The organism is Aminobacter sp. LjRoot7 (assembly GCF_964252895.1).
In the GTDB taxonomy this organism is placed as follows: domain Bacteria; phylum Pseudomonadota; class Alphaproteobacteria; order Rhizobiales; family Rhizobiaceae; genus Aminobacter; species Aminobacter aminovorans_B.
On sequence record NZ_CAXUPX020000014.1, the window covers coordinates 1 to 55,756 of the forward strand.

The window sequence follows — 55,756 nt, forward strand, 5'->3', positions numbered from 1 at the left end:
GGGCGTCCGGATTGACCTTGGCGAGCGCGATCTCGGGCAGCACGGTGAAGTTCGAAAACGTCGAGCAGCCCATATAGTGGAAGATCTTGTCCTTGCCGATCGAGAAGCGGCTCGAGCCATCCGGCATCAGGCCTTGCCCTTGCGTCGAGCGGATTGCGGTGCAGAGGTTGGTTTTCCGGCTGAGGCAGGACGGGCAGGAGCGGCATTCGGGCGTGTAGAGCGGGATGACGTGGTCGCCCTTCTTGAGCGAGGTGACCCCCTTGCCGACATCGACGACGACGCCGGCACCTTCATGGCCGAGGATCGCAGGAAAGATGCCTTCGGGATCGGCACCCGACAGCGTGAATTCGTCGGTGTGGCAGATGCCGGTCGCCTTGATCTCGACCAGCACCTCGCCCTCGCGCGGACCTTCGAGGTCGACCTCCATGATCTCGAGCGGCTTTCCAGCTCCTACGGCAACGGCGGCGCGGGTTTTCATGCTTTCACTCCCAATGTCTCGATTGCCGGACCGCTGCCCGGCTGAATTGCGTTGAACTGCTTCAGGCTGCCTTGGCCGGACCGGCGGGGAAGACGCCCGACATCACCGTGAAGCCATTGATGCGCTTGACACGATCGCACCAGCGGCGGATCGCCGGATAGTCCTGCCTGGGTATGCCGCCCTCTTCCGACAGCATGATGTAGGGGAAGCAGGCGATGTCGGCGATCGTCGGATGCGACGCCGAGCAAATCCAGTCGCGCCCTTCCTGCTCGCCGAACCACAGATGCTCGTCGAGGATGCGGAACAGCCGATGCGCGCCCGCGCGCGCCGCCTCGACGTCGAAGTCGTAGAACAACGCGTCATGCAGGCGGGCGGCGGACGCGGTGCCGGTTATGCCGTCGGCAAAGGCCAGCCACTGGCTGATCTCGCCGAGCAGGGCCGCATTGTCGCGCGGGTACCAGGTTCCCGACGTGTCGTATTTCGAGGCGAGATAGACAAGGATCGCCTGGGCGTCGCGCAGGATAAGCCCGTCGTCATCAATGACAGGCAGCTGGCCGAGCGGATTGATCTTGAGGAACCAGTCCGACTTGTGCTCGCGGCCGGGATAGAAGTCGACGGGGATCGTCTTCCACTCGACACCGAGCATGCCCATCAAAAGCCTGAGCTTGTAGCAGTTGCCCGACAGTTCGTAGTCGTAAAGCGTAATCATCGGTAACTCCTAGAGGTCGAGTACAAGCCGCGCCGACTTGGCACGCGACACGCAGGTCATGATCTTGGTGCCGGACTTGCGCTCGGCATCGTTGAGATAGACGTCCTGATGGTCGGGCTCGCCTTCGATGACGGTGGCAAGGCAGGTGCCGCAGGCGCCCTGCTCGCATGACGACGGCATGTCGATGCCGGCGTCGCGCATCACTTCGAGGATCGTCTTGCCAGCAGGCACCGTCAGCGTCATGCAGGAGCGTGCCAGCGCGACCTCGAAGCTGGTGCTGTCGTCGATGACATTGGTGTTCTTGAAGTATTCGAAATGCACCGCCGTCTCGGGCCAGCCCATCTCGGCGGCAATGCTGCGCGCCGCCTCCAGCATCGGCCCGGGGCCGCAGAGATAGACATGCTTGTCGGGGCCGTAGCCTGACAGGATTTCGCGCAACTTGGCGCCGGTCTGGTCGGGCGAAAGCCCAAGATGCGGCTTGAGCGAGGCGCCGAGCGTGCTTGTCTTCTCCGGGAAGGCGAGCTGGGCTTCGTTCTGGGCGAAGTAGTGCAGTTCGTGGCCGAGGCTCTGGTTGGTGAGCGCCTGGGCCATGGCGAGCAGCGGCGTGATGCCGATGCCGCCAGCGATGAAGATGGTCTTCACCGCGTCGCGACGCAGCGGGAAGTTGTTGCGCGGCTCGGAGATCGCCAGCACGTCGCCTTCGCGCACTGTCTCGTGCAGGCAGGTTGAACCGCCCTTGGAGTCGCGCTCCAGCTTGACACCGATGACGTAGCTGTCGCTTTCACCCGGACCATTGGTGATCGAATACTGCCGGATCAGGCCGTTGGGGAGGTGCACGTCGATATGCGCGCCGGGCTGGAAGGTCGGCAGCAGCCCCTTGATCGGCCGAAGCTCGAAGCCGGCGATGCCGTCGGCAGCCGGCCACTTCCTGGCAACCTCGACGCGGATCGTCGCCTTGCGGCCGTGCTTGGTCTCTTCGGGCATCTCGGCCAGTTCAGGCGAGACACGTTCAATGACCGGCTCCAGCGGCGCCGGTGCCGGCTCCCGCGCGGCCTCCGCTTCGACTGCCACACGCAATTGCGACAGAAGCTCGTTGTGATGACGCAGCACGGCAAGGCGCGTCGCACCTTCGACCTGGCTGTCGAGCACGCCACGGATCACCGAACGATTGGAATCGACCGGCTGGACAAAGAACACGGCAAGCGTGCCGGCTTCGCCCTCGCTCGAACGCAGCGCGACCGAAAAGGTGCTTGCAGCTTCGACCGCGACCTTGGCGTCCTTGCCGTCGATCTTGCCGCTCGGCTGGAAGCGGTAGCCTTTCAGCCTGGCAGCGACGACGTCGGCCGGCGCGTTGACCGGAATGCCGCGCAGCGCCAGAAGCTTGCCCTCGGCGAGCCCAGCCACCTCAGGCACTTCGCCTTGCGGCTCTTCCGCCGACCAGACAAGACCGTAACGCTCGACGGCGGCAAAGGTGCGGTTGGTGATGGTGCGGGCCGGTGCGTCGGCCGGATGGGCCGGGATGTAGGTGCAGCCGGCGGTTCGGTTCGAATAGCGCCAGCCATGATACTGGCACTTGAGTTCACGGCCATCATTGATGCCGATCGACAGGCGCACGCCGCGATGCAGGCAGCGGTTTTCCCAGATGTTGACGTAACCGTCATCGGCGCGCCAGACGGCGAATTCGCGGCCGAGCAGCTGGCCGTGGAAAACATGACGCAACGGAAGGTCGTGCGCCGCGGCGATGGGATGCCATCTGGATTTGGCTAGGTCGAGCATATGTTCCTCGCTAAGATCTTTTCGTTGGCGCCTTCACGCACTCAGGTGGCGGCCGGGATGACCCCGTAGGTCACGCCCTTCTGGCTCAGCCACCGGCGGTAGGCGATCGCCGACTTGTCGGCACGGATTGGTGTTTCGGCACGCGGATCGAGCGGCAGCCGCTTCGGGAACTGGTTCTCCAGGATCGGCTTGTCCTGCCCGAAGATGGTCTGCTGGAAGCGCTTGATGACCTTGTCTTCATTGTCCTCGTCCAGCACGCACAACAGCATGTGCGCGCGGACATGCTCCTGGTCGATCGGCTGAAGGAAGACGGCGATGACATCGAGGCGGTTCTCGTCCATCGGGCTCGATTTGTAGAGAACCGAGCAATAGGGATGCGGCACGCGATAGATGTAGTCGACATCGGCACCGCCGTCCGAGGTCGTCGATGCCATCGGCTGGAAGAAGCGGCAGCGCGTCGCCAGGATCTCGTCGCGATCGACGGAGATCTCGACGTCGTATTCCTTCACTTCCGTGTGCGGTTCGGCACCGAGGATATCGGTGTGGACATAAGGGAAGTGACCCATGTCGAGAAAGTTCTCGATCGCCCGCGGCGCCGAGACATTGACGCCGAAAGTGGCCGCGTTGAGCTTGCGGCGATCGGCCTCGTCGAACTCCGGGATCGGGAACAGGTCGGCTGGCGGATTGCCGAGCGAGGTCCAGATGTAGCCATAGGCGAGCTTCAGCGGCAGCTTGCCGGCAACGGTGGCAATATCGACAGGGCTGCCCTCGGGAAGATCGGTGCGGTCGCGCCAGACGGCCACATTTCCCTCACCGTCGATGGCAAAGCTGAGACGCTCCTCGAGCAGCACCGTGTCGACCACGACACCAGCTGCCACTTCCGACAGGGCGGCCAGCGGGTGCCAGAGGTCGAGGATCACCTGATCCGTGCATCGCGTCTTGGTCATACTGATATCCTTCACAAAGGGTGCGGATCACATCCGCGCCGGTATTGCGCCGTAAGTGACCGACTTGTCTCGCAGCCAGCGCCGGTACAGCACGGCGACGGCATCTGCCCGGATGGGCGTTTCAGCGCGAGGGTCGAGCGGCAGGCGCCTGGGCACCTGGTTCTCCAGGATGGGTTTGTCCTGGGCGAAGATGAGTTGCATGAAGCTGCGGATACCAGCCTCGTCGATCCCGTCCTTGAGGTAGGTCAGGAAGGGATGGGCAACACAATTGTCCTCATCGACCGGCTGGACGAAGAGCGTGATGACGTCGAGCCGGTCCTTCTGCACCGGATTGCTCTTGTAGAGCGCCACCGTGTAGGGCCGGATCACCTTGTAGATGTAGTCGACGACGAAGCCTCCCTTGGCCGTCGGCGAAGCCACCGGCTGGTAGAACTTGCATTCGGTGGCGACCAGTTCGTCGGCGGCCGTCAGCTCGACCTTGTAGGGCGCGACCTCGGTATGCGGCTCGTCGCCGAGCCAACCGGTGTGGACGAAGGGGAAATGGCCCATGTCGAGGAAATTCTCGACCGCCCGCAGGCCCGACACCTTGACCGCGATCGAGCCGCCGGTAACGAGATAACGGTCGCCCTCCTCGGCTTCGGGCACGAAGACGATGTCGCGCTCCGGCTTGCCGAGGCAGGCCCACAGGAAACCGTAACGCTTGGTCGAATTGACCAGCGCCCCGGTGTCGTCGCGGACCACTTCCTTGTTGTAGCGGCCACGGCAATGAATGGTGAGGTCGACGCCAAGCAAACGGGTGTGAAACGGCGCGGCCACCGACAGGTTGGTGAGGTCGGCGACCACATGCCAATCGTTAAGCAGGACTCTGTCGCTACAAAGGGCTGCTGTGCTCATCGCACCCTCCCTGTTGGCTAGCACTTCCCCGTGAACCTAGCTCTGTTATGCCGATATTGGAACCACAGGATTGGATATCAATCAATGACAATTTGCATGCCAAAGAAAGAATTTTGATTGACAGCTTGATTTGATTGACTACCGATATGAGAAACGCAACTCGGGATATGCGGCGCCGTCGGCGCAGCGATAACCGGGCTGGCCGCCAAGCAAGCCAAAGGCGCTGGCGGGGAGGAGAATGCCATGAGCAACCGCTCGCAGGCCATTGCCGATATCCTGACGCGGGCGATCCTCGATCACCGCCTCGTGCCCGGCTGCAAGCTCGGCGAGCGCGAGCTGTCGGAGGTTTTCGACGTCAGCCGCATCGTCATCCGCCAGGCGCTGATCCGCCTCGCCGATGACGGTCTCGCCCAGATCGAGCGCAACCGCGGTGCCTTTGTCGCGCGTCCCAGCATGCAGGACGCAATGGAAATCTATGACGCGCTGACGCTTGTCGAACAGGGCGTCGCCGCTCAGCTGAGCGACCGCCTCGGCCCAGCCGGCTGGGCCGAACTGCGCCAGCATGTCGAGCGCCAGCGCCAGGCCGTGGCTTCAGGCAACGACGCGCTCGCCGACGTGCTAGGCCAAGAATTCCACACCGTCTTCGTGCGGCTCAGCCGCAATAAGGTGATGCAGGAGATCCATGCCCAGCTGGTCCGCCGCACCACATTGCTGCGCTCGCTGATCACCGCCGATTTCGACTATTGCAACCTGCTCGACGACCATGCCCGCGTGGTCGAATTGCTCGAAAAAGGCCGGCTCAAGCCGGCAATGGAGCTGATCGACGCGCACCACCGCTCCGTCGTGCGCGGCTACATCATGGACCGCCAGGTCTTTCCCGAGCTGACGCCACGCGAAGCGCTCGAACCCTATCTCGACGGCAAGGCCGGCGAACCGCCAAAACCGGCACCACGAAAGAAGGCAGGAGAGAATGGCGGGGCACGGGCGCACACCCATGTCCACGTCGTAAAATAGACCCGGCACAAAGCCGGGCGCATCCAACCAACAGAGGGTTACCACCATGTTCAATCTGACCAGACGGCAATTTCTGCAATATTCCGGGGCCGCAGGTGCGGCACTCGGCACCAGCGGCCTTGCCGGCATCGCCAGCGCCCAGGAGCCGCTCAAGATCGGCGTCGTCTATGTCTCGCCGATCGCCGACATCGGCTGGACCAAGCAGCACAGCCTGGGCGTCGACGCCATCAAGGCCGAGTTCGGCGACAAGGTCGCGCTGACAGTCATCGACAACATCTTCATGCCGCAGGACGCCGAGCGCGTGTTCCGCGAGCTCGCCGCTTCCGGCAACCAGCTGATCTTCGGCACCTCCTTCTCGCATGGCACGCCGATGCAGAAGGTGGCGCCGCGCTTCCCGAAGGTCGCCTTCGAGCATTGCTCCGGCATCGTCCACCTCGCCAATCTCGGCACCTTCGAGGCCAAGTATTACGAAGGCACCTTCGTTGCCGGGGCTGCCGGCGCGCATATGAGCAAGAACGGCAAGATCGGCTTCATCGGCGGCTTCCCGATCCCCGATATCGTCGGCCCGGCCAATGCGCTGCTGCTCGGTGCGCAAAGCGTCAATCCCGACGCCACCTGCAACGCCATCTTCCTCAATTCCTGGTTCGATCCGGGCAAGGAAAAGGAAGCCGCCAACACGCTGCTGTCGCAGGGCTGTGACGTCATCTGCTCGATGACCGATACCGCCACCGGCGTGCAGGTTGCCGGCGAAGGCGGCGCATGGTCGATTGGCTACGCCAGCGACATGGCCAAGTTCGGTTCCGGCAAGCAGCTCACCGCCTTCACGCTCGACTGGTCGAGCGACTATGTCGGCGCCGCCAAGGGCGTTGCTGCCGGCACCTGGAAGCCGGAAGCGCGCTGGGACGGTCTCGCCGGCGGCGTGGTCAAGATGGCGCCCTACAACGAAGCGATCCCGGCCGACGTGATTGCCAAGCTTAAGCAGCTCGAAGCCGACATCGGCTCAGGCAAGGTCCATCCTTATGCCGGCGAACTCAAGGACCAGGACGGCAACGTCAAGGTCGCGGCCGGCAGCGTGCTGGCCGATGCCGACATCCGCGGCATGAACTGGTTCGTCAAGGGGATGATCGGCAAGCTCGCCTGATCCTCCCTCGCAATCGCTAGCAATTCCACCGGGGCGCAAGTCCCGGTGGTCTATGGCTGCGCACCGTCCAACCCTCACGGCAGGACCCGGCTATGCCCCCACGCCTCGAATTGCGCAACATCACCAAAAGTTATCCCGGCATCATTGCCAATGACGACATCTCGATGTCGATCATGCCAGGCGAAATCCATGCAGTGCTCGGCGAAAACGGCGCCGGCAAATCAACCCTGATGAAGATCATCTACGGTGCGGCCCAGGCCGATTCCGGTGAGATCTTCTGCGACGGCAAACCCATTGCCGCTCACACGCCGGCGACCTCGCGTGCGCTCGGCATCGAGATGGTCTACCAGCATTTCGCGCTGTTTGAATCGGTCACCGTCGTTGAGAACATCGCACTTGCCGTATCGAGCACCTTCGACCTCGACACGCTGGCGCGCCAGATCACCGAACTGTCGAACCGCTACGGCATGCCGATCGACCCCTATCGCCGCGTCCACGACCTGTCTGTCGGCGAGCGCCAGCGCGTCGAGATCGTGCGCTGCCTGCTGCAGGCGCCGAAGCTGCTGATCCTCGACGAGCCGACCTCGGTGCTGACGCCGCAGGCCGTGGTCAGGCTGTTCGAGACGCTGCGCCAGCTCGCCGCCGAAGGCTGTTCGATCGTCTACATCAGCCACAAGCTCGATGAAGTGCAGGAGCTTTGCGACACCGCGACAGTGCTGCGCAACGGCAAAGTCACCGGCACCGCTAGGCCCAAGGAAAGCACGTCTGCGCAACTCGCCCGGCTGATGGTCGGCGCGGAGCTGCCCGAAATGCACGTCTCGCCCTCGGTGCCAAGCGACAAGCCGGTGCTCGAGGTGCGCGGGCTCACCGCTCCTGCTCGCGACAAATATGGCGTCGAACTCAAGAACGTCTCCTTCGAGGTATGCGGTGGCGAGATCGTTGGGCTTGCCGGCGTTTCCGGCAACGGCCAGGCCGAGTTGATCTCGCTGCTCAGCGGCGAACGCACACATGCCAATGCGCTGTCGATCCAGATCGGCGGCAAGGCTGCGGCCCATCTCAACGCCAGCGAAAGGCGCAAGCTCGGCATGGCCTTCGTGCCGGAAGAGCGGCTTGGCCGCGGAGCGGTACCACCACACGCGCTGTGGCAGAACGCCGTGCTGACGGCCCACCGCTCCGGCCTGGTGCGCAACGGTCTCGTCGACCGCAAGCAGGCAAACAGCTTCGCCGCCAAGATCATCGAGCGCTTCAAGGTCAAGGCCAACGGCCCGCAGTCGAGCGCCCAGAGCCTGTCGGGCGGCAACCTGCAGAAATTCATCGTCGGCCGTGAGATCGCGCTCGAACCGAAGCTGTTCCTGGTGGCGCAGCCGACCTGGGGCGTCGACGTCGGTGCTGCCGCCTTCATCCGGCAGACGCTCGTCGATTTGAGCCGGTCGGGCGCGGCCGTGCTGGTGATCTCGGAGGAGCTCGACGAGCTGTTCGAGATCTGCGACCGGCTGCTCGTCATCTGCCAGGGCCAGGTCTCGCCGCCACTGATCAGGACAAAAACCAACCGCGAGGAAATCGGCCTGCTGATGACAAGGGTCGACCGCGGCAACGGCACCAATGGGAGAGGCGAAGTTGCGATTCAGGATTGAACAAAGACCGGAACCATCCGCCAGGATGCGGGTGGCGGCACCGGTCATCGCGACCGGACTGACCCTTCTCGTCGGCTCGCTGTTGTTTGCCGTCCTCGGCTACGACCCGCTGGCGACACTGCAGGCCTTCTTCATCAGCCCGCTCAATTCGATGAACGGGCTGTCCGAGTGGCTGCTCAAGGCCTCGCCGCTGATCCTGATCGCCTGCGGCCTGGCCGTCGGCTTCCGCGCCAATGTCTGGAACATCGGCGCCGAGGGCCAGTTGATCATCGGTGCCATCGCCGCCTGCGGCGTGGGGCTGTTCTACCCCAACCCCGACAGCTGGCTGCTTCTGCCGCTGATGTTTTTCGCCGGTGCCATCGCCGGCATGGCCTGGGCCGCCATCCCCGCCTTCCTCAGGGCGCGGATGAACACCAACGAGATCCTGGTCACGCTGATGCTGACCTATATCGCCACGCTGCTTTTGTCGTGGCTGGTGCACGGCCCGTGGCGCGATCCGGCCGGGTTCAACTATCCGCAGACGGCCCTTTTGTCGGCGGCGGCGATGTTCGAGCCCTTCGACTATGCCTATCGGCTCAACGCCTCGGTGTTCATAACCGTGGTTGCCGTGTTCCTGATGTGGCTGTTCACCGACCGCAGCTTCCTCGGCTACAAGATGTCGGTCAGCGGTGCCGCACCGCTCGCCGCTCGCTACGCCGGCTTCCGTGAGTCGTCGGCTGTCTGGACCGGCCTGCTCGCCGGTGGCGCTGCCGCCGGCATCGCCGGCATGGCAGAGGTCTCTGGCCCGCTCGGGCAGCTGTCGCCGCAGATCTCGCCCGGCTACGGCTTCGCTGCGATCATCGTCGCCTTCATCGGCCGTCTTAACGCTTTTGGCATCGTGCTGGGCGGATTGCTGATGTCGCTCTTGTTCCTCGGCGGCGAAGCAGTGCAAATGAACCTCGGCCTGTCGGCTGCGCTCACCCGCATCTTCCAGGGCATATTGTTGTTCTTTTTGCTCGCCGCTGACTTCTTCATCTTCTACCGGCTTCGCCGCATTCCGGAGCATGCCTGATGGACCTGTTCATTGCCATCTTCACCGGCACCATCATTGCCGCCACACCCTTGATCTTTGCAGCACTCGGCGAGCTCGTCGTCGAGAAATCTGGCGTCCTCAACCTCGGCATCGAAGGCATGATGCTGATGGGTGCCGCCTTCGCCTTCTGGGCCATCGTCGCCGGCCTGCCGATGCCGATCGCCATCCTTGCGGGGGCCCTTGCAGGTGCCGCAGCATCGCTGCTTTTCGGCGTGCTGGCGCTGACCTTTCTGACCAACCAGTATGCCGCGGGTCTTGCGCTCGCCATCTTCGGCTCGGGCGTGTCGGCCTTCCTCGGCCGTAATTTCGGCTCGGCGCCGATCGACGCGCTGAAGAAGATCTACATCCCTTATCTCTCGGACATTCCGGTGATCGGGCCGATGCTGTTCCGCTTCGATCCGATGGTCTATTTCGCCATCGTCATGTTCGCCGTCATCAGCTGGTTCCTGTACCGCACCAAGGGCGGGCTGGTGCTGCGCACCATCGGCGAGTCGCCCGAGACGGCGCATGCCATCGGCTATCCGGTGATCCGCATCCGCTATCTCGCCGTCTTGTTCGGCGGGCTGATGGCCGGTCTCGCCGGCGCCTATCTGTCGGTCGCCTACACCCCGCTGTGGGTCGAGAACATGACCGCCGGCAAGGGCTGGATCTCGCTGGCGCTGGTGGTGTTCGCGACATGGCGGCCGCTGCGCGTGCTGCTTGGCGCCTGGCTGTTCGGCGGCATGACCATCCTGCAGCTGCAGGGCCAGGCGCTTGGTATCGCAGTCCCGTCGGAACTGCTCTCCGCCCTGCCCTATCTGGCAACGATCGTGGTGCTGGTCATCATCTCGCAGAACCGCCAGATGCTGGCGCTGCATTTCCCGGCATCGCTGGCCAAGCCGTTCCGGCCAGCGACCTGACGAAACGAATGGCGGGGCCTGGCGGCCTCGCCACTCACGCCCAGGGATCGCTCACCCTGGGCCAGACCGGACGGACAAGCTTGGTGTAGTTGGTGACGCGCGGATTGCTCGGATAGGAGCTCGGCGCGTCGACATAAACGATTTCGGCCGCAACCGGCGCAAAACCGGCGTAGAAATGGTTGGTCGACTTGACCAGCAGGATGTCCTTGCTGGCCAGGTCGACGCCGAGATTGGTGAAGATGTCGGGTTCAAAGGTCTGGGTGCGGTTGGTGTTGAGGATGACATCAACCTCTGTGCCGACAATGCGCACGAGAGCCGCCAGCCCGAGCGTGACACGGCTCGGCCCGAAGCTCTGCCAGCCTTCCTCGACCGCCTTCAGAACCTGAACTTTGGCGTCGATCGGCTCACCGGCCTGCGGGCCGGCCTTGCCGCCGAAGCGCAGGTCAATGATGGCACCTTCGCCGGCGGCATGGCAGAAGGTCACCGCGATCGGGTCCCAGATGGTCGCGACACCGACCTTGTCGAGGCCACGCTCCAGCATCCGGCGCAGCACGAAGGTGCCGTCGCCGGCAACGCCGCCGCCGGGATTGTCCCAGACGTCGGCAATGACCGCAGGCTTGGCTGGATTGGCCTTGCGCGCGGCGAGCGCCTGGTCGATGCCGGCATCGGTGTCGACCATGTCCATCGCCGTCTTTTCGCGCATGGCATAGAGCTCGCGGCCGAGCTTTTCGGCCAGCGCATCACCCTTGGCCTTGTCGTTGTCGGTGACGACGACGATGCGCGAACCCATCTCCGGCACGTCGGAGCCCATGAAGCCATGGATCACCGACACCGACAGGATGCCGTCCTTGCCATGCAGCGCCTTGATGCGGTCGACGAAGGAGCGCATCGGCTCACGGCTGGTCGGCAGCACCGTGATCATCCTGCAGTCGAAGGTCGAGATGACTGGCTTGATCTCGCCGCGTGCGGCGGCAAGGCCAAGCTCGACGACGTGCTCGCCACGCTCGTAGAAATCGGTGTGCGGGAACTCGAGGAAGGCTGCGAGCACGTTGCAGGCGGCAACGCGCTTCGGCGTCAGATGGCTGTGCGGATCGAACTCCGAAGCGACAACGACATCGGGGCCGACGATGTCGCGGACGCGGGCGAGCAGGTCGCCTTCGCAGTCGTCATAGCCCTGGGCGACCATCGCTCCGTGCAAGCCAAGAATGACCGCATCGACAGGCATGGCTGCCCGGAGCTGGTCAAGGATCTCGTCGCGCAGCGCCTCGAAGGTCTGGCGCTGCACCAGCCCGCCCGGCTCGGCCCAGGTCGCAGTGCCTTCTACGACAGTCAGCCCGTCAGCCTCGGCGCGGCGGCGCAGCGCCACGATCGGCGACGAGCACAAGGTCGGCGTCTCCGGATGCTGGCCCGGCCCGGCATAGAACGCCATCTCGAACGAGGCGCGGTCGGTCGGCACCGGTGAGAAGGTGTTGGTTTCGGTCGCCAGCGAGGCGGTGAAGATGCGCATTATTGGTTCGTTTCTTTGTTGTTGGGAGGCGGAGGTAACGGTCACTTGACGGCGCCGAGCGCCAGCCCGCGGACGAGGTAGCGCTGGAGCCAGACGAACAGGATGGCGACCGGGACGGTAGCGACGAGCGTCGCCGCCATGACGTAGTGCCATTCGACCGTATAGCGGCCGGCGACGAGCGAAAACACCTGGATCGGCAGCGTGTAGCTTTCCTGGCTGCGCAGCATGGTGAGTGCCACGACGAATTCGTTCCACGCATTGATGAAGGTGAAGATGGCGGTGACGGCGATGGCCGGCACGCAGAGCGGCAGGAACACCTTGCGCAAGGTCAACCAGCGGCTGCCACCTTCCATCCAGGAGGCTTCCTCAAGATCGCGCGGGATTGTGTCGAAATAGCTCTGCAACATCCACACGGTGAAGGCGATGTTGAAGGCCATATAGACGCCGCCGACGGCATTCAGGCTTTCGACCAGACCGAAGGAGGCGAGCAGCCGGAACAGGCCGAGCACCAGCACGATCGGCGAGATCATCTGCGACACCAGCAGGAAGTGCCGGAAGGCGCCGTGCCCGGCAAAGCGGAAGCGCGACATCGCATAGGCGGCGGGGATCGAGACGAGAATCGCGCCGATGGTGGCGATCAGCGACACACGCAGCGAGTTGACCAGCGCCTGGCCGAAGCCTGCCGCAACCCACATGTCGTAGAAATTGCGCCAGCGGAATTCGCTCGGCCACCAGTTCGGTGTCAGCACTTCCTGAGCCGGCTTGACGGCGGTCAGGAACATCACCGCGAACGGGAACAAGGTGATGACGACCAGCGGCGCGAGCAGCCCCCAGGCGATGAAGGTGCGCTTGAGCTTTGGCGAGATCATGCCCGTTCTCCCCGCATCGCGAGCCTGATGTAGATGGCGGTGAAGACAAGCAGGATCGCCAGCATCACCAGCGAGACGGCGGAGGCCTCGCCGAGTTTGCCGATGCGGAACGCCAGCTTGTAGAGATGTGTGACGAGGATGTCGGTCGAGTTGGCCGGCCCGCCTTGCGTCATCACCCAGATGATCGGGAACGAGTTGAAGACGTAGATCGTGTTGAGCACGATGGCGATGTTGACGAAGGGCTTGAGCAGCGGAAAGGTGATCCGCCTGAATTGCTGCACCGGCCCAGCACCTTCGAGTGCGGCGGCTTCGTAGAGGTCGTCAGGGATCGACGACAGCCCACCCAGGAAGATGGTGGTGGTGAACGGCACCGTCACCAGGATGCCGATCATGATCTGCATCGGAAAGGCGGTCGCCGCACTCGCCAGCCACTGGATGTTCTGGTCGGCAAGGCCAAGCCCGCGAAGGGCGGAATTCAGCATGCCGCTTTCGCCGTTCAGCGCCCAGCGCCAGACGATGGCCGTCATGGTCAGTGACACCGCCCAGGGCAGCATGACGATGACCCGCGCCACCGAACGGCCGTAGAAATCCGTGTTGAGGATAACCGCCACCGGGATCGACACCAAAAGCGCGCCGCCGACGACGGCCGCGGTCCACACCCCTGTGCGCAGCAGTGCCTTGATGAAATCGGGATCAGCAATCAGTGCCGAGAAATTGGCGACGCCGCTGAAGTCGCGCAACTGACCGAAGCGGCTGACCTCATGGGTGGCGATCTGGATCAGGTCGAGGACCGGCCAGAAGATCACCACCGCGGCCAGGATCAGGCTCGGCAGCGTCAACAGATATGGCAGTGCGCGATTGTGCATGAGAGCCTTGGCCGGAGCACGGGACAGGGAACCGGCGGCGCACCCAGAAGTGCGCCACCGGCGGGAGGAAGGAGAATTACTTCTTCAGGATGCCGTCAGCCTTTGCCGCTGCTTCCTTGAGCAGGGCTTCCGGATCGCCCTCGCCGAGATAGACCTTCTGCATCGCATCCGAGGTGACCTGGGCGATTTCTTCCCAGCCCGGAATGACCGGCGCAAAGCGCGCATCAGGCAGCAGGGCCGTGAAGGCGGCGAGGTCGGCATTGTTGACGTAATAGTCCATCTTGGCCTCTTCCTTGTTCACGGGCAGGAAGCCTTCGCCCTGGGTGAACTTGGCGCGCCAGTCGGTCTGGAACAGGAAGTCGAGCAGCTTCCAGGCCTCGTCCTTGTTCTTCGAGTTCTTGAACATGACGATGGAGTCCGTGACGCCATAGGTACCGCGTGCACCGGTCGGACCGGCCGGGATGGCGGCAACGCCATACTTCAGGTTCGGCGCTTCTTCCTTGATCTGGTTGGACAGGAAGGGTGCAGTGATCATCATGCCGACCTTGCCCTGCTTGAACAGGTTCTGCACATCCTCACGGGCATAGGAGGTGACGCCGGGCTGGGTCAGCCCCTCGTCGATCAGCGACTTGTAGAGCTTGGCCGCCTCGATGGCACCGGCGCTGTCGAGGCCTGATGTGCCATCCTTGTCGAGGATCTCGGAGCCCTGCGACCACATCGCGTAATAATAGTAAACGTCGGTCTCGATTTCCTTGCCCTGCAGGCCGTAGCCGTAGTTCTCGCCGCCCAGCGCCTTGATCTTGGCGGCGGCGTCCTTGAGCTCGGCCCAGGTCGCCGGCGGATTGGCGACGCCGGCTTTTTCGAGCAGTTCCTTGTTGTAATACATGGCGCGCGCCGAAGCGGCGATCGGCAGGCCGTAGGTCTTGCCGTCCATGATCGACGGCGACAGGAAGGTGTCGATGAAGCGGCCCTTGAAGTCGGGCGTGATGTAGCTGTCGAGCGGCTCGGCGACGTCCTGCTGGACGAAGTCGATCAGCCAGCGGGTGCCGATGATCGACAGGTCCGCATTGGTGCCGGCGGTGATGTCGGTGGTCAGCTTTTGCAGCAGCACATCCCACGGCACGACCTCGAACTTGACGTCGATGCCGGGGTTGGCCGCCTCGAACGCCTTTTCCACTTCCTGGAAATAGGGGCCGGTCTTCGAGCTGTATTCGGCGACCGTCACCCGGACCTCACCGGCATTCGCCTGGGCCGCCAAGGCCAGCACGCTCAACCCGGCCAGCAGGCCGGTCTTCCACTTTGAAATCGCCATGTCGGTGTTCCCTTGCTCCCGCGGGCGCAGGCCCGCTCCTCCAGCGCTTCAACGCGCCTGTTTGATTAAGTGACTTTCTTACATTATCGGCGATTTTCGGCATATCAAGCGATTTTCTTTGTTGCTTAATTACATTTTCGGCCATAGTCCTGAAGGCAGAAAGCGGCCAAGATCGCTGTGGGAGCACAGAATTGAACCTAAACGACGAGTTTCGCGGAAAGTCCGTCCTGATCACCGGAGCCGGCGGCGGCCTCGGCCGTGCGCTGGTTGCGATTTTCGCCGCGCGCGGCGCCCGCGTCATTGGCTGCGACCAGTCCATCGAGGCAATGGACGGGCTTGAACTCGCCGGCCGCCACAGCTTCGACCTGACCGACCGCGCCCGTATCGAGACTGCTTCGCGCAAGCTGGTCGAAGCCGACGGCGTGCCGGACATCGTCATCAACAATGCCGGCTGGACGCGCGCCGAAACCATGCCGGCGCTGACCCAGGAGCGGATCGAGACCGAAATCGACCTCAACCTGACCGGCATCGCCAGCTTCACCAATGCGCTCCTAAAGCCGATGGTGGCGCGCGCCTCGGGTACCTTCGTCTTCATCTCCTCGGTCAACGCGCTATCGCATTTCGGCAATCCGGCCTATGCGGCGGCGAAGGCCGGCATCAACGCCCTGTCGCGCGCGATTGCGGTCGAGCATGGACGCCAGGGCATCCGCGCCAATGTCGTCTGCCCGGGTTCGATCCGCACGCCCGCCTGGGACCATCGCCTAGCCAAGGATGCCGCCATCCTCGGCAAGCTGCAGCGGCTCTATCCGCTTGGCCGCATCGTCAACGCACAGGAGGTGGCCGAGGCGGTCGCCTTCCTCGCCTCGCCGCGCGCCTCCGGCATCACCGGCACGGTGCTGCCTGTTGACGCCGGGCTGACCGCCGGCTGCCTGCCTTTCATCGACGATATCCTGGGAGCGTGAAGACCATGACCGGCGTGACCTTCCGCAACCTGTCCAAGTCGTTCGGCCAGCACAGCGTGCTCGATGACATCAATCTCGACATTCCGAGCGGCGAATTCGTCGTGCTCGTCGGCCCCTCCGGCTGCGGCAAGTCAACCTTGCTGCGCATGCTGGCCGGGCTCGAGCCGATCAGCCATGGCGACCTTCTGATCGGCGGCGTGCGCGCCAACGACCTGCCGCCGCAAAAGCGCAATATCGCCATGGTGTTCCAGTCCTATGCACTGTTTCCCCACCTTACCGCTGCCGAGAACATCGGCTTCGGCCCGAAGATAAGGGGTGAGGCGCAGGCCGCGATCGACGCGAAGATCAAGAACGCCGCCGCGATCCTCAACCTGCACGCTTATCTCGACCGCTATCCGCGCCAGCTTTCCGGCGGCCAGCGCCAGCGCGTCGCCATGGGCCGCGCCATCGTGCGCGAACCTTCGGTGTTCCTGTTCGATGAGCCGCTCAGCAATCTCGACGCGCAATTGCGCGTCCAGATGCGCACCGAGATCAAGGCGCTGCATCAGCGCTTGAAATCGACGGTGGTTTACGTGACACACGACCAGATCGAGGCCATGACCATGGCCGACCGTATCGTCGTCATGAACCAGGGAAAGATCCAGCAGGTGGGTGCGCCGCTCGAACTCTACGACAAGCCGGCCAACAAGTTCGTCGCAAGCTTCATCGGCTCGCCGTCGATGAGCTTCGTCTCGGGCAAGCTCGGCGCGTCGGGCACCCACTTCGAGACGACGGACGGCGAGAAATTGTCGCTGAACGGCGGCCGCGCATCGGCATTCGGCGGCGCGGTCGAGGCCGGCATCCGGCCCGAGCATTTCGTCATCAGCAGCACCGATGCGGCGATGAAACTCAAGATCGACGTCGTCGAGCCGACCGGCTCCGAGACGCATATCTATGGCTCGGTCGGCGGTGAACAGGTGCGGGCTGTGTTCCGCGACCGCGTGTCGGTCAAGCCGGGCGAGACGCTGCCGGTTACCGCGGACCCCAAAAATATCCACCTCTTCGACAAGGCGACCGGCCTGCCCGTATGAGCAACATCGCCGACATCATCACCCGACTTCAGGTCATGGCGCAGGACGGCTCGAAGTCCGACAAGCGCCTGGCCAGTCTGGTGCTGTCGGATCTCGACTTCGCCTCCAAGGCCGCCATTTCGGAGATCGCCGCGCGCGTCGGCGTCAGCGAACCAACGGTCACGCGATTCTGCCGCAACCTCGGCTGCGACGGTGTGCGCGACTTCAAGTTCTTCCTGGCGCAGGCCATCGCCATCGGCGGGCAATATCTCAAGCCTGAGCCGCTCAGCCGCGACGCGCGCGAACAGCGCATCGCCTCGGCGGTCACGGAAGCCGCGGTCGTAGCGATCCAGCGCGCCTCCGACAACCTCGACATGGGCACACTGATCGCGGTGGCCGAGCGGCTTTCAACCTCGCAGCACATATTGTGCTTCGGCTCCGGCGGCATCTCCTCGATGATGGCAACGGAACTGCAGAACCGCCTGTTTCGCCTTGGCCTGTCTGTTGTCGCCCAGGTCGACGGCCAGTTGCAACGCATGTATGCGGCGGTCGCCAAGCCCGAGACAACTGTCGTGGCCTTCTCGGTATCGGGCCACGCCAAGTCGGTGATCGATGCCGTGCAGGTCGCTCGCCAATATGGCGCGCAGACCGTGGCAGTGACCGCGCCCGGCTCGGCGCTGGCCAAGGTCGCCGACATCGTCATCCCGTTCCAGCCGATCGAAGACGGCAATATCTACAAGCCGACCTCGTCGCGCTTCGCCTTGCTCGCCATCCTCGACATGATCGCAACCGCGACCGCCGAATCCCGCGGCACCAACGTGCTCGAAGGCCTGCGCCGCATCAAGCAGAGCCTCAGCATGCTGAAGGTCGACGATCCCAGACTGCCCCTAGGTGATTGAATGAACCCCAAACAGAACCCCTTCCCCAACGACATCGACCGCGCCCAGATCTGGGAGATGCTTGTCGAGCGCGACATCGCGGCCTTCGTCGGCCAGGACTGGTCGATGGTCGCAGGCGACTTTGACGCACAGCGCTTCCTCGGCATCCACGCCCACAACGCCGCCAATCCCGACGAATGGAATGCCGCCTTCCCCACGCTCTCGGTCTATCGCGACGAGTGGCTGCGCCAGGCGGCCGAGACGGCGGCCACCGCATATGCCGAGCCGCTAGCCGACGGCATCTTCCGCGCCACGAACCTCACCGAGATCGACATCACAGGCGACGTCGCCCTGGCGCGCAAGAAATTCGACGGCACCATCCGCCGCGCCGACGGCAGCGACGACGTACTCAACTGGCAGACGCTCTACTTCTGCCGCAAGCAGGACGGCCGCTGGAGGATCACCGGTTTCGTCGGTTACATGAAATACAAGTAGGCTTTCGGCCTGCTCGAACTCTTCAAGGCGCCCTGTGGGCGCCTTTTTCGTTTTCCGCCTCCTGGTCCCTGCAAGGCAGAAACTTTGATCTTGCAGCCTTTGCGCTTGACTGCAAGATATCTTGCATCCTAAGAGTCGAGTGCAATATGGATGCAAGATGATGACGTTGCTGGATCGCATCAAAAGCCATTCGACCCGCCTCACCGAGGCCGACCAGCGACTCGTCTCAGCCCTACTCGAAAACGCTGCCGAGGCAGCCTTTCTGTCGAGCGCCCGGCTTGCCGAACGCGCCAGCGTGCATGAGGCTGCTACGACCCGCCTCGCCCAGAAGCTGGGCTTCAAGGGCTATCCCGAACTGCGCTCGCAGTTGCAGCGCGAGCTGGTCGAAAGCCAGGACGCCGCCGAGCGCATGCGCCGCTCCGTCGCCAAGGTCGAGCATGGCGACTTCCTGCTCGACCTGATCGGCAGCGAGATCGCAGCGCTTGAACATCTGCGCCTCGCCGTTTCACAGGAAAGCATCAACCGCGCCGCCGACATGATCGTCGATGCGAAGCGTATCTTCCTGTTCGGCCAGGGCCACGCCCAGTCGATCACCCAGTTCCTGCGCCGCCGGCTCGATCGCTTCGGCATGACCACCATCGTGCTCGAAGGCCGCGGCCGCGACATCGCCGAGCGCGTCGTCGGCATGCAGGAGGGCGACCTCGTGCTGGCGCTCGCCTTCCGCAAGCAGCCGGCGAGCTACGCGCCGCTGGTCGAGCATTGCCACGCGCAGGGCGCCAAGGCGGTGCTCGTCACCGACCTCGCCGGCACCATGATGCAGCCCGCCGCCGACCTTGTGCTGGCTGCACCGCGCGGCCGCTCAGGCAGCGAGTTCCAGACGCCGACGGTGCCGTTCGCCATCGTCAACGCCATTCTTCTGACCATCGCCGGCCGGCACCAGACCCGCGTCATGGGCGCGCTGGAGCGCCTGTCCGGCCTGTTCGACGAATTCGATTGAGAAAACCTGGGAGGGAAAGATGCTCAAGTCGATGAAATGGGCGCTGTTTGCAGCAGTCGCCATACTGCCTTTGACGGCAAGTGCCGCCGAACTCGACGCCATGAGCGTCAAGGAACTCCTGCCGCTGGCACAGAAAGAAGGCAAGGTCACCGTCTTCTCGCTGTCGAGCCGCATCGCGAAGGTGGAGAAGGCGTTCGAGGACGCCTATCCGGGCATCGACCTCGTCGGCGTCGACATGAGCTCGGTCAAGCAGATCGCTCGCGTCGTCGCCGAGCAGACCGCGGGCGTCAACGCCGTCGACGTGCTCTACATCGCCGACACGCCGGTGGTCTATGAGGACCTGGTCAAGACCAACCGCGTCGTGCCCTACATCCCGCCGCGCGTCGCTGGCGAACTCGCCGACGAGCACAAGGCGCCGCTGCTGACCCAACGCCTGTCGACCAAGGTGCTGATGTACAACGAAGTCGCCAACCCCAACGGCGCGCCGATCAAGAACCTGTGGCAGCTGACGACGCCGGAATGGAAGGGCCGCGTGCTGATGGTCGACCCGCTGCAGCGCGGCGAGCTGCTCGACCTGCTGGTCGAATTCTCGCTCCGCCCGGACGAGATGGCCAAGGCCTACGAGGCGCAGTTCGGCAAGCCTATCACTGTCGACAGCGACCTGCAGGGTGCCGGCGAGCAGTTCGTCCGCGACCTGTTCGGCAACGACCTCGTGCTGGTGCCCAATTCCGATGTCATCAACAAGGCCATCGGCGACAAGACCGCCAAGAACCCGCCTGTCGGCTTCGCCACCTACTCCGACCGCCGCGACAACGAGAAGGAAGGTTGGGCGCTGCAGGTCGCCAACGACGTCGAGCCGTCCAACGGCATCCTGTTCCCGGCGGTGCTTGCGCTGGTCGACAAGGCGCCGAGCCCGGCCGCCGCGCGCCTTTTGATCGACTTCATGATGGGCGACGACTCAGCCACCGGCGGACCGGCCTTCGAGCCGTTCAACGTCGCCGGCGACTATGCCGTGCGGCCGTCGATCAAGGACAACGCCGACTCCGTGCCGCTCAAGGAGCTCAAGGCCTGGCGCATCGATCCGGTGAAGACAGCCGCTGCCCGCAAGCGTATCGCCGACCTGGTGCTGACGCTGCAATGACTGCGGCCGGGCCGGTGCCTTGGGGGAGGCACCGGTCCGTTCTCTCCGTGCCCAGCTGTCTGCCGCGCCCCGCGTCGCCGCGGCCCGAGCACTGCAATTTCTGGAAAGAATGTCATGTCAGCCGTAACAACATCCGTGTTGTCCCGGAGAGGCTTTTTGCGCTCCGAAACACTCGTTCCCATCATCCTGATCCTTGTCGTCGGCATCCTGGTCATCGCGCCGCTGGTCAAGATCGTGCTATCGACGCTGACCACCGAAGGCCTTGACGCCTGGCAGGCGGTGCTGGCCTCGAAAATGTCCGAAAACCTGTGGTGGCGTCCGCTCTTGAACACCGTGCTGCTCGGCATCGGCGTTGCCATGGGCTGCCTTTTGATGGGCGGTTTCCTCGCCTGGCTGGTCGTGCTGACCGACGTGCCAGCGCCAAGAACACTCGGCCTGCTCGCCACCTTGCCCTTCATGATCCCGAGCTTTGCCGCAGCCCTCGCCTGGGGCGCTTTGTTCCGCAACAGCCGCCTCGGCGGTTCTGTCGGCTTCTTCGAAGCGAACGGCTATATCGTGCCTGACTGGCTCGCCTGGGGCCTGCTGCCGACATTGATCGTGCTCATCGCCCACTATTATTCGCTGGCCTTCACCGTCATCTCGGCCGCCTTGAGCTCCATCGGCGCCGATCTCGTCGAGGCAGCCCAGGTCGCCGGCGCCAAGCGCTCGCGCATCTTCTTCGGCATCATCCTGCCGGTCGTCACCCCAGCACTGATCGCCGCCGCATCGCTGACCTTCGCCGGTGCCGTCTCCAACTTCGCCGCCCCTGCCCTGCTTGGCCTGCCGGTCAGGATGCAGACGCTGTCGACGCGCCTGTTCGGCATGATCGAGACCGGCCAAACCGAGCGCGGCTTCGTCATCGCGCTGCTCTTGATCGTCGTCTCCGCCTCCTTCCTCTGGCTCGGCGAGCGCCTTGTTGCTGGCCGCAAGAACTTCGTCACCGTCACCGGCAAGGGCGGCCGCACCAAGCGTTTTCCGCTCGGCAAGTGGCGCTGGCCGCTGTTTGCGGTTGCGGTCATGCTCTGCCTGCTCACCACCTTCCTGCCGGCGCTGATCCTCACCGCCTCCAGCTTCGCCCTGCAGAACGGCTCGCTGTTCTCCAACTGGACGACGCATTTCTGGATCGGCGAAGGCGGCACCGACATGGCCCAGGGCCAGGCCGGCATCTTCCGCAACCCGGTGCTGATCGAAGCGCTATGGATGACGCTGAAGCTGGCTGTCACGGTAGCGATCACCACAATGGCGCTCGGCCTGGCGCTTGCCCACACCATCGCCCGCAACAAGGGCAGCGTGCTCGCCACCGTCCTTGGTCAGGTCTCGTTCACGCCCATCCTGATCCCCTCGATCGCCTTCGCCGCCGCCTACATCGCACTGTTCGGCGCACCCATCGGACCGCTGCCGTCGCTCTACGGCACCTTCCTTTTGCTGGTGCTGGCGGCCTCCGCGCATCTGCTGCCTTATGCCGTGCAATCGGGCCGCTCGGTGCTTGGCCAAATCTCGGCCGACATTGAGGAAAGCGCGCGGCTTACCGGCGCCGGCTTCTTCCGCCGCATGGGCGCGGTCATCATGCCGCTCGCCATCCGCGGCCTGCTCGCCGGGGCGCTGCTGGTCTTCGTCAAGATCGTCCGCGACCTGTCGCTGGTGGTGCTTCTCTTCACCTCGACCTCGCCCGTGCTCAGCATGCTCGCCTACCGCTATGCCGCCGAAGGCTTCATGCAATTCGCCAACGCCATCACCATGGTGATCCTCGTCCTCTGCGTCGTCGCCACGCTCCTGGCGCACCGCCTGCAGAACCGCGTCCAGAAGTGGAAATCCGCATGACCCCCGCAAACGGCAATCCGGCCGCGATCGCGATCCGCAACGTCAGCAAGCGTTTCGGCAGCTTCACCGCCGTCGATCACGTCGACATCTCGGTGCCGCAGGGCGCGTTCCTGGTGCTTGTCGGGCCGTCCGGCTGCGGCAAGTCCACGCTACTCCGGATGCTCGCCGGCTTGGAAACACCGAGCGAAGGCGAAATGGCCTTCATGGGCCGCACCGTCTCCGACGGCACGCGCGGCCTCGTCGCCGATGCCGGCGCCCGCGACGCCGGCCTCGTCTTCCAGAGCTACGCGCTGTGGCCGCACATGACGGTCGCCGGCAACATCGAATGGCCGCTCAAGGTGGCAAAATGGAGCAAGGCCGACCGCGCCGCACGTGTCGACGAGGTGCTCGGCCTGCTCGGCATCTCGGCGCTGAAGGAACGCTACCCGGCGGAGATCTCTGGCGGCCAGCAGCAGCGCGTGGCGATTGCCCGCACCATCGGCCCCAAGCCCAGCATCCTTTTGTTCGACGAGCCTTTGTCCAATCTCGACGCCAAGCTGCGCATCGAGATGCGCAGCGAGCTGATGCGCATCCACCGCGCCACGGGTGCTACCTCGGTCTATGTCACCCACGACCAGGTCGAGGCGATGACAATGGCAAGCCATGTCGCGGTGCTCAACAACGGCAAGGTCGACCAGTTCGGCGCGCCGCTCGAGCTTTTGGAAAACCCCCGCACCACCTTCGTCGCCACCTTCCTCGGCACGCCGCCGGCCAATCTGGTCTCGGTGACGAAACAGGACGGCGGGCTCGTCTATGACGGCCTGCGGCTGGCCGATGCGCGGCGCGCCAAGGCACATGACGGCGTCCAGCTGCTCTATCGCGCCCATGACCTCAAGGTCGGCGAAATCCCCGGCCAGCCCGCGATCACCGCGCGCTTCGAGGAAGCTGCTCCCATCGCCGGGCGCACCATGGTGACGGCATTTGCCAACGGCCAGCGGCTGACCGCCATGGCCGACGGCTATTTCAGCGCTGCGATCGGCGACCAGATCCGCCTCAGTTTCCTGGGCGAGCCGAGCGCGGTTTTTGCAATGACTGGTGAAAGGATCGACTGATGAGATTGGTAATGGTGCGGCATGGCGAGACCACCTGGAATGCCGAGCACAGGCTCCAGGGCCACGACAACGCGCCGCTATCGCTGCGGGGCATCAAGCAGGTCCAGAGCTTTGCGTCCTTCGCCAAGGCGATGGCGCCCGACCGCGTCGTAGTCTCCGACCTTGGCCGCACGCGCCAGACGGCAAGCCTGCTCGGCTACGGCGACGCGCCACTCGACCCGCGCCTACGCGAGATCGACATGGGCAACTGGACCGGCCGCATCAAGCACGAGCTCGAGGCCGAGCGGCCGCACGAATATCTCGCCTGGCGCGCCGGCACGTTCACGCCGGACAGGGGCGAGCCGTGGGCGGAATTCTGCGCCCGCATCGTCGAGGGCCTGCGCGACTGCCTGAGAACGTGCAGCGGCGACACGCTCGCCATCGTCCATGGCGGCGTCATCCGCGCCGCCTGCCATGCCTTCCTGGGACTGCCGCCGTCGCGGGTCGTACCGGTGACTCCGGGAACGGCGACGATCCTGAGCTTCGATGCCGCCGACGCGCCGACGGCGCGGCTCGAGGCCTACAACATCGCCGCCGTCACTCCCGACTTCGACGCACCCGACTAGGCGCTGACATGTGTCATGAAAGAGGCCGTGCCAAAGGAAATGGCGCGGCTTCCGAGCCCCCCGGAATGCCGCAGTTTCCCCTCTAAGAGGCACCAATAGCTAGATATTTAAAACACAAATCTGCAATACAGACCGGGTCTACAATCGCAGCGCCACCACTTACAATTTCGCCCGGACAATGCAAACGCGTTTGCCGGGCACCCCGGGGCGCCAGCCCAGTCATAAACACCATCTAGCTGCCGGCGGCATCCCCCGTTTGGAGCACGCCGCACAATAAATGTGCATATCTTGCGGAAACTGCTCGCAGCACGACCTGCCTGCGAGCATCCGGCCTGCCGATTGGCGGCTACTTCGACATCTCTTCGATATATGCAATCACATTGGCAATGTCGGTGTCTTCCTTGAGACCTGGGAACGCCATCTTGTTGCCCGGCACCTTCTCTTTCGGCGCCTTCATATAGGCGGCGATGTTGGTCTCGTCCCAGACGAGCCCGCCGGCGCCGGCCTGCTTCATCGCGTCGGAATACTTGGCTTCAAAGCTCGGCAGCGTGCCCGCCGTACGGCCGATGACACCGTGCAACGACGGGCCGATCTTGTTCTTGTCGACCGCCAGATCGTGGCAGGCCATGCATTTGGTGAAGACTTTCTTGCCGGCGGCCGCATCGCCCGCCGCATGAACCGGATTGGTGGCTAGAACCGAAGCTGCAAGAAGGGCTTGGACGCCCCATGCCGTCAGTCTCATGGCTGTCTCCCTGGTCAGGCCGGCGCTAAGCGCCGACGCTGGCGATACTAGCGTTGCCTTCGCTAACGCGCCATGCGCCATTCCGTTGCAGCTTCTGGAGCCAGTACGCAGCAGGGGCGACAAGCCCCGCGCGGCTGGACACCGATCGTCGTCGGCAACCTCGTCGGCCTGCTGTTCGCCCTTGTTGCATTGAGCACCAAGGTTGTCGCCTGCTGCTGCTCGATCGCGACGTCGGCGCGGGCGATCGGCAAACCCGGAGCCGATGCTGCTCTCTGGGGCCTGATCGTCGCCGCCGGCCTCGTCCTGGGATCGATACCGTTGCTCGTCGGCCTGGCGATCGTGCTGCCGGTGCTCGGCCATTCGACCTCGCATCTCTATCGCAAGCTGATCGAACCGGCGCCCGCACCAGTACCGGTCAAGAAGTCGCGCAAACGCACAGCCTGAACCACTTCCGGCCGTCGGCTCACCCCTCGATGAAAGAACATCGCCCGCCCAGTCGAAGGGAGGCGTTAGTGGCTTCAGCTCGATTCACGCAGGGTGGCTGAAGCGTGCGACCCGCGCGCCTTGCAGCAGGTTGCGGAAGTCATCGCCCGTGACATGCACCAGCGTCCTGTGGTCGCCGCCTTCGAAATAGACGTCGCCTTCCGCGCCGAAGCTTTCGTCGAGGATGACCGGAACGTCATAGGCGGCGCCTACCGGCGGCACGGCACCGATGTCGCAGTCGTTGAACAATTGGCTGACCTCGTCTTCTGAGGCGAGCCCGAGCCGCTTGTCGATGACGTCCTGCAGCGTGCTGAGCTCAACCCGGTGGCTACTTGGAACAACCGCCAGAGCATAGCCCATTTCATGGTGGAGCAGCACCGATTTGGCGAGCCTGCGGCCAGGTATGTGCGCTGCCTGCGCTGTCTGACTGCTGGTCGACGTCCGGTGATGGGCAACGGTATCGAACTGGATACCCCTGCCGGTCAGGTAGTCTTGAAGTTTCCTTGCGATCGTCATCGTGGGCGCCCTTCTGTTGGAGGTGGTGACGCGTCGGAGAACGAGAAACCTCATTCTCCTCCCATCATTTTTCCTGTCAACGAAGAACGCATGCCGCCGGCCGGAGCCGGCAAACCGGCAGCCTCTATCCTGCGCCGAACGACAGCACCCGGGTGATTTCGGTGTAGCGGGATTCAATCACCATGATCGCGACGAAGACCAGGATCACCAGAGGCGGCACGATGATCGCATAGGCAAGCGCCAGCCGCTCCCAGGCCATGTGCATGAACACGGCAACGATCAGCCCCGCCTTCAGCATCATGAAGATCAGGATCAGGCTCCACCGGAGCAGGCCCTGGAGGGCGAAATAGTCGACGGCATAAGAACAGGCGCTGAGGATGAACAGCCAGCCCCAGACCACGAGATAAAGCTTGATCGGGTGCTGCTGACCCTGCTCGTGCGCGCCCGCCTGGACGGGTGCCGCGTGTCCATGCAGGCCGTGATCCTGCGCCTCTGCCTGTGCCATCGCTTCACCTCACCAAAGATAGAAGAATGCGAAGATGAACACCCACACCAGATCGACGAAGTGCCAGTAGAGCCCCATGATCTCGACGCTCTCATACTGGCCACGCCTGCTGGTGAAGAACCCCCGCGCGCCCGTCTCGTAGTCGCCGCGCCACACCTTGCGCGCGACGATCAGAAGGAAGATCACGCCAATCGTCACGTGCGTACCGTGGAAGCCGGTGATCATGAAGAAGGTCGAGCCAAACTGCGCGGCACCCCACGGGTTCTCCCACGGCCGCACGCCCTCGCTGATCAGCTTGGTCCACTCGAATGCCTGCATGCCGACGAAGGTCGCGCCGAGGGCGGCGGTCAAAAGCATCAGGATCGCCGTCTTCTTGCGGTCCTGGCGGTAGCCGAAATTGACCGCCATCGCCATCGTGCCGGAAGACGAGATCAGCACGAAGGTCATGATCGCGATCAGGATCAGCGGGATGTCCTGTCCGAACAGGTGCAGGGCAAAGACCTCGCTCGGGTTCGGCCACGGCACGACCGTCGACATGCGCGCAGTCATGTAGGACAAAAGGAAACAGCCGAAGATGAAGGTGTCGCTGAGCAGGAAGATCCACATCATGGCCTTCCCCCAGGACACGCCCTTGAAAGCGCGCTGGTCCGACGACCAGTCGGCAACGAAGCCGCGCAGGCCCGGCGGCCGCGGCGCGGTGTGGTCGGCATGTCCCAGCGAGGTCTCGGCCATAGGCGTGTCCTCCTAGCTCAGCAATCTGCGGCAGATGTCGATGAAGTCGGCGGCCCAGCCCATCAGCACGGCAAACAGCACCAGCCAGACGACGAGCAGCACGTGCCAGTACATCGCGCACAGCTCGGTCGTCAGCACGAGCCGCGAAAGCCGCTCGCCGCGCCACGCCCTGACATTGGCCCGGCCGAGCACGAAAAGCCCGCCGATGATGTGCAGGCCATGCATCGCCGTGATCAGGTAAAAGAAGCTGACCGCCGGATTGTCGGCGGCGTAGTAGCCCCCGGCGGCGAGATCGCGCCAGGCCAACAGCTGGCCGCCAAGGAACGCCACTGACGCCAGCGCCCCGGCCAGTAAAGCGAGCCGCAGATTGTCGACCTGGCCCTTGTGCGCGGCAACGACAGCGCATTGCAGCGCGGCACTCGCCAACACCAGCATGCCGGTGTTGAGCCACAGCAGCCAGGGCATCGGTGCCGCCTGCCAGTCGGCATAGGCCATGCGCATGAAATAGGCGCTGATCAGCAGCGCGAAGAGCGTGCCCACCACCGCGAGGAACACCCCAAGCCCGATCTTCGCCGGATGCAGCAGCGATGCTTCAGTCTCGGGGAAGGCGTTGACCGACCCTGCTTCCAGCCATGGCTTCGACATCAGCCGCTGGCGCGCGAGCCACCAGCCGGCGATGGCGGTGAGCAGGCCAAGGAAGATCAGGATGGCGCTCATGCCGGCCCGCCTTGCGTCGTCGGGCGAGGATCGTTCTGGGCGATGAAATCTTCCGGCGCGCCGGGCACGCTGTAGTCATAGGCCCAGCGATAGACGACCGGCAGCTCCTTGCCGAAATTGCCATGCGGCGGCGGCGTGCCGGCGGTCTGCCATTCCAGCGTCGTCGCCCGCCACGGATTGTCGCCCGCATCCTTGCCGTGGCGGATGCTCCAGAACAGGTTGAACAGGAACACCAGCTGGGCGAAGCCGACCGTGAGCGCCGCAACCGTGATGAACTCGTTCAGCGTGTGCACCGACGGCGGGATGAAGGCGGTGTCGCCGAGCTCGGGATAACGCCGGGGAACGCCGACCAGTCCGACATAATGCATCGGGAAGAAGATCAGATAGGCGCCGATGAAGGTGACCCAGAAATGGAACCGGCCCATGAACTCGTTGAGCATCCGGCCGGTGATCTTGGGGTACCAGTGATAGATCGCGCCGAAGACGACGAGGATCGGCGCCACGCCCATCACCATGTGGAAGTGGGCGACAACGAACATCGTGTCCGACAATGGCACGTCGACGACGACGTTGCCGAGGAACAGCCCGGTCAGCCCGCCATTGACGAAGGTGACGATGAAGGCGAGCGCAAACAGCATCGGAATGGTCAGGTGGATGTCGCCGCGCCACAGGGTCAGCACCCAGTTGTAGACCTTGATCGCCGTCGGCACCGCGATGATCAGCGTCGTGGTGGCGAAGAAGAAGCCGAAATAGGGGTGCATGCCCGAGACGTACATGTGGTGTGCCCAGACCACGAAGCTGAGCGCGCCAATGCCGACGATGGCCCACACCATCATGCGGTAGCCAAAGATGTTCTTGCGGGCATGCGTGCTGATCAGGTCGGAGACGATACCAAAGGCCGGCAGCGCCACGATGTAGACCTCGGGGTGGCCGAAGAACCAGAACAGGTGCTGGAACATGATCGGGCTGCCGCCATTGTGCGGCGACTGCTCGCCCATCTCGACGATCGCCGGCATGAAGAAGCTCGAGCCTATGGCGCGGTCGAACAGCATCATCACGCAGGCGACGAACAGCGCCGGGAAGGCCAACAGTGCCATGACGGTCGCCGTGAAAATGCCCCACACCGTCAGCGGCAGCCGCATCAGCGTCATGCCGCGGGTGCGTGCCTGCAGCACCGTCACGACATAGTTGAGGCCGCCCATGGTGAAGCCGATGATGAACAGGATCAGCGACACCAGCATCAGGATGATGCCCGGTCCCGTGCCGCCCGGCGTGCCCGAAAGTATCGCCTGCGGCGGGTAGAGCGTCCAACCGGCGCCCGTCGGCCCGCCCGGCGCGAAGAAGCTTGCCACCAGCACCAGCACGGCGAGCAGATAGATCCAGTAGCTCAGCATGTTGACGTAGGGAAACACCATGTCCCTGGCGCCAACCATCAGCGGGATCAGATAGTTGCCGAAACCGCCGAGGAACAAGGCCGTGAGCAGGTAGATGACCATGATCATGCCGTGCATGGTCATGAACTGGTAGTAGGCCTCGGGCGTGATGAAATCGAAGGTGCCGGGAAAACCGAGCTGCAGCCGCATCAGCCAGGACAGCACCAGCGCGACGAGCCCGATTGCCAATGCGGTGCCCGAATACTGGATGGCGATGACCTTGGCGTCCTGCGAGAAGACGTACTTCGTCCACCAGCTGTGCGGATGGTAAAGATCCATCTCGCCCACTTCCGCCGGCGGGATGAGGTCTGCTCCGTGAGGCGTGACATCGACCATGCGTGCACCCTGTTGCTCTTTGCCTCTGCTTTCGCGGTGAGGCCGCTTTCGAGCGGTCGCGCCGTGTCTCCTATTCCATGCTGGCCGTGGCCTTGCCCTTGTCGACCAGCACGCCAACCTTGGCGGGCCCGCTCAGCTGGGCGAATGTCGATTGCTGCTGCAGCCATGTCGTGTAGTCCTGCGCGGTGTCGACCATGACGACGCCACGCATGAAGCCGTGTCCCGTGCCGCACAGTTCGGCGCACAGCACTTCGAAGGTTCCCGTCCGTGTCGGGGTGAACCAAAAATAGGTGACCATGCCCGGCACCATGTCCATCTTGGCGCGGAACTCGGGCACGTAGAAATCATGCAGCACGTCGATCGAGCGCAGCAGCATCTTGACCGGCTTGTCGATCGGCAAATGCAGGTCGGCGGCCTCGACCACGACATCGTCCTGGCCGTTCGGATCGTCGGGATTGATGCCGAGCGGATTGTCGGAGCTGACCAGCCGTGCGTTGGAGGTGCCGAGCTTGCCGTCGGCGCCAGGCAGGCGGAAGCTCCACTGCCATTGCTGTGCGACGACCTCGACCTCGGTGGCATCCTTGGGCACGGTGACGAACTGGCCCCAGACATAGAGACCGGGCGCGAGCATCGCCGCCACGCCGATGGCGGTGATGGCGGTCAGCCAGGATTCGAGCTTCTTGCTTTCGGGCTCATAGTGGGCCTTCTGCCCTTCCTTGTGGCGGAAGCGGTAGACGCAATAGGCCATGAACAGAACGACCGCCGAGAAGACGGCGCCAGTGATCCAGAAAGTCGCAACGAGAGTGCTGTCGATGTAGCCCCAGTTGGAGGCTATCGGCGTCCACCACCAAGGGCTCAGCACATGGAACAGCACCGAGCCTATGACAACAAGAACGAGTACGAGCGCTATGGCCATCCTCTGTCCTCCCCGGCATTCCGGGGGACGCTGTCCCAGCAGGAAGGCCTGCCGCATCATAGCTTGATTTGGCGCGGAAATACTAGGGGATGAGGGCGGCTGCAGGTTGCGTCATGTTCGCGCGGCCACTTGTGGCTGCGGAAACTCTTGCGCAGCCGGCTTTATGCTGTTGAGCGTAAAGTCAAACGTAGTGGGGCGGCGGACCGCCCCCGGTCGCGCCGCCCTTTCCGGAAGGCAGGCTTCAGACAGCCTGGGCCGGATAACCGGCGGCGTCGAGCGCCTGGGCAACCTTGGCGGCGTCCGCCGCGGTCTCGATCGAGACGGTCTGCGCCTTCAGGTCGATGTCGATGCGTGCACCGGCGTCGACGCTCTGCACCGCCTTGGTGACCATGCCGGCGCAATGGCCGCAGGTCATGTCGGGAACATTCATCTTCAGCATTTCAAGATCCTTGGTTGGGTCGGCATCGCGCCGTTTCCGCAATCTGGTGTTTCCAGCTACAGGAAGGTCAACCGGTTTTTCGATCACGGATTTGTTACCACGCTCTTTTCGAGCCGGGCAAAGCCAATCGGGCTATAATGAAGAGACAAATACCAATATTTTCATATGGTTACGTCATTTCTGAAAAACTTGCTCTGAGGCTGTTGACCTTCCCAACACTGGAAGCCTTAGACCTCTGTTCGAAATTGATGACATAGAGGTCCATGACCATGAATGCTCCATTCAACCCGCCAGCTGGCACCATCAGGCAAAGCTTCCCGATCGAGGGCATGACCTGTGCCTCCTGCGTACGCCGCGTCGAGGTCGCCATAGCGAAGGTGCCTGGCGTAAGCTCTGCCGCCGTCAACCTCGCCACCGAGAGCGCCGACGTGACCTTCGGCGGCGAGATCGATTCCGACGGCGTCATCGCCGCCATTCGCAACGCTGGCTACGACGTTCCCGTCGAAAAGATCGAAGTCGAGATCGAGGGCATGACCTGCGCCTCCTGCGTGCGCCGTGTCGAAAAGGCCATCGCGGCAGTGCCCGGCGTGAAGACGGCTTCGGTCAATCTTGCCACCGAACGCGCCACGATCGAGACGCTGGGCGGAACCGCCCGCTCGGCCATCGACGCCGCCATCCGCAAGGCCGGCTACGAGCCACGCCGGACCGACGCGACGGCGACGGTCACTGGTGGCGACAGCCGCGAGGACGCGCGCAACCGCGAGTTCTCCCACCTGAAGCGCGACTTCGCCATCGCCGCCACACTCACCCTGCCGATCTTCGTGCTGGAAATGGGCTCGCACGCCATCCCGGCGCTGCACCACTGGCTGATGATGAACATCGCCCAGCCGACGCTCTACATCGCCTTCTTCGTGCTGGCGACCATCGTTCAGTTCGGCCCCGGCCTGCGCTTCTACAAGAAGGGCGTGCCAGCGTTGCTGCGGCTCGCGCCCGACATGAACTCGCTGGTCGTGCTCGGCTCCACCGCTGCCTGGGCTTACTCGGTCGTGGCCACCTTCGCGCCCGGCGTGCTGCCGGCCGGCACCGCCAATGTCTATTACGAGGCGTCGGCCGTCATCGTCACGCTGATCCTGCTCGGCCGCGTACTCGAGGCCAAGGCCAAGGGCCGCACCTCGGAAGCGATCAAGCGGCTGATGGGCCTGCAGGCCAAGTCGGCGCGCGTCGAGCGCAACGGCAGCTTCGTCGACGTTCCGCTCGATGAGGTCGTCTCTGGCGACGTCGTGCAGGTGCGTCCCGGCGACAAGGTTCCGGTCGACGGCATCGTGCTATCAGGCTCATCCTTCGTCGACGAATCCATGATCTCGGGCGAACCCATCCCCGTCAGCAAGGGCGAAGGTGCGGAAGTCGTCGGCGGCACGATCAACAAGACCGGCAGCTTCACCTATCGCGCCACCAAGGTTGGTGCCGACACGCTGCTGGCCCAGATCATCCGCATGGTCGAAACCGCGCAAGGGTCGAAGCTGCCGATCCAGGCAATGGTCGACAAGGTCACGTCATGGTTCGTGCCTGCCGTGATGGTCGCCGCCCTGCTGACCTTCGTCGTCTGGCTGGTCTTCGGCCCTGAGCCGGCTGCCACCTTCGCGCTGGTCAACGCCGTTGCCGTGCTGATCATCGCCTGCCCCTGTGCCATGGGCCTGGCCACGCCGACCTCGATCATGGTCGGCACCGGCCGCGCCGCCGAACTCGGCGTCCTGTTCCGCAACGGCGAAGCGCTTCAGTCGCTGAAGTCGACGCAGGTCGTCGCGCTCGACAAGACCGGCACGCTGACCGCCGGCAAGCCTGTCATGACCGACCTGGAAGTCGCCAAGGGTTTTAACCGCGCCAAGGTGCTGGCGCTGGTGGCAGCCGTGGAGGCCCAGTCCGAGCATCCGGTTGCCGCAGCCATCGTTGCCGCTGCCAAGGATGAAGGTCTCGCTCTCGCCGAGGTTGGCTCGTTCGAGGCAGTGCCCGGCTTCGGCGTCAGCGCCAGCGTCGGCATGCACGACGTCGCCGTCGGCGCCGACCGCTACATGGCCAAGCTCGGCATTTCGGTGCAGGACTTCGCCGAGACTGCGATCCGCATGGGCCTGAAGGCCAAGACCCCGCTCTATGCGGCGATCGACGGCAAGCTGGCAGCAGTCATCGCAGTCTCCGACCCGATCAAGCCGACAACGCCGCAGGCGATCCGCGCCCTGCACGACATGGGCCTGAAGGTGGCGATGATCACCGGCGACAACCGCCGCACGGCCGAGGCCATCGCCGCCCAGCTCGGCATCGACGAGGTCGTCGCCGAAGTGCTGCCCGACGGCAAGGTCGACGCCATCAAGCGTCTGCGTGCCGGTGGCCGCGCTGTGGCCTTCGTCGGCGACGGCATCAATGATGCGCCGGCGCTTGCCGAGGCCGAGGTCGGCATCGCCATCGGCACCGGTACTGACGTCGCCATCGAAAGTGCTGACGTGGTGCTGATGTCCGGCGACCTGCTCGGTGTCACCAACGCGATCGCGCTGTCCAAGGCGACGATTGCCAATATCAGGCAGAACCTGTTCTGGGCCTTCGCCTACAACGCCGCCCTGATCCCGGTCGCGGCTGGCGTGCTCTACCCGGTCAGCGGCACGCTTCTGTCGCCGATGTTGGCGGCGGGCGCGATGGCAATGTCGAGCGTCTTCGTGCTCGGTAATGCGATGCGGCTGAAGCGCTTCAAGGCCCCGGCCCGCGCGATAGCCGCATCGGGCGCCCCTTCGCTGGTCCCGGCCGAATAGCCAAACCCTGCGGCCTGCTTCGCAGAGCGTGACACCGGAACCTTCCGGACAGCACGCTCGAGCAACGAGGCAGGCCGCTCCTCCCCTTCCCCATCCGTCTTACGCGAGGCCACCATGCCGAACGCTCCCTGGATCGAGATCTACACCACGCCCACCTGCCCCGATTGCCTGGCCCTGAAGCGCTGGCTCAACGCGCAGAACCTGCCCTTCGTCGAGCGCGACCTGCGCGATCCCGCAATCGCCGACGAAGCCAAGCGGCGCACCGGCGTGCGCGTCGCCCCCATCACCATCATCGACGGCAAGCACGTCTTCTTCGGCACCTTCCCGACCCAGCGCGCCGAGATCGAGGCGTTGCTCGACCTGACACGGGCGGCCTGACCATGACCTACCTGACCCTTCCCCAGCCGGGCCGCCGCATTGCGGTCGGCGAGAGCAAGACGATTCTGCAGGCAGCACTCGACGCCGGCATCGCCTACCCGCACAGCTGTCGCTCCGGCCGCTGTGGCGCCTGCAAGTCGCGCCTGATTTCCGGACACGTCGAGCTCGGCAAGCACTCGCCCTTTGCACTCTCCGAACAGGAACGCGCTGACGGCTTCATCCTCGCCTGCCGTGCAGTGCCTAGCGAAGACGTCGTCGTCGAATGGCTCGACGAGAGCTTCGATGCCGAACCGCCTGTTGCACAAGATGCGCAGGTCGTCTCGATCAACCGCATGACCCACGACATCCTTGCGATCCACCTCGCGCTTGCCGACCGCGCGGCTTTCCGCTTCGCCGCCGGCCAGTATCTGTCGCTGACCGTGCCGGGCGCGCCGGCGCGCAGCTATTCGATGGCCAGCCGGCCCAATGAAGAGCTCGTCGAGCTTCACATCAGGGCCGTGCCCGGTGGCCTGACCAGCGGCCGGATCCATGCGTCGCTTGCGACGGGCGACAAGGTCAGGATCGAAGGCCCATCAGGCTCGGCCTATCTGCGCGAGGCTCACGCCGGCCCGATTGTCGCCCTTGCCGGGGGCAGCGGCCTCGCGCCGATCAAGTCGATCGTCGAGACGGCTCTGCTTTCAGGCATGGGCCAGCCGATCCATGTCTATTTTGGTGCCCGCGCCGAGCACGACCTTTATCTCGTCGAGCATTTCCGCGCGCTGGAGCGGCGATTTCCCAATCTGACCTTAGTGCTGGTGCTGTCGCAGACCGTATCAGCTGGCTGGCGCAGTGGCTTCGTTTCCGACGCCTTGGCAGAGGATCACCGCGACCTCGCCGGTGCCAAGGCCTATGTCGCCGGGCCACCGGCGATGGTCGACGCCTGCATGGCCATTCTCGGCGAGCTTGGCGTGCCGACTGATGACATCCATGCCGACATCTTCTTCACGCCCGAGGGCAGCGACAACAACGCCGCTTGACCACAACAGGTCGAGTACCCATTGATAGGACATGCATTCGATGCGTCACATCGCAGACACGACCCAGGCTCTCCGCGCCACCAGGCGCAGGCAGGCCCGTGCGCGTGTTGCCGTGGTGGACGATGGCAGAGCGCGGATGCTGAGGGCCTTGCGGCTGATGCTGCCGCTCGTGCTGCTGTTTTTCCTCGCGCTCGGCCAGGCGGCTTCCGCCCATCAGGCCGGCGGCCAGCACCAGCCGCATGCCGTCCAGACCGTGTCGCATCACGCCAAGGCCGACATTGCCTGCTGCGGCGACCTCTCGCAGGACGAGAAGGCTTGCCTGGCGCAATGCCTCGCCTCGTGCAGCTATTGCGCACCGCTGCCTCTGCCGACAGCCTTCCCCGATCTGGCGGCCATCTCGCCGGCTCCCGCGAAGACCGAACCGCTCCACGGCGCCATCGCCTCGCCGCATCTCCGGCCGCCGTCCTTCTCCTGAACTGACGCGCTTCGACGCGTATGCCCCGGCCGTTCCGCGCCGGGAGACAATCAGTTTTGGAGACAATGAAATGAACACACTTTCGCGCCGCGGTTTCCTCGCGGCATCGGCGGCAACGCTTTCGGCTGCCGCGGTCCCATCCCTTCTCCTGCCGGCGCGCCCGGCCCGCGCCGAAGGCCACAAGGTCATCACCGCAGGCAAGCGCGTCATCGAGGTCAAGGGCAAGGCCGCCAACGTCTTCGGTCTTCATCAGGCTGACGGTAGCTCCGGCCTCGTCATGAATGCCGGCGAGAACTTCCGTGTCAGGCTGAAGAACCTTATCGGCGAACCGACTGTCATCCATTGGCACGGCCTCACCCCGCCATGGCAGCAGGATGGCGTCGCCGGCATCTCGCAGGACCCGATCCCCGACGGCGGCAGCCACGACTACGACTTCCCCGTCGCCCGTCCCGGCACTTTCTGGATGCATTCGCATTTCGGCCTGCAGGAGCAGCTGATGCTCGCTGCCCCGCTGATCGTGCGCGACCCCGCCGAAGCCGGCCAGGACGTGCAGGAGGTGGTGGTGCTGTTCCACGACTTCACTTTCCGCGACCCGAAGGAGATCCTCGCCGAGCTCAAGGCCGGCGGCCACGACATGAGCGCCATGGCGGCGCCTGCCCCGGCACCCGCGCCGGCAGCCGGCGGCCACGAGGGCCACAACATGCCCGGCATGGCGGCGATGCCCAGCGGACAGTCGAGCCACGACACCATGGACCATGGCGCGATGGGCGGCATGCAGATGGGCGGCGGCCAGATGGCTGGCCAAATGAGCGGCATGTCTCATCTGCAGGACGTGCAGTACGACGCGCTGCTTGCCAATGACCGCACCCTCGACGACCCTGAAATCTTCGCCGTCGAGCCGGGCGGCCGTGTCCGCCTGCGTCTCATCAACGGTGCTGCCTCGACCAACATGTGGCTCGACCTCGGCAAGCTCCAGGGCACGCTGATCGCTGTCGACGGCATGCCGGTCGAGCCGGTTCAGGGCACGCGCTTCGAGTTTGCCGTGGCCCAGCGCCTCGACATCCTGCTCGAACTTCCGAAGGAGGCTTCGGCCTGGCCGGTCTTTGCCGTTCAGGAAGGCGGCCGCATGCGTACGGGCGTGGTGCTCGCTGCCAAGGGCGCACCGGTCGGCAAGCTCGCTGATATGGCCGACGAGGACTTCCCCGCCGTCGGCGTCGACCTCGAACAGCGGCTGCGTGCAGCCAGGCCGTTGGCGGAGAAGGCAGCCAGCCGCGAGCACACCATGATGCTGGGCGAAGGGGCCAACTATGTCTGGACGCTCGATGGCGCCATGCATGGCCAGGACAAGCCGCTGGCGGTGACGGGCGGCGACCGTTTCGAACTCACTTTCATGAACCACACCACCATGTCACACCCGATGCACCTGCACGGCCACCACTTCCAGGTGGTCGCGGTCAACGGCAAGCGTTTTGCCGGGGCGGTGCGCGACACGGTGCTGGTCCCAGCCAACATGGGCATGGTGACCATCGCCTTCGACGCCGACAACGCCGGCAAATGGGCGCTGCACTGCCACCATCTCTACCACATGGCCGGCGGCATGATGACGTCGATGGCCTACGACGATTGATTTGAGAACAGCAGGCCGGCGCTTCCAGTGCCGACCTGCATCACGATTTCGCCAGCCCCTTGAACTTCCAGTTACTGGAAGCTTTATATGACAACAACTCGCTCTCGAGCGCCGTGCATGCTGATCGACGCACAAGGCCGCTCCGAGATGCGCAAGGAGTGACAGATGAACATTGGTACCGCTTCGGAAAAGTCGGGCCTACCAGCCAAGACCATCCGCTATTACGAGGACATCGGGCTTTTACGCCCCGACCGGGCCGACAATGGCTATCGCGACTATTCGATGTCGGATGTGCACCGCCTGCGCTTCCTGCAGCGCTCGCGCAGCCTCGGCTTCTCGGTCGAGGAATGTCGCCAGCTTCTGTCGCTCTACGGCGACAAGGAGCGCGAGAGTGCTGATGTGAAAGCCCTCGCCGAGACCAAGCTTACCGAGATCGACCGCAAGCTCGCCGAGCTGACCGAGTTGCGCAACACCCTGCGCCACCTCGTGCACAACTGCCACGGCGACAACCGCCCCGACTGCCCGATCATCGACGGCCTGTCCGGTCGCCTGCAAACCCAGTAGCCGGCGCACCGCGTTCCCATGACCAGCCTCGCCGCCTATGGCGGCCTCTTCGTCGCGGCCTTCGCGGCCGCGACGCTGCTGCCCGCACAGTCCGAGGCCCTGCTTGCCGGATTGATCCTCAATGGCGGCTATTCACTTGCCTTGCTGATTGCGGTGGCTACCCTCGGCAACGTACTCGGTTCGCTCGTCAACTGGCTGCTCGGCCGCCAGGTCGAACGCTTCAAGGACCGCTGCTGGTTCCCGGTTGGCCCCGCAGCGCTGGCCCGCGCCGAGACCTGGTACCGCCGCTACGGCCGCTGGTCGCTGCTGCTCTCCTGGGTGCCTGTTATCGGCGACCCGCTGACGCTCATCGCCGGCACACTGAAGGAGCCGCTGTGGAGCTTCCTCGGATTGGTGAGCATCGCCAAGCTTGTGCGCTATCTCGCGGTGGCGGCGGCAGCGCAGAGTTTTATCTGAAAGGACAATTCAAATTGCCCCTCACCCTTACCCTCTCCCCGTGAAGGACGGGGCGAGGGAGGCGTCAGCGTTGCGGCCAGCCTCCTTCTCCCCGTCGGGGAGAAGGTCCGGCAGGGGATGAGGGGCAGCTGGAGCGTCCCGATCACGCCCTGATCAACACCGGCCCGCGCGCGGCGAAGCCAATGCCAACGTCCTGCCCCGGCACGAACGGTGCATCGACATCAGGCGACACGGCAAAGACCTCGCCGAACTCGGTGCCGACCATGAACTCAAGGTCGGAGCCGACATAGGTCACCTTGTCCAGCCGCCCCGGGATCGTGCGCGGAGTGCCGGCCGGCTTGATCTCGATGCGGCTTGGCCGCACGGCGAGTTTTGCCGCCCCCGGCGTCATGCCGCGTGCGTCGAGCTTCGTCTCCAGGCCGCCCAGCCGCACGCTTGCCAGTCCGCCCTCGACCGAGGCGATCTCGCAATCGAAGATGTTGGCCTCGCCGATGAAGTCGGCGACGAAGGCATCCGCCGGCGCGTCGTAAAGTTCGCGCGGCGTGCCGTCCTGGGCGATGACCGCGTTGTTCATCACGATGATGCGGTCGGAGACGGCCAGCGCCTCCTCCTGATCGTGGGTGACATAGACCACCGTCAGCCCGAGCTTGGTCTGGATGTCGCGGATCTCCTCGCGCACTCGGCGCCGGAGCTTGGCGTCGAGATTGGATAGCGGCTCGTCGAACAGCAGCACCTGCGGCTCCAGCACCAGCGCGCGCGCCACCGCGACGCGCTGCTGCTGGCCGCCCGACAGTTCGCTCGGCAGGCGGCTGCCATAGCCGGAGAGACCGACCAGCTCGAGCCCTGCACGGGCGCGCTCGCCAATCTCCTTCTTGGCGAAGCCGGAGAACTTGAGCCCGTACTCGACGTTCTCGTTAACCGTCATGTGCGGGAACAGCGCATAGGACTGGAACACCATCGACACGTCGCGGTCGGTCGCCGGCAGGTGCGTGACGTCGGCGCCGCCGATCAGGATCTGTCCACGCGTCGCCATCTCCAGCCCGGCGATCATGCGCAGCGTCGTCGTCTTGCCGCAGCCCGACGGGCCGAGCAGCGTCACTAGCTTACCCGCCTCGACGAATAGCGACACGTTGTTGACCGCCGGCACCGGGCTCTTGCCATAGACCTTGGTGACCGCGCGGAACTCCACCGAAGCGGCGTTGCTCTTGATCATCAGCTCCCTCCCGAAAATGCCGGCTGGCTCACATTGGTGCGCGACTGCGACAGCTCATGCCCGCGCCGGCCGATGTTGCGCCGGCCGACAAGCAGCTGCATTAGCCCGACCACCGCCAGCATGACGCCGATCAACACCGCCGAATAGGCGATCGCGATGCCGTATTCGTTGTTCTCGACGCGGCCGACGATGTAGCTGGTCGACATGTCGTAGCGGGCGCTGACCAGGAAGACGATGGCGCTGATCGCCGTCATGGCGCGCACGAAGGAATAGACGAGTGCGGCGACGATTGCTGGCCTCAGCAACGGCAACACCACCTTGCGGAAGGTCTGCCAGGAGTTCGCGCCGAGCGTCAGCGACGACTCGTCGAGGCTCTTGTCGATCTGCGACATCGACGCCACCCCTGCCCGCACACCCACCGGCATGTTGCGGAAGATGAAGGACAAAACGAGGATGATGCCGGTACCGGTCAGCTCGATCGGCGGCACATTGAAGGCGATCACATAACTCACGCCGATCACAGTGCCCGGAATGGCAAAGGACAGCATGGTGCCGAACTCGAAGGCGTTTTTGCCGGCAAAGTTCTGCCTGACCAGCAGGTAAGCGGTGAGCAGGCCGATGGCCGCCGTCAGCGGCGAGGAGATCAGCGCGATCTGCAACGTCGTCCAGAACGAACTCCAGGCCGAGCCCTTCCAGTGGATGCCGAACTCGTTCCAGCCCACCGCGAAAGCCTTCACATAGTGGGCCAGGGTGAGGCTGTGGTCGACACCCCAGAGCTTGACGAAGCTGCCGTAAAAGATGGTCGCATAGATGAAGATGGTGAAGGCCACCCAGAAACCGGCGGTGGCGTAGACGGCGCGCTTGAGGCCCGTGGGCAGCTGCGGATGCATGCCGGCGTCGCCCTTGCCCGACATCGTCGTGTAGGACTTCTTGCCGAGCCAGAAACGCTGGGCATAGAAGGCAAGCAGCGTGAAGGCGAGCAGCACGATGGCCAGCACCGCTGCCTGCGCCTCGTCGTTCTGTGCACCGACGATGGCGAAGAAGATTTCCGTCGACAGCACGTCGAAATTGCCGCCCAAAACCAGCGGGTTGCCGAAGTCGGCCATGCTCTCGATGAAGCCAAGCAGGAAGGCATTGGCGAGGCCCGGCCGCATCAACGGCAGTGACACCGTCCAGAACGTCTGCCAGCGATTGGCGCGCAGCGTCTGCGCCGCCTCCTCCATCGATGGGCTGACGCCCTCGACGACGCCGATCAGCACCAGGAAGGCGATCGGCGTGAAGGCGAGCAGCTGGGCGATCAGCAGGCCCGGCAGGCCATAGATCCAACGCGTCGGCTGGATGCCGAACAGTTCCGCGAAGGTCTGCGTCACAGCACCCGACAGGCCGAACAAAAGGATGATAGCGAGGCCGATGACGAAGGGCGGGGTGATGATCGGCAACACCGTCAGCGCCCTGAGTAGCTTGCCATGGCGAAAGCCAGTGCGCGTGACCATCAGCGCAAAGACGAGGCCGAGCACGGTCGTCAGCACGCCGACGAGAACGGCGAGGAACAGCGAGTTCCAGGCGACGCCGCAGCGGCTGCCGCCGGCGAGGCATTCGAGGCTCCACAGCCGGGGGCTGAACAGCTTGCCGAGGAAGGTCGTGAGCGAATAGCTGCCGTCCTCGGTCACCAGCGCATTGGCCAGCATCTGCAGGATCGGCATGAAGATGAACAGGCCGACCGCCGCCACCACGAAGGCAATTGTCGAGACCACGAAAACATCGCCGCCGACAGCGCCGCGCGCAGCAAGGCCGATCGAGAACAGGAACAGGAAAGCGAGGCCGACCAGCAGCGCGCCATAGCCCATGCCGAACTGGCGGTCGCCGAGCTCGCCGAACAGACCTTGCAGCCAGCCGAACTGCCAGCCGCGCAGGCCAATGGCAAAGCCCTGGAACAGCAGCCAGGCGAAGCCCGCAGCACCGACCGCCACCAGCAGCTTGCCGAACAGCGGATCGGATTTCTTCCGCCTCCACAACAGCAGCGGCGCGGCCAAAAGCAGGCCGAGCGGCGCGAGCCACAATTTCTCACCCTTGAGGTTGAGGATCAGGGCAGGTGCAAACTCGCTGTCGAGCGGATAGCCCTCAAACAGCCAGGACATGCCGAAGAACCCGTCTTCGACGCCATACCAGGGGAGCACGGCAAAGCCGAGCAATCCGACCGCCATCCACAGGATGACGGTCGGGTGCAGGCCGCCGCTCAATTCGCGGGAGCGCATGTTTTACTGCGGCAGCGAGGAGACCTCCGTGTCCCATTTGCCAAGCAGCCGCTTGCGCTCCTCGCTCGAACCGTACTTCTTGAAGTCGTAGTCGATCAGCTTGATCGTCGACAGGTCTGGCGTCAGTTCCGACACGGCCGCCGCCTTGTTTGACGGCAGCTGGAACGACTTCACGTCCTTGGCCTTGCCCTGCATCTCGGCCGACAGCGCCCAGTCGTAGAACTTCTTGGCCGCCTCGGCGTTGCGCGCGCCCTTGATCAACGACATCGAGCCGATCTCATAGCCGGTGCCTTCGCACGGCGCGACAGTCACGATCGGGAAGCCCGCCGCCGTCTGCGCCACGGCATCATGCATGAACACGATGCCGACGGTGGTTTCGCCAAGCCCTGCTGCCTTGATCGGCGCCGAGCCCGACTTGGTGTACTGGTTGACGTTCTTGTGCAGGGCCTTCATGTACTCGAAGCCCTTGTCCTCGCCCATCAGCTGCACCATCGTCGCCAGCGTCGTGTAGGCGGTACCCGACGAGTTCGGGTTGGCGATCTGGATCTGGCCCTTGAACTCCGGCTTGGTCAGGTCGGCCCAGCACTTGGGCTCGGGTAAGCCGTTCTTGGCGAGCAGATCCTTGTTGTAGCCAAATCCGAGCGCGCCCGAATAGACGCCGATCGTCTTGTTGCCGGCGGCCTCGGCCTGCTTGATCGCCCAGTCGTGCAACTCGCCGCGCATCGGCGAGACATATTCCTCGGTCAGGTTTTCCTCGGCTGCCTGCAGATGCGGGTCACCGGTGCCGCCCCACCAGACGTCGCCCTTCGGGTTGCTCGCTTCGGCGCGCACCTGGGCATAGGTCTCGCCCGAGCTCTTGCGAGTCATGTCGACGGTGATGCCGGTCTTTTCCTCGAAGCCAGTCTTGATCTGCTGGCACCACGCTTCGTCAGCGCTGCAATAGAGCGTCAGGCTTTCAGCTTGCGCCGACGCGCCGCCGGCCATCATCAATGCGGCCAGCGCGGCCGAACGCGTAAAGGCAGTTTTCATATTTCGCTTCCCTCCACATAATTATTCGCCGTCTAACGATCTGATGTCGTTTTGGTCTCTTGCAGAGTGAGTGCTTTTTACGCATTTTGCAATCGTGTTCATTGCACTATCTTAAGCGTCATGAACCCAAGCGGGCCGAGGTGATACAAATCGAAGCCGACAGAGCTTCAGCGCAGGCAAAGGAAACGACCGGGCGAAAATGCCAAAGGACAAGAAGACCATCCGCAAGGCGAGCAACGGCGAGATCATCGCCCAGGTTGCCGCCATTCCGTTCCGTCTGAATGACCGGGGCGAACTCGAGGTCATGCTTGTCACCTCGCGCGGCACACGCCGTTTCATCGTGCCCAAGGGCTGGCCGATGAAGGGCAAGAGCGGCCGACAGGCGGCGCTGATCGAGGCCCGCGAAGAGGCTGGCGTGCGCGGCAAAGCGCTGAAAAAGCCGGCCGGCAGCTATTGTTACTGGAAGCGGCTGTCGACAAGCTTCGTCCACGTCGTGGTCACGGCCTATCTCGTCGAGGTCAGCGAAGAGCTCGAGGCCTGGCAGGAAGCCGGCGCACGCCAGCGTGCCTGGCTCTCGCCCGCCGATGCGGCGGTGCTGATCGACGAGCCCGAGCTTGCCACCCTAATGCGCAGCCTGTCGGCTGCCGACCTCATGCCGCCTGTCGAGGCCCTGGCCGAGGCGGCATCCTAGGCCACGGCCGAACGCTGCAAGATTGCAGCTGCAGGATTGCAGGCGCGACAATCCGATTGTATCAGGGACAGTGCGTTGCACATTTGTGCAACGCTTGCGAAGCGGTTCACCGCGTGGCCAAACTGGAGCTGTGCAATGTCCGAAATGAAGCCGGGCAGGTCATTCGTCAGCGCACAGCAGGTCGCTGAACTGGCCGGCGTGTCGCGCTCGGCGGTATCGCGCACCTTTACCGACGGCGCCAGCGTTTCCGAGACCACCCGCAAGAAGGTGCTCGAAGCAGCCGAACAGCTCGGCTACCACGTCAACCACCTCGCCCGCAGCCTGATCCACGAAGACAGCGGCATCGTCTGCCTGATCGGCGCCGACATCAACACGCCCTACCATTCGCGCCTGCTCGACGCGATCACGCGGCGCCTGCAGGCGATCAACCGCGTCGCCATGGTCATCAACACCTCGGGCGACAGCGACAGCGTCGAGGCAGCACTGCGCCAGACGCTCAACTACCGCGCCAATGCCACCGTCGTGTTATCGGGCACGCCGCCCGCGTCGCTGATCAACACCTGCATCAACAGCGGCCAGCACGTCATCCTGATCAACCGCGACGACCACCTCGACGGCCCCGAAAGCATCACCGTCGACAACACCGTCGCTGCCCGCGAAGCCTTCCACATGCTGCACCGCGCCGGCTGCCGCCGCATCGCAGTCGTCTCCTCGCAGGCCGGAACGCCCAGCCTCGTCGCCCGCGAGCGCGGCTTCGAAGAGGCGGCGCGCGAAGCGGGTCTCGGCGTCACCATCACCCGCGCCGGCCCGACAGGCTACGGTGCCGGCTTCGAGGCCGGGCGCCTGCTGCTCAGCGGCTCGGAGCGCCCCGACGCCGCCTTCTGCGTCACCGACCTGCTTGCCTGCGGCTTCATGGATGCGGCGCGTGTCGAATTCGGCATGAACGTGCCTGAGGAGCTCTGCGTCGTCGGCTTCGACGACATCGAGCAGGCCGGATGGGCCTCCTATCAGCTGACGACCTTCCGCCAGCCGATCGCCCAGATCGCCGAACACATCACGACATTGCTCGACAGCGACAATCCGGACGTTGTCAACGGCCCGGGCGCCGTCAGTGGTGGCCGCGTCTGCTTTCACGCAGCTCCGGTCTGGCGCCGAACGGTACGGCCCAAGTGATCGTCGCGCTCGATCTCACCGGTGGTGAGGTTGATGGAAAAATCGCGCGACGGCTGGCTGTCGAGCCAGTCCATCATCATGCGCATGAACGAGCCGAGGCGATCCTGCAGGCTGCCCCTGGGCCATGAACCGGCGGCATATCGCTGCGCCGTCTGGCGGTAGGCGGCGATGCGGTTGGCATCGATGAAGTCGAGCGCGATCTCCCTGCCCTTGCGCAGCCGGTACCAGTCGACGACCACCTCGAAGAACGGCAGCGCGGCCAACGCGCCATTTTGCTCGCGCCCGATGATGACGCCTGCATCCTCGACGGTGAGCGGGCGAGACGTGGCGGCAAAGGCATCCAGGTCACCAAGCGAAAGTTGTGGCACGAGACGAGCCAGATCCTGCGGCCATTCCTTGGGCAGGTAGCGGTGGCGCACCATCTCGGCGAGGTGTCGGCTGAGGAAGTCGGTATGGCTGGCCGCTTCTGTGACAGCGGCCGAGACGCCGTCCCTCGCCTCCTCGATGCGGTAGTAAGGAAACGCCGCGTCGTACCCCGGCACATCGGCGATGGTCACAGTCTCGACGTCGAGCTGTGCGCCGCCGATGTCGACGATCTTGTAGGCTGGCGGAAAGCCGACCATCGACGGCACCGCGATGTTGACGAGGAAATCGTCGCCGTCGCGGAACACAGCCGTGTCGTTGATATGCAGGTGGCCGCTGAAATGGATCTTGATACCGCTCGCGGCCGCGACCCTGGACACCTCGGGATTGGGCGTGCGACGCAGGAAGCTGGTGTCGTTGAGCAGCTTGGCTTCATCAGTCGAGGTGCCGTTGAGCGGGTCAATGATCGGATAGTGCGAAAAGGCGATCAACCGCTTGCCCGACGCCTTGGCCCGGGCCGCGACATCTGCCATCCAGTCGAGCACGAAGCCCTTGTTGCGCAGCATCGAATTCCAGCCGGCATCGGTGCTGTCGAGGTAGCTCTTTTCCAGCGTCGGATCGAGGTCGCCATTACGCGGCTCGAAGACATTGGCGTCGATCGACAGCAACCACAGCCCTTCGACGGGTTCGACAAGGAAAGAGGCATCGATCATGCGCCTGACGGTCTGCCCGTCGGCGGAAACGATCTCGAAGGTCCGCGCCTCCAGCCTGTCATCGGTCCCGAACGGGCACTCCCAGTGCAGGTCGCCGTCACGCCTGAAAAAGCCAAACGCCCCCAGCGCCGGGATGGCCGTGCCGTAGCCGCCGCAATACATCTCATCGGAGACGATGCGCTCGACGGAATCCCCCTGCCCCATTGCAGGATCGCTCGTCACCAGCGTGTGCGAGCCGTCGGCATTGAGGAAGCGTTTGCTCTGATGCCGGCCATCGATGGCATAGAGGTCGTGATTGCCGGGCGTCGCGACGAAGCGCAGGCCGAAGCGCCTAGAGTAGTCGTCGAGCAACGCGGTTGCCGCGGCCATGGTCGATTGCTGGCCGTCGTCGGTCAGGTCGCCGGCGACGACGACCAGCGAGATACCGCGTCGCACGATGTCGTCGAGCAATGCGCGGGTCGCGTGGTAACTCTCGTTGAACACGCGCGTCGACGCCGCCGTATCGGCGAGCGTCCGGATCGCCACCCCGTCGCCGACACCCACACCTTGCCGGTAGTTGATGTCGTGGAAATGCGGGTCGGCGATGACGGCAATCTTCATTTCATTCTCGCTGCGAGACGGCCTCGCCGTCAGTCCTTGTAAGCCAGGGCCGGCGCGGGCAAGCCCTTGTCGATCATGGCGATCCACTGCGCCGCCTTGCGCGCTGCCTCGACCAGCATCGGCTTGGGCGCCTCGTGCCATTCATCGCGGCGCAACTCGCGCTGCGTGCGCACATGGTCGAGGGCTGCGTCGAGCGTCGGGAATTTCTCGGGCATTTCGACATGCAGGAACAGCGCCACCAGCGACACCGAGCGGCTGCGGCCGCCACGGCAGTTGACCAGCACATTGCCTTTCTCGCGCCGCTTGTAGGTCGCCTTCTTCGGCAGCACCTGGCTCAGCGCACCACGCAGTAGATAGAAGCCCGACAACATCATGGTCTCGGGGTTGCCGTGACCATCGATCAGGCCGAGCTTGTAGTAGCGCACCGCACCGACGCCGTAGATGGCGTCAGCCGCCTCGCCCTCGCCGAACGGCTCGGTGGCGTAGTTGAAGTCGAGATTTACGGCGCAATTCACCACGGTGGTGATGTTCTTTTGCTTGAGCAGCTCGAGGTCGCCAGCACCATCCATGCCGCCGACATAGATGTCGATGCCATAGCCGGCGATGTCGCGTTCGATCAGGCTGAGCGCCGGGCGCTCATATCGCGGGCTATTGAGGTCCATGTGGGGGCCTTGATGCTGGATGGTGTCTGGAAAAATTCACTTGCCGGCTTCGAGAGCGATGCCGGTCGCCTCGCTCATGCCGAGCGCCACGCCGGGCGCCGCAGCCAGCACCGCCCCGCCCTTGGTCAGGCCGCTCACCGACAGGAATGGAGCGACGACGCCACCAGCCTCCTTGACCATCAAAAGCCCGGCCAGGCAGTCCCAGGCGTGCATGTGCAGCTCGGCATAGGCATCCGAGCGGCCGTCGGCGACGTAGGCAAGACCCAGCGCACCCGAAGCGCCACGGCGCACATTGGCGCCACGCTCGAGGATGTTGGACAGCACTTCGAGATAACGCGTGTTGGTCTTGCGGTTCGACCAGCCGAACTCGACGCAAGCGGCGTTGAAATCGCGCGTCCTGGCAACCGACAACGGCTTGCCGTTGCGGGTTCCGCCGTGCCCGCGACGGGCGAAATACAGCTCGTCCAGCACCGGGTTGTAGATCGCACCGATCTCGGTCTCGCCATTGCTGACGAAGGCGATCGAAATGCAGAAATGCGGAATGTCGCGGGCAAAATTCGCTGTACCGTCGATCGGATCGACGACCCAGATATCCGACTTGATCGCCCCGCCGCCTTCCTCGCCGAGGAAACCGTCCTCGGGGAACGCTTCGGCGATGCGTGCCTTGAGATGCCGCTCGACCGCGGCGTCCGTCTCGGTCAGGAAGTCTTGCGGCCCCTTCATGTCAAAGCCAGCCACGCGGTTGGTGAACCCGTCAAGCGCCACCGCACCCGCCGAACGCGCGATGTCGCGGCAGAATGCTGCGCGCCGGTCGATGCCGGTTTCTGCAGTGGCTTCGGTGGCTGTTGCGTGAACCGTCATTTTCAATGCCGCCTGTGGTACAGTTGACCTCAAATTGCACAGCTGTGCAAAATCGTCAACGCATTAAGTTGAATAGTGTTTCTGTAACTCGACGAAGCTCGTGTTGCCGACGATCTCGTGCGGATGCACACGCGTTCCGTCATGCCGCATCTCGTGCCCGTGCCGCATCGCGACCGTCAGAGATGCGTCGCGCCACCCGCATCAGCGTCGGATAGTCGGCACCCTCGCCCAGCGCGACATAGCCGGGGCACATGAAGTCAGGCACGCCGGCATCAACCTTGCCGAGGGTCAGCGGATAATAGCTGCCGCCGGCCTGCCTGAGGATGAGCACCGCCGCCGCCACGTCCCACGGGTTGCTGCCAAATCCGGCCGAAGCATCGACCCAGCCGGCCGCGACATGGCACAGGCTGAGCGCTCCGCTACCCGGCCGCCGCAGCGTCGAGAAGGTCTCGACCAGCTCGCCGAAATTGGCCAGCGTCTGCTCCTGCCCATCGCGCCTGAAATCGCGGGCCACGGGATAGCCCGTGATCAGCGTCGCGTGCCGCTCGTCTGCGATGGCGCGCGAGCGCAACGGCTCGCCATTCAGCCAGGCACCGGTCAGGTCGGCCGAAAACAGCTTGTCGGCGACAGGGTCGTAGACAGCGCCGGCGACGACCTCGCCGTCGATCGCCGCGCCAACCGAGATACACCAGAAGGCAAAGCCGCGGGCGAAGTTGGAGGTACCGTCGATCGGATCGACATACCAGCGCACCCGGCCAGCTCCGCTCTCGCCAGCCTCCTCGCCAACGACGACCGAGTCAGGCACCTCACCCAGGATGAAGGCGCGGATCGCCACTTCCGATTCCTTGTCGTGTTTGGTCACCACGTCGTGCAGGTCGACCTTGTAGTCGACTGCGATGTTCGACCGGAATGCCGCCAGCAGAGGCTCGCGCATGAGCTGCGACGCCTGTTCGGCGACGGCGCGCAGGCGCCTGGATTCCTCGATATCAGTCATGCCGCGATCCCGCGCGTGGCTTTTTGGAAGAGGCCGAGCAAACCGACCGGATCGGCAACGATGGCGTCCGGCTTGAGCTTCAAATCATAGGGCAGATCATAGGTGCCCTTGGCTTCCATCAGGATGTTGCCGCCGATGCCGGCACGTTTGCCGCACAGCACGTCGCGGTCGAAATTGTCGCCGACATACCAGGCTGCTTCGGGCTCGATGCCGAGCGCCCGCGTCGCCAGCCAGATCATCTCGGGGTTCGGCTTGCGCAGCTTGACCTCGTCGCTGTGGATGACGACGGCGAAGCGCCCGGTCAGCCCGTGCGCGTCGAGGAAATCGATATGCACCTGGCCACACAGTGCGTTGCTGACGATGCCAACCGGTACGCCTGCCGCATCCGCCGCGTCGAGCAGGTCGAGCATGCCGGTGCGCAGCACACGTTCGCTCTTCCAGTTGCCCATCTTGCGGCAGAGGTCATAGGCCTCGCTCACGACGACATCCCGCGCCTGCTGCGGCCAGTCGCCGGCGACGAAATCGCCCCAGAATTCCTCGTGCCTGAGTTCGCGCGGCGACAGCGGCCGCGACATCGCATCCTTCCAGTGCGAGTCGGCGATACCACCCGCCTTGATGTCAGCGGTGAACTGCTCGACCGACAGCTCCGATGCTTGCGCGCCGGCCTGGACGAGCAGGCCATGCACATGCAAGGCCAGTCGCTCCCTCCAACCCGGCAGATGCGTCGTCGACACGATGACGCCGCCGAAGTCGAGCAACAACGCCTTGGGAGCCGCGAGTTTCCTCGCCGAGGTTCCGGTCATTCAAAATCTCCATGTCGCCCGGTGGAAAAAAGTGGGCGGAGCCGAAGGAGAAGGGCTCCGCCCCAGTCCACCGGAAAGCTATTTCTTGTAGGCGACGCGCCAGAGGTCCTGCCAATCCTGGCGCGCATCCCAGTCTTCGAGTGCCGTCGAGGCGTCGTATTGCTGCAGCCTGCCCAGCACCTTGCCGATGCCCGAGGGCTCGTCGGCGGGCAGGCCGATATCAGGGTTGGTCGGCAGCTTGCCGTCCTTCACCTGCGGCGCGATGCCTTCCTCGGTCAGGATATAGTGGATGAACAGCTTGGCCGCGTTCGGGCTCTTGGTGCCGGTCGCGATCAGCCCGAGCTTGACATAGGTCCAGCCCGGCCAGGGATCGAGCCCTTCACAGAGCCCGAGCTTGAAGCCCTTGTCGGCATTGTCGCGGAACTTGGCCGAACTCATCAGGCCAAAGAACGGCTCCTTCTGGCCGGGCGCGCCTACGGCTTCCGAGATCGCATCGTCGGCGTCGGCAAGCAGCGGCGAATTGCCGGCAAAACCCTTGACCCAGGCGGCCGTGGCGCTGTCTTCGCCGACCTCGATGTCTTTGCCGAAATGCGCCTTGTAGGCAGCCTTCATCTTGTCGTCGTCATGCGTCGCCGTCTGGTTGAACCAATCCGGGTAGGTGCCTTTCGACAGCGGGTCGTAGAAGGCGACCTTGCCCTTCCATTTGGGATCGGTGAGCTCCCAGATGTTCTTCACCGGGCAGGCACTGTAGGCCTCGGTGTTGTAGGCCCAGACAGCGGCATTGGTGGTGATCGCCAACGGGTTCTGGAACTTGGCCGGAATCTTGTCGGCCATGTCTGGCGGCAGGTAGCTCTCGACGAATTTCTGCGGCAAAAGCTGCGCCAGCCCAGCCGGCGCATCGGTGATCAGCACGACGTCACCCTTGACGTTCTTAGCCTGGCCCTCGCGCACGATCATCTCGAGCTGCGCGCTGGCCGACACTTTGATGCCAGTCGCCTTCACCCCGTATTTGGCGGTGAAGTTCTCGGCCATTTCGACGATCTTGCCGGTGCTGTCATAGATGTTGATCGGCGCCTCCTTCTTCGCCGCCTCGACCAGCGCGTTGAGGTCGAAAGCTTCCGCCCGCGCCGGAGCCGACGCCATCACCATAGCTGTCATCAGTCCGGCCAGCGCCGTCGTTGCGAGTGCAAACTTCCTGCTCGTTCCAAATGCCGGTTTCATCGTTTCCTCCCCAAAAATCCGGCTGAAACGCGCCCGGCGTCAGTGCCGGGCGCGGCAGTGCAAGCGCTATTTCTTGTAGTTGATGCGCCAGAGGTCCTGCCAATCCTGGCGCGCGTCCCAGTCGCTCTGGGCCGACGCCGAATCGTAGGGGAAGATCTGGTCCAGCACCTTGCCGATGCCCGAGGGTTCGTCGTCAGGCAGCTTGGCGTCGCTGTTGGTCGACATCTTGCCGTCGGCCGCCTGCGGGGCGATGCCCTCCTCGGTCATCAGATAGTGGATGAACAGCTTGGACGCGTTCGGGCTGTCGGTGCCCTTGGCGATGAAGCCGAGGCTCGGATACATCCAACCGGCGAAAGGCTTCAGATCCTTGCACAGGCCGAGCTTGGAGCCGACATCCTGGTTGTTGCGGAACTTGGCAGAGCTGATAAGGCCGATGAACTGTTCCTTCTGGTCGGGCGCGCCGACCGCCTGTGCCGCCGCCTCGTCAGCGTCAGTGAGCAGCGGGCCGTTGGCGGCGAGCGCCTTGACCCAGGCGCCGGTGGCGCCGTCCTCACCCGCTTCAAGATCCTTGCCGTAATACTCCTTGTAGGCGGCAGCCACCTTGTCGTCGGCATTGGTCGCCATCTGGTTGAACCAGTCGACATAGGACGCCTTGTTGAGCGGGTCCTGCATGGCGAGCTTGCCCTTCCACTTGGCCTCCGTCAGCTCCCAGATGTTCTTCACCGGGCAGCTTTCGTTGAGCTGGGTGTTGTAGGCAAAGACGTTGGCCTCGTTGGAGACGGTCAGCGGGTTCTGGTATTGCGCCGGGATCTTGGCGGCGAGATCCGGCGGCAGCCAGCTCTCGACGAAGCCCTGCGGCACCAGCTGCGCCACGCCGGCGGGCACGTCGCTGATCTGGATGACGTCGCCCTGCACATTCTTGGCCTGGCCCTCGCGGATCACCATTTCCAGCTGGGCGGCGGCGTTGGCCTTGGTGCCTGTCGCCTGCACGCCATACTTCTTGGTGAACGCCTCGGCCTGCTTCACGATCTTGCCGGTGCTCGAATAGACGTTGATCGGCGGTTCCTTCTTCGCCGCCTCGATCAGCGCGTTGAGGTCGAACTCCTCTGCCTGCGCGGCGCCTGTAAACAGGCCGGCAACGACGCCAAGCGCTGTCGCCGCCAGGAGCCGTTTCATGGTGAAAGCTCTGCTCATTCTCTCCTCCCTTTTCAGGCCGGCGCAATGCCGGCCGTCTCGTTCCCGATAGTCCTGCTTCCCAAGGGGCAGTCCTCCACCGCCCCAAGGGAATCTCTTCAATGCAGCTTCGCCGGCCGCATCAACCTGTCCGCCATCTCCATGCGCTGGCCCGCCTTGTCGAAGACGTGCAGCGCCTTGGATTTGGCCCACCAGGTCACGGCCTCGCCGACCTCGACCTCGGGCGACTGGTGCGTGGTCAAGAACAGCTTTTCACCCGATGCGGTCAGCTCGATGATCCAGCTGCCGCCGGTTGGCAGGATGCCGGTCACCTCGGCCTCGCCAGCAATGGCACCGTCGGCTACGCCGCGCTCGGCGTCGGCCAGCCTGAGAGCCTCAGGCCTGATGCCGACCGAGCCGGCATCGCGCAGCTCGGCGAAACGTGCGCCGAGATAGGCATTGGCGAGCCGCGACATCTCCGACCTGCCATCGCCCAGCTCGACGATGTTGATCGGCGGGTTGCCGACAAACTGCGCCACGAAGCGGTTGGCGGGCCTGTCGTAAATGTCGTTGGGCGTGCCGACCTGCTGAAGCTGGCCTTCGCTCATCACCGCAATGGTGGTGGCGAGCGTCATCGCCTCCCACTGGTCGTGGGTGACGAACACGATCGTCGTCTTGAACTCGGCATGCAGGCGCTTGAGCTCGGCGCGCATCTCGAGCCTGAGTGCGGCATCGAGATTGGACAGCGGCTCGTCGAGCAGCAGCACTTCCGGGTTGACCGCCAGCATGCGGGCCAGTGCCACGCGCTGCTGCTGGCCGCCCGACAGCTGCGAGGGATAGCGATCACGGTACTTCTCGATGCCGAGCGTCTTCATCACCTGGTCGACACGCTGCTCGCGCTCGGCCTTGGGCATCTTGCGCAACCTAAGGCCGAAGTCGGTGTTGCGCTCGATGGTCAGATGCGGCCACAGCGCGTAGCTCTGGAACACCAGCCCCATCTCGCGCTTTTCCGGCGGGATGAACACACCCTCGACGACGGAGTCGACGACGCGCGGCCCGACCCGGATTTCGCCTGCCGTCAGATGCTCCAGTCCGGCGATCATGCGCAAAGTCGTGGTCTTGCCGCAGCCGGATGGCCCCAGCAGGCACATGAACTCGCCATCGCCGATTTCGAGGTCGAGATCGGCCACCGCATTGGCGGAGTTGCCGCCATAGTTCTTCTCGACGCCGCTCAGGTTGATCTTCGGCATGTCAGTTCCCCAGTCCTTGCGCGAGATTGGTCTTGGTCAGCTTCTGGCCGAGCAGCGCGCCGAAATAGGCGAGGCCGGCGATGATCAGCACGACGGCGTTGGCGGCCTGCGTGTAGTGGTAGTCGACGAGCCGGAGCGAATAGGTGGTCAGCACGTCGGTCGACGGCACCGCCAGCACGACGAACAGGCTGAGCCCCTTGATGCCCGAGATGAAGGGCAACAGGATGCCCGTCGTCAGCGACCCCTTCTGGATCGGGATGACGATCGAGATCATGCGGCGGAACCAGCCGGCGCCGGCGATCTGCGCCGCCTCCTCGGGCTCCTTGCCAAGCTGCGTCATCGCAGCAATACCGGCGCGCGAGGCATAAGGCATCTGGTCGGCAATCAGCGCCAGCATCAGGATCAGTGTCGTACCGTAAAGTGCGGGGATCGGCCCGCGCGGCACGGCAAACAGCGAGAGATAGGCTGCGGCAAAGGCGATGCCCGGCACCAGGTAAGGCAGGAACGTCACCTGGCGCAGGAACGTGCCAAGCGGCTTCACCTGAGTACGCGCCACGACATAGCCGACCAGCAGACCGAGGATGCCCGAGGTGATCGAGGCCACGCCGACGATGCGCAGGCTGTTCCAGGCCGCGTTCCACAAATCGGGGCTCAACAGGATACCGGTCTGCAACGCCACCGTGTTGAGGTTGGTGCCGATCCAGTAGTCGAGCGTGAAATTGTCGAGGTTGAACTGGCCGGGCACCCGCATGATCGTCGACAGGAACAGCGTTCCGATCGGCAAGCCGACGCTGAGCAGGAACATCAGCGCGGCAAAGCCGGTTGCCGGCATGCGCAGGATGCCGAGCGGGCTCAGCCGATTCATCGAGCCCTTGGAGCCGATGGTGACGAAGCGGCGTGCTTCCCGCATCAGCCGGGCATCGATGGTGATGGTGATGATGCCGATCAGCATGATCGCACCGGCCAGAACGGCACCCACGCCGACCTGGCGCGACGAGATGTTCTGGTAGAGCGAGGTCGCCAACACGTCGAAATTGACCGGCAGGCCGAGCACATAGGGCACGCCGAACTCGCCAAGGCACTTGGCGAAGATCAGCACCATCGCCGACATCAGCGACGGGCGCATCAGCGGCATGATGATCTTGCTGGCAACCGTCAGCCTGCTGGCGCCGAGAATGCGGGCCGAGTCCTCGAGCTGCGAGTCGAAGCGGCGCAGCGCGTTGCCGAACAGCAGGATGACGAAGGGCGAATAGTGCAGCGCCAGGATGATGGTCACCGGCAGCTGGCCGTAGGACAGCCAGTCGGGTGGCGAAAAGCCGATCGATTCCAGCCAGCCGGGCTGGCCGCCGACGGTGCGGTTCTTGAACAAGGTCGTCCAGGCGAGCGCGAAGGTCCAAGCCGGCAGCATGTAGGGCACTATGAGAGCTGTCGCGAACCAGCGGCGGCCGAACATGTCGGTGCGGCTGAGCAGCCAGGCGAGCGTGCCGCCGACAAGCATCGACAGCGTGATCGCGCCAGCCGCCACGCTCAGCGTGTTAACCAACGGCTCCCAGAACAGGTCGTGCGAGATCCGCGAGAGGAAGACGCGGTCGATATAGTACCAGGTCAGCTCGCCGACATCCTGCTTGATGCGGCGCTCGTCGCCGAACTGCACTCGCATGGCGTCCGACAACATCGAGATGATCGGCACGACAATGAGATAGGCAAACAAGGCCGCGGCCAGAACGCCGATGATCGTCGTCGGCTCGCGCAGAGCCACCTTCGTCCGGTAGCGCAGGCGCTGCGAGCGGGTCGGCAACAGCCGCGCCGCCACCGTCCTTTGGTTCACGACCGTGGGCTTCGCCACCGTCTGAACCGAGCTCTGCGACTGGCCGCTCACGAGGCAAAGCTCCGCTGGCAGATTCCGTCATGACTGCTGCACTCGCCACCGGAAACGATCCGGCGCAGATGCACGGCATGGCCAACATGCGATGGCACGAGCATGAATTCTCCTCCGTTGGGTGCCTTGAAGCGGACCTTGCGCCCATGCGGCCTGAGCCGCCCGGACACCCCTCACCCGCCCTGCTTCCGACACCACCGCCGCCTCCAGGCGGTGCGGCACATTCCCGTGCCTGTTGGCATATTCATTCCATCGGCGGCACGTTCGTGTCAATCCAGAATATGCAGAAAGTTGCACAGGCGTGCAAATCATATGATTTTGTCTGAAACTGCCATATTTTATGAGCATTGGCTTCAACCAGCCCCAATGAGATGGTTCATACCAGCCGCGAATATGCACTGCCGTGCAATGCACAAAATGAGACCCCGTAGAAACCTGCCAAAATCAACGAGAAAGCACTCTCGGCGCGCGATCCGAACGGCGCCTCTTTCGCGGTGCACTCAACATCTCTAGGGTGCGCCGCACGTAAGAACCGCAAGGAATCGGG

Annotated in this window: 54 protein-coding genes; 25 read left to right on the forward strand and 29 right to left on the reverse strand. The window is 64.2% G+C overall.

Features of this window, described 5'->3' with window-relative positions; genetic code table 11:
• From ACSQ3E_RS27475 to ACSQ3E_RS27495, 5 genes are all read right to left on the reverse strand, one after another.
• The coding region (locus ACSQ3E_RS27475; RefSeq protein ID WP_436125095.1) for an alcohol dehydrogenase catalytic domain-containing protein at nt 1-478 on the reverse strand (478 nt) is incomplete at its 3' end.
• A 61-nt stretch (nt 479-539) separates the two neighbouring features.
• Nucleotides 540-1,187, reverse strand: coding sequence for a glutathione S-transferase family protein (locus ACSQ3E_RS27480; RefSeq protein WP_436125096.1), 648 nt, complete (start codon nt 1,185-1,187; stop codon nt 540-542).
• 9 nt (nt 1,188-1,196) lie between these two features.
• Complete coding sequence (locus ACSQ3E_RS27485) at nt 1,197-2,963, reverse strand: Rieske 2Fe-2S domain-containing protein (protein WP_436125097.1); 1,767 nt, start codon at nt 2,961-2,963, stop codon at nt 1,197-1,199.
• Nucleotides 2,964-3,004: 41 nt separating this feature from the next.
• Entirely contained in the window at nt 3,005-3,910 is a 906-nt protein-coding gene (locus tag ACSQ3E_RS27490) for an aromatic ring-hydroxylating dioxygenase subunit alpha (RefSeq protein ID WP_436125098.1), read from the reverse strand.
• Nucleotides 3,911-3,937: 27 nt separating this feature from the next.
• Nucleotides 3,938-4,804, reverse strand: a complete 867-nt coding sequence (locus ACSQ3E_RS27495; protein WP_310321708.1) for an aromatic ring-hydroxylating dioxygenase subunit alpha — start codon at nt 4,802-4,804, stop codon at nt 3,938-3,940.
• A 243-nt stretch (nt 4,805-5,047) separates the two neighbouring features.
• Here ACSQ3E_RS27495 and ACSQ3E_RS27500 point away from each other — a divergent pair, with 243 nt between their 5' ends.
• The 5 genes from ACSQ3E_RS27500 to ACSQ3E_RS27520 all read left to right on the forward strand — a co-directional run bounded on the left by ACSQ3E_RS27500 (nt 5,048) and on the right by ACSQ3E_RS27520 (nt 10,564).
• Nucleotides 5,048-5,818 (forward strand): GntR family transcriptional regulator, encoded by a 771-nt coding sequence (locus tag ACSQ3E_RS27500; protein ID WP_436125099.1) that lies wholly within the window; start codon nt 5,048-5,050, stop codon nt 5,816-5,818.
• A 46-nt stretch (nt 5,819-5,864) separates the two neighbouring features.
• On the forward strand, nt 5,865-6,959 hold the full coding sequence (locus ACSQ3E_RS27505; RefSeq protein ID WP_436125100.1) for a BMP family ABC transporter substrate-binding protein: 1,095 nt from the start codon (nt 5,865-5,867) through the stop codon (nt 6,957-6,959).
• A 92-nt stretch (nt 6,960-7,051) separates the two neighbouring features.
• Nucleotides 7,052-8,593 carry an ABC transporter ATP-binding protein gene (locus tag ACSQ3E_RS27510; protein WP_436125101.1) on the forward strand — a complete coding sequence of 514 codons (1,542 nt, stop codon included), beginning with the start codon at nt 7,052-7,054 and terminating at the stop codon, nt 8,591-8,593.
• Entirely contained in the window at nt 8,577-9,644 is a 1,068-nt protein-coding gene (locus ACSQ3E_RS27515) for an ABC transporter permease (RefSeq protein WP_310321697.1), read from the forward strand. Before ACSQ3E_RS27510 ends, ACSQ3E_RS27515 begins: the two co-directional genes overlap by 17 nt.
• Nucleotides 9,644-10,564 carry an ABC transporter permease gene (locus tag ACSQ3E_RS27520; RefSeq protein ID WP_436125102.1) on the forward strand — a complete coding sequence of 307 codons (921 nt, stop codon included), beginning with the start codon at nt 9,644-9,646 and terminating at the stop codon, nt 10,562-10,564. The genes ACSQ3E_RS27515 and ACSQ3E_RS27520 overlap by 1 nt, the downstream gene beginning before the upstream one ends.
• Before the next feature lie 34 nt (nt 10,565-10,598).
• On the opposite strand, the gene ACSQ3E_RS27525 is transcribed toward ACSQ3E_RS27520, so the two are convergent.
• The 4 genes from ACSQ3E_RS27525 to ACSQ3E_RS27540 form a co-directional block, all read right to left on the reverse strand.
• Nucleotides 10,599-12,071 (reverse strand): M81 family metallopeptidase, encoded by a 1,473-nt coding sequence (locus tag ACSQ3E_RS27525; protein ID WP_436125103.1) that lies wholly within the window; start codon nt 12,069-12,071, stop codon nt 10,599-10,601.
• 41 nt (nt 12,072-12,112) lie between these two features.
• The gene (locus ACSQ3E_RS27530) at nt 12,113-12,940 is read right to left on the reverse strand and encodes a carbohydrate ABC transporter permease (RefSeq protein ID WP_310321688.1); all 828 of its coding nucleotides are present in this window, start codon (nt 12,938-12,940) and stop codon (nt 12,113-12,115) included.
• Nucleotides 12,937-13,806 (reverse strand): carbohydrate ABC transporter permease, encoded by an 870-nt coding sequence (locus tag ACSQ3E_RS27535; RefSeq protein WP_436125104.1) that lies wholly within the window; start codon nt 13,804-13,806, stop codon nt 12,937-12,939. Before ACSQ3E_RS27535 ends, ACSQ3E_RS27530 begins: the two co-directional genes overlap by 4 nt.
• A 76-nt stretch (nt 13,807-13,882) precedes the next feature.
• Complete coding sequence (locus ACSQ3E_RS27540; RefSeq protein WP_436125105.1) at nt 13,883-15,118, reverse strand: ABC transporter substrate-binding protein; 1,236 nt, start codon at nt 15,116-15,118, stop codon at nt 13,883-13,885.
• A gap of 191 nt (nt 15,119-15,309) precedes the next feature.
• Between ACSQ3E_RS27540 and ACSQ3E_RS27545 the strand changes: the two genes are divergently transcribed.
• The 9 genes from ACSQ3E_RS27545 (at nt 15,310) to ACSQ3E_RS27585 (ending at nt 24,196) form a co-directional block, all read left to right on the forward strand.
• Entirely contained in the window at nt 15,310-16,080 is a 771-nt protein-coding gene (locus ACSQ3E_RS27545; RefSeq protein ID WP_436125106.1) for an SDR family oxidoreductase, read from the forward strand.
• Nucleotides 16,081-16,085: 5 nt separating this feature from the next.
• Complete coding sequence (locus ACSQ3E_RS27550; protein WP_436125165.1) at nt 16,086-17,150, forward strand: ABC transporter ATP-binding protein; 1,065 nt, start codon at nt 16,086-16,088, stop codon at nt 17,148-17,150.
• Nucleotides 17,147-18,028, forward strand: coding sequence for a MurR/RpiR family transcriptional regulator (locus ACSQ3E_RS27555; protein WP_310321678.1), 882 nt, complete (start codon nt 17,147-17,149; stop codon nt 18,026-18,028). Before ACSQ3E_RS27550 ends, ACSQ3E_RS27555 begins: the two co-directional genes overlap by 4 nt.
• On the forward strand, nt 18,029-18,502 hold the full coding sequence (locus ACSQ3E_RS27560; protein WP_436125107.1) for a hypothetical protein: 474 nt from the start codon (nt 18,029-18,031) through the stop codon (nt 18,500-18,502).
• Nucleotides 18,503-18,659: 157 nt separating this feature from the next.
• On the forward strand, nt 18,660-19,499 hold the full coding sequence (locus tag ACSQ3E_RS27565; RefSeq protein ID WP_436125108.1) for a MurR/RpiR family transcriptional regulator: 840 nt from the start codon (nt 18,660-18,662) through the stop codon (nt 19,497-19,499).
• Between the two features lie 19 nt (nt 19,500-19,518).
• Nucleotides 19,519-20,640: an ABC transporter substrate-binding protein gene (locus tag ACSQ3E_RS27570; RefSeq protein ID WP_436125109.1), complete on the forward strand. Its 1,122-nt coding sequence runs from the start codon at nt 19,519-19,521 to the stop codon at nt 20,638-20,640.
• 114 nt (nt 20,641-20,754) lie between these two features.
• On the forward strand, nt 20,755-22,500 hold the full coding sequence (locus ACSQ3E_RS27575; RefSeq protein ID WP_436125110.1) for an ABC transporter permease: 1,746 nt from the start codon (nt 20,755-20,757) through the stop codon (nt 22,498-22,500).
• On the forward strand, nt 22,497-23,591 hold the full coding sequence (locus tag ACSQ3E_RS27580) for an ABC transporter ATP-binding protein (RefSeq protein ID WP_436125111.1): 1,095 nt from the start codon (nt 22,497-22,499) through the stop codon (nt 23,589-23,591). The genes ACSQ3E_RS27575 and ACSQ3E_RS27580 overlap by 4 nt, the downstream gene beginning before the upstream one ends.
• On the forward strand, nt 23,591-24,196 hold the full coding sequence (locus ACSQ3E_RS27585; protein ID WP_310321665.1) for a histidine phosphatase family protein: 606 nt from the start codon (nt 23,591-23,593) through the stop codon (nt 24,194-24,196). The genes ACSQ3E_RS27580 and ACSQ3E_RS27585 overlap by 1 nt, the downstream gene beginning before the upstream one ends.
• A gap of 346 nt (nt 24,197-24,542) precedes the next feature.
• Here ACSQ3E_RS27585 and ACSQ3E_RS27590 read toward each other — a convergent pair whose 3' ends face one another.
• A complete protein-coding gene (locus ACSQ3E_RS27590) occupies nt 24,543-24,938 on the reverse strand; it encodes a c-type cytochrome (protein WP_436125112.1) in 396 nt (131 codons plus the stop codon).
• A 72-nt stretch (nt 24,939-25,010) separates the two neighbouring features.
• Here ACSQ3E_RS27590 and ACSQ3E_RS27595 point away from each other — a divergent pair, with 72 nt between their 5' ends.
• Nucleotides 25,011-25,382: a hypothetical protein gene (locus tag ACSQ3E_RS27595; protein ID WP_436125113.1), complete on the forward strand. Its 372-nt coding sequence runs from the start codon at nt 25,011-25,013 to the stop codon at nt 25,380-25,382.
• An 84-nt stretch (nt 25,383-25,466) separates the two neighbouring features.
• Here ACSQ3E_RS27595 and ACSQ3E_RS27600 read toward each other — a convergent pair whose 3' ends face one another.
• The 7 genes from ACSQ3E_RS27600 to ACSQ3E_RS27630 form a co-directional block, all read right to left on the reverse strand.
• The gene (locus ACSQ3E_RS27600; protein WP_436125114.1) at nt 25,467-25,937 is read right to left on the reverse strand and encodes an aminoacyl-tRNA deacylase; all 471 of its coding nucleotides are present in this window, start codon (nt 25,935-25,937) and stop codon (nt 25,467-25,469) included.
• A gap of 124 nt (nt 25,938-26,061) precedes the next feature.
• Entirely contained in the window at nt 26,062-26,442 is a 381-nt protein-coding gene (locus ACSQ3E_RS27605; RefSeq protein WP_436125115.1) for a cytochrome C oxidase subunit IV family protein, read from the reverse strand.
• Between the two features lie 9 nt (nt 26,443-26,451).
• The gene (locus ACSQ3E_RS27610) at nt 26,452-27,174 is read right to left on the reverse strand and encodes a heme-copper oxidase subunit III family protein (protein ID WP_436125116.1); all 723 of its coding nucleotides are present in this window, start codon (nt 27,172-27,174) and stop codon (nt 26,452-26,454) included.
• A 12-nt stretch (nt 27,175-27,186) separates the two neighbouring features.
• On the reverse strand, nt 27,187-27,891 hold the full coding sequence (locus tag ACSQ3E_RS27615) for a cytochrome c oxidase subunit 3 (RefSeq protein ID WP_436125117.1): 705 nt from the start codon (nt 27,889-27,891) through the stop codon (nt 27,187-27,189).
• A complete protein-coding gene (gene ctaD / locus ACSQ3E_RS27620; RefSeq protein ID WP_310321653.1) occupies nt 27,888-29,660 on the reverse strand; it encodes a cytochrome c oxidase subunit I in 1,773 nt (590 codons plus the stop codon). Before ctaD ends, ACSQ3E_RS27615 begins: the two co-directional genes overlap by 4 nt.
• A 70-nt stretch (nt 29,661-29,730) precedes the next feature.
• On the reverse strand, nt 29,731-30,576 hold the full coding sequence (locus tag ACSQ3E_RS27625) for a cytochrome c oxidase subunit II (RefSeq protein ID WP_310321651.1): 846 nt from the start codon (nt 30,574-30,576) through the stop codon (nt 29,731-29,733).
• A 241-nt stretch (nt 30,577-30,817) separates the two neighbouring features.
• Nucleotides 30,818-31,015 (reverse strand): heavy-metal-associated domain-containing protein, encoded by a 198-nt coding sequence (locus ACSQ3E_RS27630; RefSeq protein WP_310321649.1) that lies wholly within the window; start codon nt 31,013-31,015, stop codon nt 30,818-30,820.
• A 269-nt stretch (nt 31,016-31,284) separates the two neighbouring features.
• Here ACSQ3E_RS27630 and ACSQ3E_RS27635 point away from each other — a divergent pair, with 269 nt between their 5' ends.
• From ACSQ3E_RS27635 to ACSQ3E_RS27665, 7 genes are all read left to right on the forward strand, one after another.
• On the forward strand, nt 31,285-33,813 hold the full coding sequence (locus ACSQ3E_RS27635) for a heavy metal translocating P-type ATPase (RefSeq protein ID WP_436125118.1): 2,529 nt from the start codon (nt 31,285-31,287) through the stop codon (nt 33,811-33,813).
• Between the two features lie 114 nt (nt 33,814-33,927).
• Complete coding sequence (locus ACSQ3E_RS27640; protein WP_310321644.1) at nt 33,928-34,191, forward strand: glutaredoxin family protein; 264 nt, start codon at nt 33,928-33,930, stop codon at nt 34,189-34,191.
• Nucleotides 34,192-34,193: 2 nt separating this feature from the next.
• Nucleotides 34,194-35,207, forward strand: a complete 1,014-nt coding sequence (locus ACSQ3E_RS27645) for a 2Fe-2S iron-sulfur cluster-binding protein (protein ID WP_436125119.1) — start codon at nt 34,194-34,196, stop codon at nt 35,205-35,207.
• A 40-nt stretch (nt 35,208-35,247) separates the two neighbouring features.
• Nucleotides 35,248-35,682: a hypothetical protein gene (locus ACSQ3E_RS27650; RefSeq protein WP_436125120.1), complete on the forward strand. Its 435-nt coding sequence runs from the start codon at nt 35,248-35,250 to the stop codon at nt 35,680-35,682.
• A 70-nt stretch (nt 35,683-35,752) separates the two neighbouring features.
• Entirely contained in the window at nt 35,753-37,309 is a 1,557-nt protein-coding gene (locus ACSQ3E_RS27655; RefSeq protein WP_436125121.1) for a multicopper oxidase family protein, read from the forward strand.
• A gap of 165 nt (nt 37,310-37,474) precedes the next feature.
• Nucleotides 37,475-37,873, forward strand: coding sequence for a Cu(I)-responsive transcriptional regulator (cueR, locus tag ACSQ3E_RS27660; RefSeq protein ID WP_018429797.1), 399 nt, complete (start codon nt 37,475-37,477; stop codon nt 37,871-37,873).
• Between the two features lie 18 nt (nt 37,874-37,891).
• Nucleotides 37,892-38,329: a YqaA family protein gene (locus ACSQ3E_RS27665; RefSeq protein WP_436125122.1), complete on the forward strand. Its 438-nt coding sequence runs from the start codon at nt 37,892-37,894 to the stop codon at nt 38,327-38,329.
• Nucleotides 38,330-38,471: 142 nt separating this feature from the next.
• Here ACSQ3E_RS27665 and ACSQ3E_RS27670 read toward each other — a convergent pair whose 3' ends face one another.
• From ACSQ3E_RS27670 to ACSQ3E_RS27680, 3 genes are read right to left on the reverse strand one after another with little or no spacing between them, the layout of a single operon-like run.
• Complete coding sequence (locus ACSQ3E_RS27670) at nt 38,472-39,542, reverse strand: ABC transporter ATP-binding protein (RefSeq protein WP_436125123.1); 1,071 nt, start codon at nt 39,540-39,542, stop codon at nt 38,472-38,474.
• The gene (locus ACSQ3E_RS27675) at nt 39,542-41,797 is read right to left on the reverse strand and encodes an ABC transporter permease (RefSeq protein ID WP_436125124.1); all 2,256 of its coding nucleotides are present in this window, start codon (nt 41,795-41,797) and stop codon (nt 39,542-39,544) included. The genes ACSQ3E_RS27670 and ACSQ3E_RS27675 overlap by 1 nt, the downstream gene beginning before the upstream one ends.
• Before the next feature lie 3 nt (nt 41,798-41,800).
• Nucleotides 41,801-42,826: an ABC transporter substrate-binding protein gene (locus ACSQ3E_RS27680; protein WP_436125125.1), complete on the reverse strand. Its 1,026-nt coding sequence runs from the start codon at nt 42,824-42,826 to the stop codon at nt 41,801-41,803.
• Between the two features lie 199 nt (nt 42,827-43,025).
• Between ACSQ3E_RS27680 and ACSQ3E_RS27685 the strand changes: the two genes are divergently transcribed.
• Entirely contained in the window at nt 43,026-43,517 is a 492-nt protein-coding gene (locus ACSQ3E_RS27685; protein WP_310321625.1) for an NUDIX hydrolase, read from the forward strand.
• Between the two features lie 135 nt (nt 43,518-43,652).
• Nucleotides 43,653-44,690, forward strand: a complete 1,038-nt coding sequence (locus tag ACSQ3E_RS27690; RefSeq protein WP_436125126.1) for a LacI family DNA-binding transcriptional regulator — start codon at nt 43,653-43,655, stop codon at nt 44,688-44,690.
• Here the strand turns inward: ACSQ3E_RS27690 and ACSQ3E_RS27695 are convergent.
• The 9 genes from ACSQ3E_RS27695 to ACSQ3E_RS27735 form a co-directional block, all read right to left on the reverse strand.
• The gene (locus tag ACSQ3E_RS27695) at nt 44,648-46,366 is read right to left on the reverse strand and encodes a metallophosphoesterase family protein (protein ID WP_436125127.1); all 1,719 of its coding nucleotides are present in this window, start codon (nt 46,364-46,366) and stop codon (nt 44,648-44,650) included. The genes ACSQ3E_RS27690 and ACSQ3E_RS27695 overlap by 43 nt on opposite strands.
• Nucleotides 46,367-46,395: 29 nt before the next feature.
• A complete protein-coding gene (locus ACSQ3E_RS27700; protein ID WP_436125128.1) occupies nt 46,396-47,028 on the reverse strand; it encodes a dual specificity protein phosphatase family protein in 633 nt (210 codons plus the stop codon).
• A gap of 36 nt (nt 47,029-47,064) precedes the next feature.
• A complete protein-coding gene (locus ACSQ3E_RS27705; RefSeq protein ID WP_436125129.1) occupies nt 47,065-47,889 on the reverse strand; it encodes an inositol monophosphatase family protein in 825 nt (274 codons plus the stop codon).
• A 139-nt stretch (nt 47,890-48,028) separates the two neighbouring features.
• A complete protein-coding gene (locus ACSQ3E_RS27710; protein WP_436125130.1) occupies nt 48,029-48,883 on the reverse strand; it encodes an inositol monophosphatase family protein in 855 nt (284 codons plus the stop codon).
• The gene (locus tag ACSQ3E_RS27715) at nt 48,880-49,686 is read right to left on the reverse strand and encodes an HAD family hydrolase (protein WP_436125131.1); all 807 of its coding nucleotides are present in this window, start codon (nt 49,684-49,686) and stop codon (nt 48,880-48,882) included. The genes ACSQ3E_RS27710 and ACSQ3E_RS27715 overlap by 4 nt, the downstream gene beginning before the upstream one ends.
• Before the next feature lie 78 nt (nt 49,687-49,764).
• Complete coding sequence (locus ACSQ3E_RS27720; protein WP_436125132.1) at nt 49,765-50,907, reverse strand: ABC transporter substrate-binding protein; 1,143 nt, start codon at nt 50,905-50,907, stop codon at nt 49,765-49,767.
• A 66-nt stretch (nt 50,908-50,973) separates the two neighbouring features.
• Complete coding sequence (locus tag ACSQ3E_RS27725; protein ID WP_436125133.1) at nt 50,974-52,101, reverse strand: ABC transporter substrate-binding protein; 1,128 nt, start codon at nt 52,099-52,101, stop codon at nt 50,974-50,976.
• A 98-nt stretch (nt 52,102-52,199) separates the two neighbouring features.
• Nucleotides 52,200-53,330 (reverse strand): ABC transporter ATP-binding protein, encoded by a 1,131-nt coding sequence (locus tag ACSQ3E_RS27730; protein WP_310321601.1) that lies wholly within the window; start codon nt 53,328-53,330, stop codon nt 52,200-52,202.
• A 1-nt stretch (nt 53,331) separates the two neighbouring features.
• Nucleotides 53,332-55,158: an ABC transporter permease gene (locus tag ACSQ3E_RS27735; protein WP_436125166.1), complete on the reverse strand. Its 1,827-nt coding sequence runs from the start codon at nt 55,156-55,158 to the stop codon at nt 53,332-53,334.
• Between the two features lie 80 nt (nt 55,159-55,238).
• Here ACSQ3E_RS27735 and ACSQ3E_RS27740 point away from each other — a divergent pair, with 80 nt between their 5' ends.
• On the forward strand, nt 55,239-55,535 hold the full coding sequence (locus ACSQ3E_RS27740) for a hypothetical protein (protein WP_310321597.1): 297 nt from the start codon (nt 55,239-55,241) through the stop codon (nt 55,533-55,535).
• Nucleotides 55,536-55,756 lie beyond the last annotated feature (221 nt).

Excerpts from the sequence above, each read along its gene's own strand:
- ACSQ3E_RS27480 (WP_436125096.1), bottom strand. The coding sequence starts at position 1,187 with ATGATTACGCTTTACGACTACGAACTGTCGGGCAACTGCTACAAGCTC.
- ACSQ3E_RS27485 (WP_436125097.1), bottom strand. The coding sequence starts at position 2,963 with ATGCTCGACCTAGCCAAATCCAGATGGCATCCCATCGCCGCGGCGCAC.
- ACSQ3E_RS27490 (WP_436125098.1), bottom strand. The coding sequence starts at position 3,910 with ATGACCAAGACGCGATGCACGGATCAGGTGATCCTCGACCTCTGGCAC.
- ACSQ3E_RS27495 (WP_310321708.1), bottom strand. The coding sequence starts at position 4,804 with ATGAGCACAGCAGCCCTTTGTAGCGACAGAGTCCTGCTTAACGATTGG.
- ACSQ3E_RS27500 (WP_436125099.1), top strand. The coding sequence starts at position 5,048 with ATGAGCAACCGCTCGCAGGCCATTGCCGATATCCTGACGCGGGCGATC.
- ACSQ3E_RS27505 (WP_436125100.1), top strand. The coding sequence starts at position 5,865 with ATGTTCAATCTGACCAGACGGCAATTTCTGCAATATTCCGGGGCCGCA.
- ACSQ3E_RS27510 (WP_436125101.1), top strand. The coding sequence starts at position 7,052 with ATGCCCCCACGCCTCGAATTGCGCAACATCACCAAAAGTTATCCCGGC.
- ACSQ3E_RS27520 (WP_436125102.1), top strand. The coding sequence starts at position 9,644 with ATGGACCTGTTCATTGCCATCTTCACCGGCACCATCATTGCCGCCACA.
- ACSQ3E_RS27525 (WP_436125103.1), bottom strand. The coding sequence starts at position 12,071 with ATGCGCATCTTCACCGCCTCGCTGGCGACCGAAACCAACACCTTCTCA.
- ACSQ3E_RS27530 (WP_310321688.1), bottom strand. The coding sequence starts at position 12,940 with ATGATCTCGCCAAAGCTCAAGCGCACCTTCATCGCCTGGGGGCTGCTC.
- ACSQ3E_RS27535 (WP_436125104.1), bottom strand. The coding sequence starts at position 13,806 with ATGCACAATCGCGCACTGCCATATCTGTTGACGCTGCCGAGCCTGATC.
- ACSQ3E_RS27540 (WP_436125105.1), bottom strand. The coding sequence starts at position 15,118 with ATGGCGATTTCAAAGTGGAAGACCGGCCTGCTGGCCGGGTTGAGCGTG.
- ACSQ3E_RS27550 (WP_436125165.1), top strand. The coding sequence starts at position 16,086 with ATGACCGGCGTGACCTTCCGCAACCTGTCCAAGTCGTTCGGCCAGCAC.
- ACSQ3E_RS27555 (WP_310321678.1), top strand. The coding sequence starts at position 17,147 with ATGAGCAACATCGCCGACATCATCACCCGACTTCAGGTCATGGCGCAG.
- ACSQ3E_RS27560 (WP_436125107.1), top strand. The coding sequence starts at position 18,029 with ATGAACCCCAAACAGAACCCCTTCCCCAACGACATCGACCGCGCCCAG.
- ACSQ3E_RS27565 (WP_436125108.1), top strand. The coding sequence starts at position 18,660 with ATGATGACGTTGCTGGATCGCATCAAAAGCCATTCGACCCGCCTCACC.
- ACSQ3E_RS27570 (WP_436125109.1), top strand. The coding sequence starts at position 19,519 with ATGCTCAAGTCGATGAAATGGGCGCTGTTTGCAGCAGTCGCCATACTG.
- ACSQ3E_RS27575 (WP_436125110.1), top strand. The coding sequence starts at position 20,755 with ATGTCAGCCGTAACAACATCCGTGTTGTCCCGGAGAGGCTTTTTGCGC.
- ACSQ3E_RS27580 (WP_436125111.1), top strand. The coding sequence starts at position 22,497 with ATGACCCCCGCAAACGGCAATCCGGCCGCGATCGCGATCCGCAACGTC.
- ACSQ3E_RS27585 (WP_310321665.1), top strand. The coding sequence starts at position 23,591 with ATGAGATTGGTAATGGTGCGGCATGGCGAGACCACCTGGAATGCCGAG.
- ACSQ3E_RS27590 (WP_436125112.1), bottom strand. The coding sequence starts at position 24,938 with ATGAGACTGACGGCATGGGGCGTCCAAGCCCTTCTTGCAGCTTCGGTT.
- ACSQ3E_RS27595 (WP_436125113.1), top strand. The coding sequence starts at position 25,011 with ATGCGCCATTCCGTTGCAGCTTCTGGAGCCAGTACGCAGCAGGGGCGA.
- ACSQ3E_RS27600 (WP_436125114.1), bottom strand. The coding sequence starts at position 25,937 with ATGACGATCGCAAGGAAACTTCAAGACTACCTGACCGGCAGGGGTATC.
- ACSQ3E_RS27605 (WP_436125115.1), bottom strand. The coding sequence starts at position 26,442 with ATGGCACAGGCAGAGGCGCAGGATCACGGCCTGCATGGACACGCGGCA.
- ACSQ3E_RS27610 (WP_436125116.1), bottom strand. The coding sequence starts at position 27,174 with ATGGCCGAGACCTCGCTGGGACATGCCGACCACACCGCGCCGCGGCCG.
- ACSQ3E_RS27615 (WP_436125117.1), bottom strand. The coding sequence starts at position 27,891 with ATGAGCGCCATCCTGATCTTCCTTGGCCTGCTCACCGCCATCGCCGGC.
- ctaD (WP_310321653.1), bottom strand. The coding sequence starts at position 29,660 with ATGGTCGATGTCACGCCTCACGGAGCAGACCTCATCCCGCCGGCGGAA.
- ACSQ3E_RS27625 (WP_310321651.1), bottom strand. The coding sequence starts at position 30,576 with ATGGCCATAGCGCTCGTACTCGTTCTTGTTGTCATAGGCTCGGTGCTG.
- ACSQ3E_RS27630 (WP_310321649.1), bottom strand. The coding sequence starts at position 31,015 with ATGCTGAAGATGAATGTTCCCGACATGACCTGCGGCCATTGCGCCGGC.
- ACSQ3E_RS27635 (WP_436125118.1), top strand. The coding sequence starts at position 31,285 with ATGAATGCTCCATTCAACCCGCCAGCTGGCACCATCAGGCAAAGCTTC.
- ACSQ3E_RS27640 (WP_310321644.1), top strand. The coding sequence starts at position 33,928 with ATGCCGAACGCTCCCTGGATCGAGATCTACACCACGCCCACCTGCCCC.
- ACSQ3E_RS27645 (WP_436125119.1), top strand. The coding sequence starts at position 34,194 with ATGACCTACCTGACCCTTCCCCAGCCGGGCCGCCGCATTGCGGTCGGC.
- ACSQ3E_RS27650 (WP_436125120.1), top strand. The coding sequence starts at position 35,248 with ATGCGTCACATCGCAGACACGACCCAGGCTCTCCGCGCCACCAGGCGC.
- ACSQ3E_RS27655 (WP_436125121.1), top strand. The coding sequence starts at position 35,753 with ATGAACACACTTTCGCGCCGCGGTTTCCTCGCGGCATCGGCGGCAACG.
- cueR (WP_018429797.1), top strand. The coding sequence starts at position 37,475 with ATGAACATTGGTACCGCTTCGGAAAAGTCGGGCCTACCAGCCAAGACC.
- ACSQ3E_RS27665 (WP_436125122.1), top strand. The coding sequence starts at position 37,892 with ATGACCAGCCTCGCCGCCTATGGCGGCCTCTTCGTCGCGGCCTTCGCG.
- ACSQ3E_RS27670 (WP_436125123.1), bottom strand. The coding sequence starts at position 39,542 with ATGATCAAGAGCAACGCCGCTTCGGTGGAGTTCCGCGCGGTCACCAAG.
- ACSQ3E_RS27675 (WP_436125124.1), bottom strand. The coding sequence starts at position 41,797 with ATGCGCTCCCGCGAATTGAGCGGCGGCCTGCACCCGACCGTCATCCTG.
- ACSQ3E_RS27680 (WP_436125125.1), bottom strand. The coding sequence starts at position 42,826 with ATGAAAACTGCCTTTACGCGTTCGGCCGCGCTGGCCGCATTGATGATG.
- ACSQ3E_RS27685 (WP_310321625.1), top strand. The coding sequence starts at position 43,026 with ATGCCAAAGGACAAGAAGACCATCCGCAAGGCGAGCAACGGCGAGATC.
- ACSQ3E_RS27690 (WP_436125126.1), top strand. The coding sequence starts at position 43,653 with ATGTCCGAAATGAAGCCGGGCAGGTCATTCGTCAGCGCACAGCAGGTC.
- ACSQ3E_RS27695 (WP_436125127.1), bottom strand. The coding sequence starts at position 46,366 with ATGAAGATTGCCGTCATCGCCGACCCGCATTTCCACGACATCAACTAC.
- ACSQ3E_RS27700 (WP_436125128.1), bottom strand. The coding sequence starts at position 47,028 with ATGGACCTCAATAGCCCGCGATATGAGCGCCCGGCGCTCAGCCTGATC.
- ACSQ3E_RS27705 (WP_436125129.1), bottom strand. The coding sequence starts at position 47,889 with ATGACGGTTCACGCAACAGCCACCGAAGCCACTGCAGAAACCGGCATC.
- ACSQ3E_RS27710 (WP_436125130.1), bottom strand. The coding sequence starts at position 48,883 with ATGACTGATATCGAGGAATCCAGGCGCCTGCGCGCCGTCGCCGAACAG.
- ACSQ3E_RS27715 (WP_436125131.1), bottom strand. The coding sequence starts at position 49,686 with ATGACCGGAACCTCGGCGAGGAAACTCGCGGCTCCCAAGGCGTTGTTG.
- ACSQ3E_RS27720 (WP_436125132.1), bottom strand. The coding sequence starts at position 50,907 with ATGAAACCGGCATTTGGAACGAGCAGGAAGTTTGCACTCGCAACGACG.
- ACSQ3E_RS27725 (WP_436125133.1), bottom strand. The coding sequence starts at position 52,101 with ATGAGCAGAGCTTTCACCATGAAACGGCTCCTGGCGGCGACAGCGCTT.
- ACSQ3E_RS27730 (WP_310321601.1), bottom strand. The coding sequence starts at position 53,330 with ATGCCGAAGATCAACCTGAGCGGCGTCGAGAAGAACTATGGCGGCAAC.
- ACSQ3E_RS27740 (WP_310321597.1), top strand. The coding sequence starts at position 55,239 with ATGACTGCTGCACTCGCCACCGGAAACGATCCGGCGCAGATGCACGGC.